At 52.8% G+C, this 57,671-nt stretch carries 48 protein-coding genes and 1 riboswitch (2 of these 49 only partly in view); of the genes, 19 read left to right on the top strand and 29 right to left on the bottom strand.

Features of this window, described 5'->3' with window-relative positions; genetic code table 11:
• Both PSE_RS09425 and PSE_RS09420 read right to left on the bottom strand, forming a co-directional pair.
• Positions 1-778: the start of an iron ABC transporter permease gene (locus tag PSE_RS09425; RefSeq protein WP_041768941.1), read on the bottom strand. 1,430 nt of this gene lie to the left of the window's left edge; the window shows 778 of its 2,208 coding nt (coding positions 1-778); it begins with the start codon at positions 776-778; its stop codon lies beyond the left edge, outside the window.
• A gap of 98 nt (positions 779-876) precedes the next feature.
• A complete protein-coding gene (locus tag PSE_RS09420; protein WP_014284624.1) occupies positions 877-1,899 on the bottom strand; it encodes an ABC transporter substrate-binding protein in 1,023 nt (340 codons plus the stop codon).
• Positions 1,900-2,212: 313 nt separating this feature from the next.
• On the opposite strand from PSE_RS09420, the gene PSE_RS09415 reads away from it, so the two are divergent.
• Complete coding sequence (locus PSE_RS09415; RefSeq protein ID WP_014284623.1) at positions 2,213-2,986, top strand: response regulator; 774 nt, start codon at positions 2,213-2,215, stop codon at positions 2,984-2,986.
• Positions 2,983-5,592 (top strand): ATP-binding protein, encoded by a 2,610-nt coding sequence (locus PSE_RS09410; protein ID WP_041768225.1) that lies wholly within the window; start codon positions 2,983-2,985, stop codon positions 5,590-5,592. The genes PSE_RS09415 and PSE_RS09410 overlap by 4 nt, the downstream gene beginning before the upstream one ends.
• 24 nt (positions 5,593-5,616) lie before the next feature.
• On the opposite strand, the gene PSE_RS09405 is transcribed toward PSE_RS09410, so the two are convergent.
• The 6 genes from PSE_RS09405 to PSE_RS09380 all read right to left on the bottom strand — a co-directional run bounded on the left by PSE_RS09405 (position 5,617) and on the right by PSE_RS09380 (position 12,577).
• Positions 5,617-7,458 carry a hypothetical protein gene (locus PSE_RS09405; RefSeq protein ID WP_014284621.1) on the bottom strand — a complete coding sequence of 614 codons (1,842 nt, stop codon included), beginning with the start codon at positions 7,456-7,458 and terminating at the stop codon, positions 5,617-5,619.
• Between the two features lie 152 nt (positions 7,459-7,610).
• Entirely contained in the window at positions 7,611-8,801 is a 1,191-nt protein-coding gene (locus tag PSE_RS09400) for an NnrS family protein (protein WP_014284620.1), read from the bottom strand.
• The gene (locus PSE_RS09395; protein WP_014284619.1) at positions 8,798-9,610 is read right to left on the bottom strand and encodes an ABC transporter ATP-binding protein; all 813 of its coding nucleotides are present in this window, start codon (positions 9,608-9,610) and stop codon (positions 8,798-8,800) included. Before PSE_RS09395 ends, PSE_RS09400 begins: the two co-directional genes overlap by 4 nt.
• A complete protein-coding gene (locus tag PSE_RS09390; protein WP_041768222.1) occupies positions 9,600-10,382 on the bottom strand; it encodes an ABC transporter permease in 783 nt (260 codons plus the stop codon). Before PSE_RS09390 ends, PSE_RS09395 begins: the two co-directional genes overlap by 11 nt.
• 83 nt (positions 10,383-10,465) lie before the next feature.
• The gene (locus PSE_RS09385; protein WP_014284617.1) at positions 10,466-11,455 is read right to left on the bottom strand and encodes an ABC transporter substrate-binding protein; all 990 of its coding nucleotides are present in this window, start codon (positions 11,453-11,455) and stop codon (positions 10,466-10,468) included.
• 219 nt (positions 11,456-11,674) lie between these two features.
• Positions 11,675-12,577 (bottom strand): ThiF family adenylyltransferase, encoded by a 903-nt coding sequence (locus PSE_RS09380; protein WP_014284616.1) that lies wholly within the window; start codon positions 12,575-12,577, stop codon positions 11,675-11,677.
• Between the two features lie 268 nt (positions 12,578-12,845).
• On the opposite strand from PSE_RS09380, the gene PSE_RS09375 reads away from it, so the two are divergent.
• Together PSE_RS09375 and PSE_RS09370 are read left to right on the top strand one after the other, a co-directional pair.
• Positions 12,846-14,108, top strand: a complete 1,263-nt coding sequence (locus tag PSE_RS09375; RefSeq protein WP_014284615.1) for a hypothetical protein — start codon at positions 12,846-12,848, stop codon at positions 14,106-14,108.
• Between the two features lie 177 nt (positions 14,109-14,285).
• Entirely contained in the window at positions 14,286-14,771 is a 486-nt protein-coding gene (locus PSE_RS09370) for a DUF2478 domain-containing protein (RefSeq protein ID WP_014284614.1), read from the top strand.
• Positions 14,772-14,866: 95 nt separating this feature from the next.
• Here the strand turns inward: PSE_RS09370 and PSE_RS09365 are convergent, their stop codons facing one another.
• The gene (locus PSE_RS09365) at positions 14,867-15,652 is read right to left on the bottom strand and encodes a FadR/GntR family transcriptional regulator (RefSeq protein ID WP_008549269.1); all 786 of its coding nucleotides are present in this window, start codon (positions 15,650-15,652) and stop codon (positions 14,867-14,869) included.
• A 339-nt stretch (positions 15,653-15,991) separates the two neighbouring features.
• Here PSE_RS09365 and PSE_RS09360 point away from each other — a divergent pair, with 339 nt between their 5' ends.
• The 3 genes from PSE_RS09360 to dld all read left to right on the top strand — a co-directional run bounded on the left by PSE_RS09360 (position 15,992) and on the right by dld (position 20,922).
• Positions 15,992-17,056 carry a TRAP transporter substrate-binding protein gene (locus PSE_RS09360; RefSeq protein WP_041768219.1) on the top strand — a complete coding sequence of 355 codons (1,065 nt, stop codon included), beginning with the start codon at positions 15,992-15,994 and terminating at the stop codon, positions 17,054-17,056.
• Positions 17,057-17,160: 104 nt separating this feature from the next.
• Entirely contained in the window at positions 17,161-19,227 is a 2,067-nt protein-coding gene (locus PSE_RS09355; protein ID WP_014284612.1) for a TRAP transporter large permease subunit, read from the top strand.
• Positions 19,228-19,236: 9 nt separating this feature from the next.
• The gene (gene dld, locus PSE_RS09350) at positions 19,237-20,922 is read left to right on the top strand and encodes a D-lactate dehydrogenase (RefSeq protein WP_041768218.1); all 1,686 of its coding nucleotides are present in this window, start codon (positions 19,237-19,239) and stop codon (positions 20,920-20,922) included.
• Positions 20,923-20,949: 27 nt separating this feature from the next.
• On the opposite strand, the gene PSE_RS09345 is transcribed toward dld, so the two are convergent.
• Positions 20,950-21,948: a LacI family DNA-binding transcriptional regulator gene (locus PSE_RS09345; protein ID WP_014284610.1), complete on the bottom strand. Its 999-nt coding sequence runs from the start codon at positions 21,946-21,948 to the stop codon at positions 20,950-20,952.
• A 110-nt stretch (positions 21,949-22,058) separates the two neighbouring features.
• On the opposite strand from PSE_RS09345, the gene PSE_RS09340 reads away from it, so the two are divergent.
• From PSE_RS09340 to PSE_RS09325, 4 genes are all read left to right on the top strand, one after another.
• A complete protein-coding gene (locus PSE_RS09340; RefSeq protein WP_008549178.1) occupies positions 22,059-22,589 on the top strand; it encodes a gluconokinase in 531 nt (176 codons plus the stop codon).
• Positions 22,590-22,632: 43 nt separating this feature from the next.
• Positions 22,633-23,652, top strand: a complete 1,020-nt coding sequence (locus tag PSE_RS09335; RefSeq protein ID WP_008549437.1) for a TRAP transporter substrate-binding protein — start codon at positions 22,633-22,635, stop codon at positions 23,650-23,652.
• Between the two features lie 78 nt (positions 23,653-23,730).
• A complete protein-coding gene (locus PSE_RS09330) occupies positions 23,731-24,270 on the top strand; it encodes a TRAP transporter small permease subunit (protein WP_014284609.1) in 540 nt (179 codons plus the stop codon).
• On the top strand, positions 24,267-25,595 hold the full coding sequence (locus PSE_RS09325; RefSeq protein WP_014284608.1) for a TRAP transporter large permease subunit: 1,329 nt from the start codon (positions 24,267-24,269) through the stop codon (positions 25,593-25,595). The genes PSE_RS09330 and PSE_RS09325 overlap by 4 nt, the downstream gene beginning before the upstream one ends.
• Positions 25,596-25,734: 139 nt before the next feature.
• Here PSE_RS09325 and PSE_RS09320 read toward each other — a convergent pair whose 3' ends face one another.
• The 13 genes from PSE_RS09320 to PSE_RS09260 all read right to left on the bottom strand — a co-directional run bounded on the left by PSE_RS09320 (position 25,735) and on the right by PSE_RS09260 (position 42,950).
• A complete protein-coding gene (locus tag PSE_RS09320; RefSeq protein ID WP_014284607.1) occupies positions 25,735-26,283 on the bottom strand; it encodes a thioredoxin family protein in 549 nt (182 codons plus the stop codon).
• A 114-nt stretch (positions 26,284-26,397) separates the two neighbouring features.
• Positions 26,398-26,793 carry a Cu(I)-responsive transcriptional regulator gene (gene cueR / locus PSE_RS09315; RefSeq protein ID WP_008552458.1) on the bottom strand — a complete coding sequence of 132 codons (396 nt, stop codon included), beginning with the start codon at positions 26,791-26,793 and terminating at the stop codon, positions 26,398-26,400.
• Between the two features lie 17 nt (positions 26,794-26,810).
• Positions 26,811-29,270: a heavy metal translocating P-type ATPase gene (locus PSE_RS09310; protein ID WP_193384390.1), complete on the bottom strand. Its 2,460-nt coding sequence runs from the start codon at positions 29,268-29,270 to the stop codon at positions 26,811-26,813.
• 155 nt (positions 29,271-29,425) lie between these two features.
• The gene (locus PSE_RS09305; protein ID WP_014284605.1) at positions 29,426-32,608 is read right to left on the bottom strand and encodes an efflux RND transporter permease subunit; all 3,183 of its coding nucleotides are present in this window, start codon (positions 32,606-32,608) and stop codon (positions 29,426-29,428) included.
• Positions 32,605-34,113: an efflux RND transporter periplasmic adaptor subunit gene (locus PSE_RS09300; RefSeq protein ID WP_014284604.1), complete on the bottom strand. Its 1,509-nt coding sequence runs from the start codon at positions 34,111-34,113 to the stop codon at positions 32,605-32,607. The genes PSE_RS09305 and PSE_RS09300 overlap by 4 nt, the downstream gene beginning before the upstream one ends.
• A 274-nt stretch (positions 34,114-34,387) precedes the next feature.
• Positions 34,388-34,765, bottom strand: coding sequence for a carboxymuconolactone decarboxylase family protein (locus PSE_RS09295; protein WP_014284603.1), 378 nt, complete (start codon positions 34,763-34,765; stop codon positions 34,388-34,390).
• Positions 34,766-34,779: 14 nt separating this feature from the next.
• Entirely contained in the window at positions 34,780-36,231 is a 1,452-nt protein-coding gene (locus tag PSE_RS09290; RefSeq protein ID WP_014284602.1) for an NAD-dependent succinate-semialdehyde dehydrogenase, read from the bottom strand.
• 109 nt (positions 36,232-36,340) lie between these two features.
• On the bottom strand, positions 36,341-38,014 hold the full coding sequence (locus tag PSE_RS09285) for a BCCT family transporter (RefSeq protein WP_014284601.1): 1,674 nt from the start codon (positions 38,012-38,014) through the stop codon (positions 36,341-36,343).
• A 104-nt stretch (positions 38,015-38,118) separates the two neighbouring features.
• A complete protein-coding gene (locus PSE_RS09280; protein WP_041768939.1) occupies positions 38,119-39,585 on the bottom strand; it encodes an aldehyde dehydrogenase in 1,467 nt (488 codons plus the stop codon).
• A complete protein-coding gene (locus PSE_RS09275) occupies positions 39,585-40,631 on the bottom strand; it encodes an LLM class flavin-dependent oxidoreductase (protein WP_008549425.1) in 1,047 nt (348 codons plus the stop codon). Before PSE_RS09275 ends, PSE_RS09280 begins: the two co-directional genes overlap by 1 nt.
• A 3-nt stretch (positions 40,632-40,634) precedes the next feature.
• On the bottom strand, positions 40,635-41,552 hold the full coding sequence (locus PSE_RS09270; protein ID WP_008549113.1) for a flavin reductase family protein: 918 nt from the start codon (positions 41,550-41,552) through the stop codon (positions 40,635-40,637).
• Between the two features lie 17 nt (positions 41,553-41,569).
• Positions 41,570-42,376: an alpha/beta fold hydrolase gene (locus PSE_RS09265; protein WP_037036620.1), complete on the bottom strand. Its 807-nt coding sequence runs from the start codon at positions 42,374-42,376 to the stop codon at positions 41,570-41,572.
• Entirely contained in the window at positions 42,342-42,950 is a 609-nt protein-coding gene (locus tag PSE_RS09260) for an amino acid synthesis family protein (RefSeq protein WP_008549345.1), read from the bottom strand. The genes PSE_RS09265 and PSE_RS09260 overlap by 35 nt, the downstream gene beginning before the upstream one ends.
• A gap of 112 nt (positions 42,951-43,062) precedes the next feature.
• On the opposite strand from PSE_RS09260, the gene PSE_RS09255 reads away from it, so the two are divergent.
• Both PSE_RS09255 and PSE_RS09250 read left to right on the top strand, forming a co-directional pair.
• Entirely contained in the window at positions 43,063-43,761 is a 699-nt protein-coding gene (locus tag PSE_RS09255) for a GntR family transcriptional regulator (protein ID WP_014284597.1), read from the top strand.
• Complete coding sequence (locus PSE_RS09250) at positions 43,762-44,052, top strand: DUF1330 domain-containing protein (RefSeq protein ID WP_014284596.1); 291 nt, start codon at positions 43,762-43,764, stop codon at positions 44,050-44,052.
• Between the two features lie 44 nt (positions 44,053-44,096).
• Here PSE_RS09250 and PSE_RS09245 read toward each other — a convergent pair whose 3' ends face one another.
• From PSE_RS09245 to katG, 5 genes are all read right to left on the bottom strand, one after another.
• A complete protein-coding gene (locus PSE_RS09245; protein WP_014284595.1) occupies positions 44,097-45,077 on the bottom strand; it encodes a glutathione S-transferase family protein in 981 nt (326 codons plus the stop codon).
• A gap of 160 nt (positions 45,078-45,237) precedes the next feature.
• Positions 45,238-45,930 carry an ATP-binding cassette domain-containing protein gene (locus tag PSE_RS09240; protein ID WP_014284594.1) on the bottom strand — a complete coding sequence of 231 codons (693 nt, stop codon included), beginning with the start codon at positions 45,928-45,930 and terminating at the stop codon, positions 45,238-45,240.
• On the bottom strand, positions 45,917-47,464 hold the full coding sequence (locus PSE_RS09235) for a thiamine/thiamine pyrophosphate ABC transporter permease ThiP (RefSeq protein WP_193384389.1): 1,548 nt from the start codon (positions 47,462-47,464) through the stop codon (positions 45,917-45,919). Before PSE_RS09235 ends, PSE_RS09240 begins: the two co-directional genes overlap by 14 nt.
• Entirely contained in the window at positions 47,440-48,432 is a 993-nt protein-coding gene (thiB, locus tag PSE_RS09230; RefSeq protein ID WP_014284592.1) for a thiamine ABC transporter substrate binding subunit, read from the bottom strand. The genes PSE_RS09235 and thiB overlap by 25 nt, the downstream gene beginning before the upstream one ends.
• Before the next feature lie 21 nt (positions 48,433-48,453).
• Positions 48,454-48,560, bottom strand: a riboswitch (TPP riboswitch).
• 112 nt (positions 48,561-48,672) lie between these two features.
• Positions 48,673-50,850 carry a catalase/peroxidase HPI gene (katG, locus tag PSE_RS09225; protein ID WP_041768214.1) on the bottom strand — a complete coding sequence of 726 codons (2,178 nt, stop codon included), beginning with the start codon at positions 50,848-50,850 and terminating at the stop codon, positions 48,673-48,675.
• Positions 50,851-51,140: 290 nt separating this feature from the next.
• Here katG and PSE_RS09220 point away from each other — a divergent pair, with 290 nt between their 5' ends.
• Positions 51,141-52,721 carry an L-serine ammonia-lyase, iron-sulfur-dependent, subunit alpha gene (locus PSE_RS09220; protein ID WP_014284590.1) on the top strand — a complete coding sequence of 527 codons (1,581 nt, stop codon included), beginning with the start codon at positions 51,141-51,143 and terminating at the stop codon, positions 52,719-52,721.
• 19 nt (positions 52,722-52,740) lie between these two features.
• On the opposite strand, the gene PSE_RS09215 is transcribed toward PSE_RS09220, so the two are convergent.
• Positions 52,741-53,571 carry an IclR family transcriptional regulator gene (locus PSE_RS09215; protein ID WP_208998128.1) on the bottom strand — a complete coding sequence of 277 codons (831 nt, stop codon included), beginning with the start codon at positions 53,569-53,571 and terminating at the stop codon, positions 52,741-52,743.
• Positions 53,572-53,770: 199 nt separating this feature from the next.
• Here PSE_RS09215 and PSE_RS09210 point away from each other — a divergent pair, with 199 nt between their 5' ends.
• From PSE_RS09210 to PSE_RS09190, 5 genes are all read left to right on the top strand, one after another.
• Positions 53,771-54,682, top strand: coding sequence for a 2-dehydro-3-deoxygalactonokinase (locus PSE_RS09210; RefSeq protein ID WP_208998127.1), 912 nt, complete (start codon positions 53,771-53,773; stop codon positions 54,680-54,682).
• Positions 54,683-54,696: 14 nt separating this feature from the next.
• Positions 54,697-55,326, top strand: a complete 630-nt coding sequence (locus PSE_RS09205) for a 2-dehydro-3-deoxy-6-phosphogalactonate aldolase (RefSeq protein ID WP_041768210.1) — start codon at positions 54,697-54,699, stop codon at positions 55,324-55,326.
• 1 nt (position 55,327) lies between these two features.
• A complete protein-coding gene (locus PSE_RS09200; protein ID WP_008551081.1) occupies positions 55,328-55,804 on the top strand; it encodes a YhcH/YjgK/YiaL family protein in 477 nt (158 codons plus the stop codon).
• 47 nt (positions 55,805-55,851) lie between these two features.
• A complete protein-coding gene (locus tag PSE_RS09195) occupies positions 55,852-56,619 on the top strand; it encodes an SDR family NAD(P)-dependent oxidoreductase (protein ID WP_014284586.1) in 768 nt (255 codons plus the stop codon).
• Positions 56,620-56,983: 364 nt separating this feature from the next.
• Positions 56,984-57,671, top strand: the 5' portion of a protein-coding gene (locus tag PSE_RS09190) for a dihydrodipicolinate synthase family protein (RefSeq protein ID WP_014284585.1). The gene runs 230 nt beyond the window's last position; only the first 688 of its 918 coding nucleotides appear in the window; the start codon lies at positions 56,984-56,986; its stop codon lies beyond the right edge, outside the window.

The raw sequence follows: 57,671 nt of genomic DNA, 5'->3' as shown, positions 1-57,671 counted from the left end.
GAACGCGCAGCAGCTTTTTCGCAGGAAACGCAGTTTTGGTCGCGATCAACGCAAAGGCGAGACCGAGAAGGGTTGTACCAGCACCGGTGAGCACTGCGAGGAAAACGGAGTTCCAAGCTGGTCCGCAGGTCTTGCCGCCAGCGAGGCAGGCAAGGCTCCAAATATCGCTGGAGAAGAAGCGGGTAAAGAAGGCCGTAATATCAAAACTGCCATCTGATGCTTCAAAAGCGCGGATCAGGATTTGGGAGACCGGATAGAAGACGAAAGTCACGACCAGCGCAATGATCAGGCCGATACTACCGACGATGAACGCATCACCGCGGCCCTGACCGAGACCTGAAATACTGGTGGTGAGGATGAAGAGCAGAGCGCCAGCGGTGAGCATGGCACCGGCACCAAAGCCAATCTGTCCAGACGCAGCTGAACCGAAGTTAAGCGCCTCATTGAACAGTTCAGGGCCGGTTCTGCCAATTGCAAAGCCCTGCGCAAACAACAGAACGATGCCTGTAATGGACAGAATAACAAGGGCTTTTGCACGGGTGCGTTCATCTTTCAGCACGGCAAACGACAGGGCAATGCCCACGAATGCCAGTGCCAATGGAACAAACCACCAACGGCCATAAAGCAGAGCTTGGAAGAGGGCAGGTGCGGCGTCTTCGCTGAGGAATTCGCTGAACAACCAGCTAAAAGACCAAAAGCCGCTATCTACTGAGTACCAGGGAAATATGCAAAATCCCACTATTCCGGCGGCGAGCCAGAGCGCAACTGTCTTTCGCATGATGTTGATCCGAGAGTTTTGTATTGGCGCAAGCGCGAATACGAAGCAATGCATGTAAGGGAAGGGCGGACGGATCCGCCCTTCAGCGCTTGATTTACTTAGTGAGAAGCGTTTTTAACTTCTTCGTTCCAGCGCTTCAAAAGACGTTCACGAGTAGAACGCTCACCGTATGTTGCAAAGTCGTAGTCGATCAGCTTGATGCTTGCCAGATCTGGGGACTCAGGAGCAACAGATGCTTTAGAGTTGGAAGGAACCTGGAAAGATTTCACTTCAACAGAGCGGGACTGAACGTCTGGACGCAGCGCGTATTCAACGAACTGTTTTGCCAGCTCAGGGTGCTTTGCACCTTTGATCACACTCACAGCACCCACTTCGTAACCAGTGCCTTCACAAGGTGCCACGATCTTCAGCGGGAAGCCGGAACCTGCCAGTTTCACCATGTCGTGCATGAAGCCGATGGAGATGGTGGTTTCGCCGCGAGCCGCAGCTTTACTTGGTGCAGAACCGGACTTGGTATACTGGTTCACGTTCTTGCCGATTTCAGTCAACAGACGATAAGCTTCGTCCTCGCCAAACAGCTGAACGAATGTTGCCAGTTCAGTGTAAGCGGTGCCAGAGCTGTTCGGGTTCGCTACCTGAATTTCACCCGCATAAGCTGGGTTGGTCAGATCTTTCCAACAAGCAGGTGCTGGCAGGCCGCGCTCTTCCAGAACTTCAGAGTTGTAAGCGATGCCCAGAGCGCCTGCGTAGATGCCCACGGTGCCACCGTTGGAGATCTTGTGCATGTTGGATGCCCAGCCAAGCAGCTCGCTGGTGTCAACGCCTGGATCCTGTGTCAGGCCTTCAAACGCTGCGATCAGGTGTGGATCGCCGGTGCCGCCCCACCAAACGTCGATTTTAGGGTTGCTTGCTTCTGCACGCACCTGAGCGAGCGTTTCGCCGGTGCTCTTACGAACCATCAGAACTTCATTGCCGGTTTCTTCCTCAAAACCGCGAGCCATCAGTTCACACCAGTCCTGCTCAGCACCGCAGACCATGTTGAGTTCTTCTGCAGAAGCTGTTGCAGGAAGTGCAGCAAGGAGGCCAACAGCAGCAAGACCACCTAAAAGAGCGTTTTTCATTATCTTCTCCCAAGTTAAAACGCATGTAAGTGTAACAACTTATAAGTACACCCACATCATCACGTAACTTGATTTGAAAATTACATGAAACATCACAGGAACGCTTATGATTTACCGTTAAGTATGTTCTCATTTAGCAGATATATATTTTAAATGTTACATTTATTACAGAAATGAGTTACATATGAAATATTAGAATTATTGATGACAAGGCACTTTCCCGTGCATTGTCGCCGCAATCTGAAGAAAATCAAAAACGACCTCCGAGTATGCGTCTGGGAGCATGGTACGGGTTGCGAGGAAGGTTACGTCAATGACCGAGAGTTGGGATAGGTCACCCTCAAAGGTAGCGGTCGTCGATGACGATCCGGCTATCCGTGAGGTGTTGCAGGAGTTGCTGCACGAGTATGGGTTTCAGGCACTGCCGTGCCATGGGAGCAAAGACCTAATAGAGCTAAAAGAACTGGAAAGCCTTGATCTGGCAATCATCGATCTGAAACTGGACGGTGAGAGCGGCATGATGTTGGCTCAACGCCTACGCACATCCTATGACTTTCCAATCATTTTGCTGACTGGCACTGGCGACGAGGTAGACAAGATCGTTGGGCTGGAAACCGGTGCCGATGACTTCCTGATGAAGCCATTCAATCCGCGTGAGCTCATTGCACGCATTCGTGCAGTTCTGCGTCGTTACAAACGCAACGTTCCGGCTGAACCTGAGCCAACTGTTGCTGCACCGCCCCCACAAGCTTCAAGTGCTGGGATCATTCCACTAGGCGATCTCTCTTTCATTTGCGATGAGCGGCGTTTGCTGGATACGAACCTGCGGGAAATTAACCTGACAAACTCCGAGTTGCGCCTGCTGGAGTTCCTCATCGAGAACCCGAACCGACCAATAGATCGGGTTGAGCTGCTGGAGCATCTGGGCGGCGATCTCTCTCGCTATATGGACCGCACCGTTGATGTGCTGATCCTGCGTTTGCGTCGGAAGATTGAGGCTAATCCTTCCAAGCCGGTCTTTTTACAAACCCGCCGTGGCAAAGGTTATGTCTTCGCGCTGGAAGGTGCGGCTGTAGATCTGCCATGACCCTTTTGCCCCAACGTGTGAAAGCTCTGCTTTCCATCAAAACACGTCTGCTTGCAGCCATCACTTTGCTGACCTTCGCAACTTTGTTTGCTGGGTCTATTGCGTGGTACTGGCTGGATCAGGCCAATGTAAAACTCGTTGGGCATTATCAGAAAACCATCGAAGCCATTGCAAGCTCCCTGCAGCTTGCCAACAAATCCGCAGGTCTGGTCAGTTCTGCTCCGTTCATTCTGAACCTTTCTTCCGTCTACCAGATCGAGAACGAAGGCTCCCGGTTGCTGGTGGAGCTGAGCAAAGCTGAACAGCAGTATCGCGATAACTTTCCGTTGTCTCGTCAGGAAGGAAGCCTTGGGCGGTTCCTGCCAGAAGTGCAGAAGAATCTCTCTCTCATGCGCTCGCAAGTGGCCGTGCTGGTCAACGCGGCTCAGCAGATCAGCGAGTCTGAAGATCAGGTGCGCCGCGTTCTTGTAGACCTGACAAAGATGGAACGTCTGGCTGTCAAAAACTCCTCCACGTTTTACCAGAGTGCAGAGGAGCGCAAAGCCTGGCAGGGGATTGGACAAGCTGCCAATCTGTTGATCTCTGCAGCCCATGTCACCGATTTCCTCAGCCTTGGTGAACTGCGCCGCCGATATCACATGCAGATGACGGATCTTGATGGGGTGTCAGCACCAGAAGTTCAGCAGGCAACCCAGGCTCTGAAAGCCATTGCGGAAGATGAAACCGGGCTTTATGCCACCCGCCATTTAGCTATGGCTGGGCAGCTGGAAGCGCGCAACGCCCTCTTCAAAATCAAATCCAGCGCTCAGACAATCAACCAGCTTGTTGCTGAGTTTGTACGCTTGTCTGGTGAGGAGATCGCCAAGCAGCGACAGGAAACCTACTCCTACATCTCCAGCGCCCAGCTCGTCGTTCTGGTTACCGGGATAGCCAGTATCATTCTGGCCTTGATTTCAGCGCACTACATCGCCGGATACGTTACCAAGAACATCAACCGTATCTCCCGCGCCATGTCCAATCTGGCAAAGGGAGATCATTCCACCGTACTGCCGCGTCCGGCCAGACAGGACGATGAGATCACACGTCTGCTGCACTCCTTCCGTATCTTCCGCGCCAACTCCATTCGCTTGAGACGCATTTATGGACAGCTGCAGCGCAAGACGGAGCTGTTTGAGACCACCTTCAACTGCATCGCTGAAGGGCTGGTGTTGACCAACGACTCGTTGGATATGACAGCCTGGAATCCACGCCTTGCAGAAACTCTCCGCATCAAAGAAACCGACATCAAAGCGGCCAAGGACATTCGTATCCTCATCCAGAACTCCGGCTTTCGATGGAAAGACGCGAATGTACGCCCCCATGGTAGCCGCTTCCGGTTCGCTGAGTTGATCCATGATGATGGTGTCCTAATCGAAGTGCGTAAGAGCCCTTTACCGGAAGGCGGTGCTGTCTGGTCATTCTCGGATGCAACAGACCGCCGATTTGTGCAGGAGCAGGCACGACAGAAGCAAAAGCTTGAGAGCCTTGGCCAGCTGACAGGTGAGGTGGCCCATGACTTTAACAATATCCTCACCAGCATCTCCGGCAGTGTGGGCATCATTGAGCGCAAGAGCGATAAGCTGATTGATCTAAGAGGGAACATCCAACGCATTCACAGCGCTGTGGAGATGGCAACCAACCTCACACAGCGCCTGCTCGCCTTCGCACGTAAACAGCACCTTGAGCCCGAAGTCATCGAGATCAACCATCTCATTGAGAGTGTAGCCGAAATCATATCTCTCAGCGTAGATGAGCGGATCATTTTGACCACAGATTTGCCCGAGGAAGAAACTTACGTTCGCATTGATCCAGGCCAATTGGAGAGTGCTCTGCTCAACCTGTGCATCAACAGTTCGCATGCGATTGAAGAGGATGGTACCATCTCCATTCGGGTTGAGGTCAACGGCGTCGAAAGCGTCTCCATCAGCGTGACCGACACTGGTTGCGGTATGGATCAAGAGACATTGGAGCGGGTGTACGAGCCGTTCTTCACCACCCGCAGGACTTCAGCAGGCTCTGGTCTTGGTCTGAGTATGGTGTTCGGCTTCATTAAGCAATCCGGCGGTGAAATGGGCATCACCAGTGAGAAAGGGGAGGGCACAACAGTCACCCTCGTTATCCCGCAAGCGCCAGTCGATGAGTTGGTGCCCAACACTGCAATTACCTTTGACAAGCCCTATCGTATTTTGCTGGTTGAGGACGACCTGCAAACCCTGCTACGTGCAAAAACCATGCTGCAGGAGATGGGTTTGGTTTGCATCGAAGCTAACAGCTATGGTTCGGCTAAGGTACTGATCGATAACGGAACGTTCTTCGATGTCCTGTTCACTGACGTCCAACTGGAAGACGGCAAAACCGGCTGGGATCTGGCCGAAGCCAGTATCAAAGCTTGTGCAGACCAAAAGGTGGTTGTCACGTCAGGCCGGTTCCCCAAAGCGTTGGAGCCGGAAGGCGAGAGCCTTGAAAAAATCACCCGCCTCGCCAAACCTTATACCAAAGAAGAGCTCGCCGAAGCGCTGCACCAACAACTGCAACGCTTCAACATGGGCGGCTTCACAAAACACTGAGATCATTCAGTGCTTCTGATGTGATTAGGCGTAGAATCTATTGGAAGATAGTCCTTCTTCTTTTTGAAATGTTACCTCAGCTGAAAAATGGAGGATCGGCACCGTCCCGTCTCGTGCGACACGAGTTTTGTAGTACTCAACAGGATCAACACGTTTCGCACCATCAGATAGGCTATCAACTTCAAACCAATCGCCGTGTTCATTTTTGCGAAGTGCAACAAAATGGCCGCCTTGACCAAAGACCAATCGGTCAGTCTCACCAATAATCTTCGTCAGGCTTGCAACATTCTGATTCAACTTCGCTTCATCCTTTGGCTCAATTAACCAAGTGGATTTAAACTCAGGGACGCCAAGTGTGTCACGTTTTGCATTAATAATATCAACCCCAAAGTTAGCCTGTGATCCATGTCGACGAATATGATCAGCAGGGGAATGTCCGTTGAACATTGCAAACTCCGCAGCTGCTGTTTCCCGATAAAGCTTTAGTGGATCACGATGGAACTCACGTTGCAGATCTGCAGGCTTACGACGCAAGTAATTCGAAGCTTCCCGGAGGAAAGCCTCTTCAGACTTCTGCTTGTATCCCTCGATGAAGCCTGCCACTTGTTGATCAACCAGATCATCGACGGTCACGGCTTCAAACCCAAGACAAGCATTCAAAGCATGCTTCAGGCAGTATTGGCTCTGTTGCTTTTCGCAGTAGAAATCTGGATTTACACCAGCAGGTTTCTCACGTGCATCAACATTACTTCTGTGTGTTGCCGTTGTGTGGGCAGAGCCGTAACGCACACGATCTTCCTTAGGCGGAGCTGACACCTCTTCAGGAATTGTCGGTTCAATTTTATATTCAACCTTCCTGATCAGTTCATTCAGCTCATTCGTTTGTAAAGACAGGTGCTCATGTCGATCTTCGCTATAGAGCTTCTGACGATAAAGATCCTGGTTTTGTAATTGGATTTCATCGTCAAGCTGGTTTGCCGCTGCACGCAAATCCTGAAGCTGCAGAGACTGGTAGGTTGGGGGAGCATCCTCAAACGACACATCACGAACGTTCTCAAACAGCTTTTCGGCCTGCTGCAAAGTGCTCTTTGCTTTGTTCTCAAGCAGTGTGTAATCGTTCAGATCGGACAGTTTCACATTCTCATGAGAGATAGCTTCACTTAAAGCCTCTGAGAAATCAGACCGCCCCAATGCGCTGAGAAGTTCGGCTGTAGTCGCGAACTCTTGTTCCGAGATAGCTTGTGCCTCCTGAAAGGCTGTACCACCAATTGAAGAAATAACCCGGACAACTTCTCCCAAGAACTTATCTCTGCTGTCAGAATCCACCGGATTATAATGCTCCGCATGGTCATATCTGATGTTGCATTGACACGCATCTGTAGCTGTTTCGATTGCTTGAAGTTTTGCAACGAGCAGCTCTTTCGCGCTCTTAACATCTACGGTGCCTTGCTTAATGTCAGCAGTGAGATTGTCGAGATCCCGAAGAGCATCATTAAGTTTCCCGAGATCTTGTTTCAGTCCTTGCAGATCCTGAAAGTACTCCGAGGTTTTAAATATTTTGCCCTCAATGGAGCCTTTCTCAGCGTGTAGAAAATGCTCAATCTTACTTATGACAGATGAGACTACTTTATAGAGCGCTTTCAAACCAAAAATTGAAGGCGAAGTACGATTGGTTTCCTTAACTACTTCTGCGCTCAAAACTTTACTGGCATCGTGCAAAACATGAGCGACATCTTTTTTAAGTTCAGCTTGCTTATGAGAGACCGTCTCAACAGCGCTCTGCTGACCAGATGGTATCGATGAACTGTGGTTGCCCTGAGCCGGAGTAATCGACAGGTGCTGAGAGGATGAAACTCCGAGTGTCATGAAAATGTTCCCTGGCATTTATACTAATGTTCTTGCCATACACATTAGCGACATCGTGCCGAGGGGAAGTGACATTTAAAACAGGACTTTCAAAAAGATCGAGTTTCTTCGGCTCAAGCAGTTTGGTTAGGAAAAGCATCGACAGTTACCTCCTACACATCAACGTTTTCTCGAAAGACAATTGGCAGAAAGTGGATCAGGTAGAGCCCGAAGGCCAACGCGAACAGGCTCCAGGCAATCTGCATAACATCTAGGTCCGGTACGAGGAGCGGACCTAATGAGCGAACCAGACATGCTCCAATGAGAGACAGGATCGCGAGCCCTAACACCTTAGGCAGCTGCAAAGAATAGCCTGCGTGACGCAGCCCCGCGATGGTCAGAACCATGAATGTCGCCAGAGACAATCCGCCGATGAAGATCATATGTTGCCCGGATACATAAGAACCAGCAGACAACACCCCAAGCAGGCCACCAGCTTCCAAAGCAAAGCCAACTCCGAAGAACCAGTAGACCAGATAAAGCGTCTTTGCGAATGGGGTTCTTAGTGATCCCGCCTGATGCCAATCCTGCAGTATATTCAAAACGGCACATGCTGAAGCCAGCGCCAACCATCCTTGCAAGGCATCTGAAACACCCAACACCTTGGCGAGCGTGAAAGCTGAAATGCAGAACAGCGCCGCCCGTCTCATGGGCGGGCGAGGAATAAACACCGCACCATCTTCACGAATTGAGAGCGCATCATTCACAATCACCATGGAGACCGGCGCCAGAGCGGTCAAAACCATCAGTACGAATGCACCTTCAGCAATCGCGAGTCCCTGATTAAGCACGCCAAGTTCGGTGTACTCCCAAAAACAAACAAGCTGTGCAGCACAAAGCATCAAAACGGGCCACATGAGGTGACGCATCTTTGCTCTCAAGAGCCGTGGCAACACCACAAGGAGCAAGGCTGCTGGGAAGAGAGCCTGTATGCCGAAGACAATGGCACTCGGGAAAATATCGAGCGTCCAGAAAGCCGCTCGGCCAGCCAGCCACAAGGCTCCAAGGCCAGCGAGTTCAGCCCCAGCTATCTTTGGTGTGTTCGACCAGGAAGGCACGGCTGTCGTTAGAAAGCCTGCCATTGCACCAGCGAACAGACCAAAGAACATCTCGTATTGATGGAACAACAGCGGGTCGGCATCAAAAGGTACTGGCAAAACATCCGCCAGAACGAGGCCCCACATAGCGATTGAAAACAGCGCGTAAAACGCCGTTAAAGGGAAGAAAACCCGAAACCCTTCAGAAAAAACAGGAGCATCGAAAAAGGAGGCTTTGTGCTCTGGCATACGAACAACATCAGTCATACCAGCTTCTCCCAATTGCTCATGTTGAACAGGCTTGCGATGCGATCATCTGCCAGCAGACCTGCTTCCAGATCCATCAGGATTCGACGTGTACGTTCAGACCGCGGCAATGGCACTTCATACTCTTTAGCAAAATGGCCCGGACCTGGCGCCATGATGAGGACGCGATCACTCAAGGCCAGTGCTTCTGTCACATCGTGAGTAACCATCAAAACGGAACACTGCTTCTCATCCACCTCGTGCAGCACTTGCCGATAAAGGTCACGACGGCGACCAATATCGAGCGCACTGAATGGCTCATCCAGAAACAGCAAATCAGGCTCCACCGCCAAGGCGCGGGCCAATGCTCCACGCTGGCGCATGCCACCTGAAAGCTCGGAAGGATACTTAATTAGATCATCCTCAGAAAAGCCCATGGCGTACGCCACTTCACGCGCCTTTTTCATACGCTGAAACTTAGTTAGCTTCTGACCCTGCAATCCGAAGCTTATGTTATTGAGCAAGCTCTTCCATGGCAGAAGCCTGTGCTCTTGAAACAGGATCGCTGTCCGCTTTGACGCGTTTGAGATTTTGCCTTCACTGGCTTCAATCAATCCAGCTGCAATGCGAAGGAAAGTGGATTTTCCGCAGCCAGACGGACCGATGATGCTGACAACCTCACCCTTTGCAAGCTCCAGCGTGCATGGTGCCAGTGTTTGTTGCAGCGGATGGTATCGGTGATCTTTCACCGTTACGGACAGGACTGATGGCTTCGGGTCAACTGACGTGTTTGGCACGACAGAGAGCAATGGAGCGGTTTCATTCGGCATGCTTCCAGCCCTCCACATAGTCTTTGACAGGATTAAGCAACATACCTTCGATCACCAACAACAGGCCAACGACAACCACGATCCATGCCATTGTGGAGGCGGTGTCGATGTTTACGCGCGCTTCTGCCAGCCCGGCACCTATTCCACGTGTGCTGGAGAGCAGTTCAGCCATCACCACCACTTTCCAGCTCAAACCCAATGCGGTCGCCCATGCCGGAAAGAGGTAGGAAACAATCTGCGGCGCTTGCACCTGCCAGAATCTCTGGATCAATGGCACGTGAAAGCTCTGCGCCATTTCATCGAGCTCTTTCTCCCGCATCCGCACACCTTGTAAGGCACCTGCGAAAATAAGAGGGAGTGTTGAGATGAACACCGTGAAGATTGGCGTCCCGTCATCGCCACCAAACCACAGCAAGGCGAGGACAATCCACGCAATCGGGGGAACACCAAGAGCAACGGTGATGAATGGCTTACACAGCAGGGAAAGCGTGTTGGACCAACCGGCAATCAATCCAAAGGAGATGCCGAAAGCGCTGGCCAGCAGGAAGCCAGCGAAAGCGCGTTTTGCAGTGATCAAAATGTACTCAAAACCGGAAGGCAATGCGACCAGGTTGATCAGCTGGCCAAGTGCTTCCATAGGTGCGGGTAACACCAGAGAGCCGAATGTCTCAAATCCAATCTGCCACAACGCAAATATGAGAAACACACCGGCAAGCGTGCCCCACCCACTCCAAAGTTTATTGAGCAGCGTTGATAGCATGTGATGGATCATGAGGCACTTTCTCTCGTTGTTCTTTAAAGGGCTCAGCAGACCAGTTGACCGTAACCTTTGAGCGGCCTGCCGAGCCAACTTAGCTAGAGATAGAAGTCCGCGCTTGGAAGTTTCCCACCAATGATGGAAGGATTCTTCTCCGCCAGAATGGAGTAGAACTGCTCCAGCTCTGCCTGGATGTCTTTGGCGCGTTCAGCTGTCAGGTGCGTGTGCGGCACCGATTTGGCGATCACTGGCGCGGGAAGCTTAATGTTTTCGGCAGCGATTGCCGCTGCTTCCTTCGGATTTGCCTTAACCCATTCGGTGCCTTCGATGCAGGCCTTATGGAAACCTTCAATCAGCTCTGGCTGCGCATTCAACAAGTCTTCATGCACCATCATGCCTGCCATTGGGAAACGGCCTTTACCGCCGGTGACAGAAGCCCACTCATTTGCCAGATCGATTGACCGGTGGATCTTCTTGCCAAGCTTTTTGCCTTTCACCATACCAGCTGTTGCTGCTGGTTCTGGCAGAACGCAATGTTTGATACGGCCCGAAAGCAGGAGCTGCAGCGCCTCAAACGGTGTGCTGACATAATGCAGCGTGTAGTCTTTGCCTTCAGTCAGGCCGTTCTGCTGCATGACACGGCCAAACACGAGGTCCGGCATATCATTTCGGAAGAACATGCCGATCTTCTCGCCCGCCAGATCAGCCGGAGACTTTACAGAACCATCATAGCTGAGCACGTAGAGCATGCCCCAGGTCATGATGTTGAGCATCTTGACCGGAAGACCTTTATTAGAAAGGTTCGCTGCCACATAGGAAGGAGTGCCCGCCAGTTTCCAGTCGCCGGAAACAAAGCCTGCACGCAGAACATCTGGTGACTTATAGACGGAGAAATCCACCTTTGACGTGTACTCAGACAGCAGACCTTTGTTGGCGATGTAGGACAGCACAACAGATGGACCAACCGGAGGCCCATAAAGAGATAGGCTTGGCGCAGCTGCATTTGCCATGATTGGCAAAGTTCCGCCAATTGAGGCGGCGGCAGCAAAGCCAGCAGAATGGCTCAAAAAAGAACGACGTGTGATCATTACGGGGCTTCCATCGAAACGGGATAGAAAACGGGCAGTTCGCAAATGCGAATGAGTTGCAAGAACTGTAGATCACGTTCCCGGGCGCTCTTATTTGACGAAAGTCAATAATATGAGATTTTAACTCATATTAAATCACGCAGCTCCTCAAAATCTTTAAAAACAGAATGCGCGCAAGATTGGTTTTATCCTGCGCGCACAAAACTCAGAGGTTTGCTCCTAGGAAAACAGCTTCATCGTTTTCTTAAGCTTCAGTTTCTGGAAGAAGTTGCCATTTCCAGAAGGGAGGCGCTTGGTGACGAACTTACCCTCGTAGGCATCAAAGTGATGATACCAAGGGGCAGGCTTCAAAGGCCCACGACCAAGCAGCAGCTTCACAGCCTGCGCCCCCACAACACCTGCAGCCAACTGACACCCGGCAGCCGTGGAAGGGCCGCGTTCCTCACTCAGGTTCAACTGAGAGGTATCAACCAGTGAATGGCGATGCAACGCACTTGGGGCAAGGCCGAGCAGGAACTTGAAGTACTGATGCAGCTCGTCTTCGCCTTCAAACTGGAAGTAGTCCTCAAAGCTCATGCCATCCGGTGTGAAGCATAGATAGGCAGTCCCCATACCAAGAGGCGCGGCAGTTACAGCCGGGATGCCAAGCTCACGACACTTCGCAAACACTTTGCGTCGCATGCCAAGGACGAAGAAATCGAACCCGTCAACGAACATATCCACGCCTTCCAGGAAGGCATCGATATTCTCATCTGTTACGCCGTCAGGAAACACACGAAGGTCCGCCTCCGGGTTGATGTTTCGCACTTGCTCAGACATCACCGAGACCTTCGGTTCCTGCAGTGTGCTGACGGTGGCGCCGATCTGGCGATTGAAGTTAACGATATCGAAGTGATCAAAATCTGCCACGCTGAACGCACCAATGCCCAGACGCGCCAGCGTAACAGCATGGATGCCACCAACACCGCCCATTCCGGCAATGGCAACCCGCTTGCCTCGAAGCAGTTGTTGCTCCTCTTCAGTGACCCATCCGATGTTTCTGGAAAATGCAGCTTCATAGGAAAATCCGGTATTTGCGACCGGTGATACCTCATGAACTTGGGATGCAGCTAAAACAGTCAATGCCTTCCTCCACAAATAAAACGTGAATTCATTCCAAGTGCTCAACGCGCTCAGTAATATCATTTATCGATTGCGCTTAAATTTAAAACACAACCCAACTAAGCATATTTTTATCACAACAAGTATTTGTCAATATTAATTATAATATTAACGTTAATATTATTTTTATTCTATTCAGATTCATCAAAGCATTGCAGAGTTATAACTTTAGGTAATTTCGATTTTTATTCTGCAACAAGCGAGATTGTTTAAGTAAAGGTGATTGAGCATGATCAATACAAATCAGCACTGCGCAAATCATGAAGCAGCCAGATCGCGAAAGTTTTCCATTTTCCGGAGAAGGGTAAAGCTGCAAAGCAGCCCCCCTGCAGGCGTCATTTTCAAACAAGCAGATACACCTGAAGAGCTCACTCAGGCCTGCAAGTTACTCTACGACTCTTACACTCAGGTGGGTTACATGAAGGAGGATGGCACGGGCTACAGATTCACGCCCTACTACATTCTCCCATCCAGCTACACTCTCATCGCAAAGCAGGGTGATACCGTCATCGCAACCACAACGGTTATCGTGAAGTCTCAGGAAGAACTGCCTGTTGAGCAGATTTTCTCTCTGGATCACATCACCAAGTGGGACCGCCGCATCGCTGAAGCATCCTCACTCACAGTTCACCCGGATTACCGCTCTCAGGAGGGCTCACTCATCCACGCCTTGCTGAAGTACATGTTTCAGGTCGCAAGAGAGGATTTGGGCATCCACGATCTCGTCATGGCTTGCACTCCAAAGCACATGGATTTCTACGAGGCACTTCTGCTCTTCAGGCGCTTAAGCCACGAAGTGATTGATGCGTTCGATTACGTGAATGGCACAACAGCAACCGGAGCTTATCTAAACTTCACTGAGATGCACGCCGATTACCTGAGGGTCTATGGCGACACTCCCGAGGAGCGCAACCTCTTCAAATACTACATGGAATATGAGTTCGGCAGCTTTCAAAAGCTGAGCAGAGTAACGACGGCTTATGACGGCAATCGCTGGAGCACAAAAGAGTTGGAGCACTTCCTTCATGGCCCAATCCAGGGCGCAGCTTCGCTGACACCGGATGAGCTGAAACTGCTCCGGCGCCATTACCCAACGCATGAGTACGATCACCTTTTCGGTGCACAGGAGGTCACCTCAGCGCTTATAGACACAGACATAGCAGGTCTTGTACGCCTCAGATCCAACATGGAAACACCAGTTGTCCTACGTCGCATTGAGACTGACAGAGTTTACCTGACCACGCCCAAGCCCTATGAGCTACTGAATGCCAAGGAGCTCCGGCTGCTCCTTGGCACCTACGCCCAATCGCCCATAAAGGTACAATCAATCACACTGACGGGCGGACCGAATGCGATTGTCCGCTTTGACCCGACTTCATCTCCACAAGTAAGGGAGCTGCTCGGCAATGCCACATCGCCAAAACCGCAAGCAACACTGACAGATATCTTTGCAGAGGCATTTTACGCACCAGAACTGGCGCACGCGGGCTAGACAAGAGACAATAGCCACACTTTTCACCCTGCAGTGAATGCGCGCAATCTGCCTTTGAAAGAAGATTGTGCGCATTCGCCGCAGGGGTAACCTTGCGTAGATCAAACTAGGATTATTACAGTTTGATATGAGAGTTTTCACATAGCTGAAAAAACAGAAGCGCAAGGAAGACCCCAGATGAGAATTGCTTACACCCTGCCAAAAGGAAAACTGGTGCTGACAGAACTCTCCGAAAAACTTCGGGAAGATGGCATTCGGACTCGCGGTATCGTGCAAGCAGAAACAGTGAACGAAGATCGTCACCGCTGCGACATGGACGTGCTCGTTCTGCCAGACGGCCCACAGATCTCGATCACCCAATCTCTTGGCAAAGAATCTTCCGGTTGCCGACTGGACACATCAGCCCTTGCGCAAGCTGCAGGCGAAGTGTCTCAGCGCATTGATCAGCCGTTTGATGTGTTCATCCTGAACAAGTTTGGCGAACAAGAAGCCAACGGCAGCGGTTTCAGAGATCTGATTGTAAAAGCGCTGGAAAGCGGCGCGTCAGTGCTCGTGGGCACGAATGACATCAACATTGATGCCTTCAAAGAGTTCTCAGGTGGCATGGCGGAGTTTGTTGAGCCAAACGTTGCCGACCTGAAAGCGTGGATTGAGAGCCGCTAAGCACCATATCCTCAAGATCATTCGTGAGGCACACTTGCGAATGATCCTTCACTGAGCGGGAAGCCGCAGAGCTTCCCAATACGTAACAGTGGTAATTATTCTTCACCTCTTTGCAGAGCGTAGAGCTTTGAAGAAATGAGTTCGCGGCGTTGCTGATCCTGCCCCAGACGGAAAGACGTCTCAACGAAGTCGATATGGCGATGCGCAGCTTCTTCTGCCTTAGCGCCATTACGACTAAAGATCGCGCGGCCAATTTCTTCGTGCTGTTCTAGTAATTGCTCACCCGTTCCATCAATCGAACGCAGAAACTCGCGGTTATAGAAGACACCTTTTTGAGTCAGCTCATAGATAGATGACATCATATGAATGAGCATAGCGTTGTGGCTGGCATCAACGATTGCAAGGTGGAAGGCGATGTCGTTCTTTTTTGAGGCGATATCATCCGCCCGAGCCTGCGCGTCCCGCAGGTTTTCGAGGATCGCCTCTAACCGCTCAAGGTCCAACTTCGTTGCACGCTCCGCAGCCAAACGAGCTGCAAAACCCTCCTGAACTCGGCGATATTCAAGGTAATCGTAAAAAGCCGTCTGATTTCGGCTGATCAGGTTGATCAGGGCAGGGCTCATTGCCGCGCTGATCAAAGGCGCGATGAACGATCCTTCCCCATGACGAATGGTAATGAGATTGGAATCTTCCAGTCGCTTTAAAGCTTCACGAACCTTGGGACGAGACACACCCATACGCTCTGAAATATCCCTTTCAGAAGGCAGCTTCGTGCCTTCTTTCAGTACACCGGCCAGAATGAGACCCTCGATCTGTTCAGTTACAGAATCCACCACCGTATCGTGATCGATCGGCTCAAAAAGATTATCTACAGACACCATTTTACACTTCCTGCCGGACACAAATCCAATATTGGTCGATTTTATTTTCCAATTCAAGAGGAAGAGGCCAGAGAGCCACAATATTGATATATCAAAGCATGTATTACGCACTAATACGTTGTTTTACCGCTTAATTTCCATTCCTTAAGCACAAAGATCCAAAAATTATACGCAACCACACCATTAGTATTTACACGCGTGTCAAGCCCGAAAAACGGCTAAAACCGCAAAATATATTTCTTGATTTATTTTAGAGGTCAATATTATTTACCAGCAATCAGCTGCTTGGGAGGACAGCGCAAAAGCACGTTTAGCAGCTGAATGCCATTTGGAGGAAACATGAAAAAATCTGTCTTAAGCCTTGCTCTCGCCGCCTCTGTCGCTGCATCTGTGCTCGCAGCTCCAATTGCGAATGCAGCCGACAAGCTGCTGCTCAAGACGCCAATCGCTTTCTCAACCTCTCTGCCAGGTCTGGGTAGCCCAATTCCTCGTGTCGCTGACCAGCTGAAGCTGATGTCCGGCGGCTCTATCAAAATGAAGGTGTATGAGCCGGGCAAGCTGGTTCCACCATTCGAAATTCTCGATGCCGTTTCTTCTGGTAAGATCAACTCCGGTTACACCACAGCAGGTTACTGGGCAGGTAAAATCCCAGCTGCTCCGCTGTTTTCTGCCGTTCCTTTCGGACCGGAAGCTGGCGAATACGCTGCATGGCTCTACTACGGTAACGGCCTGTCCCTTTACCAGGAAATGTACGATCAGGCTGGCTACAACGTAAAAGTTCTGCCATGTGCGATCATCGCTCCTGAGACATCCGGCTGGTTCTCCAAAGAGATCAACTCCCCAGAAGACCTCAAAGGCCTGAAGATGCGCTTCTTCGGTCTTGGCGGTAAAGTGATGCAGAAACTCGGCGTTGCGACTTCCCTGCTGCCAGGTGGCGAAATCTTTCCGGCGCTTGAAAAAGGCGCGATCGACGCGACCGAGTTCTCCATGCCAGCGATCGATGCACGCCTCGGCTTCCACAAACTGGTAAAGTATAATTACTTCCCGGGCTGGCATCAGCAAGCGACTGTCTTTGAACTACTGATCAACAAAGACGTCTGGAACAAAACCAGCGACACCAACAGAGCAATCATCGAGAACGCCTGTAAAGCATCTGTGACTGACAGCTTTGCAGAAGGTGAAGCAATCCAGCACGAAGCTCTGCTCGACAACGTCAACAACAATGGCGTTCAGATCAAGCAGTGGTCTCCTGAAATGCTCGACGTATTCCGCTCAACCTGGGACGAAGTTGCTCAGGAAGAAGCTGCGAACGATGAGTTCTTCGCGAAGGTTCTGGCTGACCTGAACCAGTTCCGCGACAACTACAAAATCTGGAAAGAAAACGCGTTCCTGCCGCGTAAATAATAAAAACTTGGGAGCGGCTCCCCCTTTTGCCGCTCCCTTTTTTGCTATTGGCCTCAGCCTTCCAGCCCAGATAGTTGCGGCGTTGACCTGCAAGAGTGAATGCTATGATAAAAAATCCTCAGGATACTTCAGATCCAATTGAGCTCTTTGAAGAAATTCTCGAGCACGAAGACACTGACAAACAACCCATAGCCGTTGCACTGGATCACTTTGTAAAGGGCGTTGGCCACGTGGTTATGTGGGCCAACCTGTTCCTGATCCTCGCAATCGTCACTCAGGTAACAATGCGCTACCTGTTTAACTACAACTTCCCTAAGCTCGATGAACTGCAATGGCACCTCTACGGTCTGGTGACCATGGTGGGCATTTCCTATGCATTGGTGACAGACAGTCACGTGCGCGTTGACCTGCTGCACATGCAGCTGAGCCCACGCACTCAGCGCTTCATCGAGATTGTTGGTATTCTGGCGCTGCTGGTTCCGTTCATCTATTTGATGGTGGATCAGGGCTACGACTATTTCTACGACAGTTTCCGCGTTGGCGAACGCTCCTCCAGCCCAACAGGCTTGCCTGCACGTTGGGCGTTCAAAGCAATCATCCCCTTAAGCTTTGTCCTCCTTGGAGTTGCAGCGCTCGCCCGCCTCATTCACGACGTGCACGCAATCTGGGTCAACAGTGAGAGCGAGCGAAAAGGGAAGGGCATCCGTCTCATCCTCCTCGCATTCCTTGGCTTTGCTGTGGTTGCCTACGGCCTGTCTTTCCTCGTAGAGACAACCGAAGAAAAGCTCGTCATCGCAATGTTCCTCACCTTCATTGCACTGCTCTTCTCCGGCTATCCGGTTGCCTGGGTGCTTGCCGGTGTCGGTATCGCTTATTGCGGTCTGGCTTACCTGTTTGATAACGACCACATGGCATGGACTGGCCTTGAGAGCACGTTCACTGGCCTCGACTACCTGACATTGGGCGCAACCGTAAACCGCGTTTATGCGACCATGTCCAATGCCGTGCTCGTCGCATTGCCAATGTTCATCTTCATGGGCCTGATGCTGGACGAGAGTGGTGTGGCTGAGCGCCTGATGACTTCCATGCAGAAGCTGTTTGGTACAGTACGCGGTGGTCTTGCGATTACGGTTACGCTGATCGGCATCATCCTTGCAGCCTCCACTGGCATCATCGGTGCGTCTGTTGTGCTGCTCGGCGTGCTGTCCCTGCCATCCATGATGCAGCAGAAGTATTCCAAGTCGCTCGCAGCAGGTGTTGTATCAGCATCTGGTACGCTTGGCATTCTCATTCCGCCATCCATCATGCTGGTGATCATGGCAGACCAGATGGCTCTGTCCGTGGGTGACCTGTTCATGGCAGCTGTGTTCCCGGGCATCATCATCGGCATGCTGTACCTGCTGTATATCTTCGTGATTGCCTTAGTGAAGCGCGATGCTGCTCCTGTGCCAGAAGGTGCAAAGGCTCCGGATTGGCACGCGATCAAGGATGTTCTGATCGCAGCGCTGCCAACCCTGCTGCTGATCCTCGCTGTGCTTGGTTCCATCTTCGCTGGCCTGACCACTCCGACTGAAGCTTCCGGCATCGGTGCACTGGGCGCGACACTGCTAGCTCTTGGCTACCGCAAGCTCACATTCCGCAAGCTGGTCAACGTGCTGAAGTCCACCTTCAACACCACCGCTTACATCTTCGCGATTTTCCTGGGCGCAACCATCTTCTCTTACGTCTTGCGTGAGATGGGCGGTGACGCGCTAATCGAAGAGATGGTGGCCTCCACTGGCTTCGGTGCGAACGGAACTGTTCTGTTTATCCTGTTCATCGTCTTCCTGCTCGGCTTCGTGCTGGACTGGATCGAGATCACCCTGATCGTGCTGCCTCTGATGCGTCCAATCATCAACGGCCTTGGCCTCGACATTGGCGGCTATGGTGTGATTGATGAGCCTGCTCTGATCTGGTTCGTGATCCTTGTGGCGGTGACCTTGCAGACCTCATTCCTGACACCGCCCGTTGGTTTTGCCTTGTTCTACCTGAAGGGCGTGTGCCCGCCAGAGATCAAGCTGACTGACATCTACCGCGGTATCATTCCATTCGTACTGCTGCAGCTGCTGGGTCTGATGCTGGTGTACTACATGCCGCCGCTCGCCACATGGCTGCCATCCGTCGCCTACTAGGATGCCGTGATGAGCAACGCAGAACTGATCAAGCAGTTTGAGAGCATCGTTGGCAATCGCCATGTTCTCAGCGACCCGAAGAAAACAGAGCGGTTCCGTAAAGGCTTCCGCTCTGGAGAAGGGGAGGCCATCGCAGTTGTCCGCCCCGGCACATTGCTGGAGCAATGGAAAGTTTTGGAAGCCTGTGTTGCAGCTGACAAGATCGTCATCATGCAGGCGGCCAACACAGGTCTTACAGAAGGCTCAACACCGAAGGGTGTGTATGAGCGCGATGTGGTGCTCATCAACACCAACCGTATGACCCAGATCCAACCACTGGACGGTGGCAAGCAGATCATCAGTTTTCCTGGCTCAACCTTGTTCGAACTGGAGAAACTGCTGGAACCGCTCGGTCGTCAGGCTCATTCGGTCATTGGATCATCCTGTATCGGTGCGTCTATCATAGGTGGTGTTTGCAACAACTCCGGTGGATCACTGGTCAATCGTGGCCCATCTTACACCGAGCTTTCCCTTTTTGCGCAGCTCAACGCAAATGGTGAGCTGGTGCTGGTCAATCACCTCGGCATAGAGCTTGGTAACTCCGCTGAAGAGATCCTGACCAATCTGGAAAACGGGAGTTACACATCCGCAGATGTGAAGGACACCAACCAGAAAGCTTCCGACAGTGAGTATCACAGCCGCGTTCGCGAAGTGGATGCCTCAACCCCAGCCCGCTTCAACGCTGACAAGCGTCGCCTTTATGAGGCCAGCGGCTGTGCAGGTAAGCTGGGTGTGTTTGCTGTTCGTCTGGATACGTTCCCCAAAGCTGGCGCAGAAAAGACTTTCTACATCGGCACCAATGATCCAGCTGAACTAACGGAACTGCGCCGCCATATCCTCACACATTTCGAGAACTTGCCGGTTTCTGCGGAATACATGCACCGTGAAGCCTACGACATTTCAGAGAAATACGGCAAAGACACCGTGGTGATGATCAATCATCTTGGTACGGATCGCTTGCCCATGTTCTTTGCGCTGAAAGGCGCGATGGATGCTTATCTGAACAAGATCAGCTTCCTGCCAAAGAACCTGACAGATCGCTTCATGCAGGTGCTGGCGAAAATCTGGCCGAGTGTGCTGCCAGAGCGCATGAGCCAGTATCGTCAAGACTACGAGCATCATCTCATCCTGAAGATGAGCGATGAAGGGATTGATGAGGCAGGGGCCTTCCTGAAAGACTTCTTTGCATCTCGCTCAGGAGACTATTTTGAGTGTGACGCCACCGAAGGCAAGATGGCAGCGCTTCACCGCTTTGCCGCTGCTGGTGCTGCCGTGCGCTACAAAGCCGTTCATGGTGATGCTGCTGAAGATATTCTCGCACTGGATATTGCACTGCGCCGCGATGATCGCACCTGGTTTGAGCAACTGCCTGAACACATCGAAGAAAAGCTGATCCACCGTCTCTATTACGGCCACTTCATGTGCCATGTGCTTCATCAGGATTATATCGTGAAGAAGGGCGTTGATGTGGCTGCACTCAAGCAGGAAATGCTTGAGATTCTGGACACTCGCGGCGCGGAGTATCCGGCAGAACATAATGTTGGGCACATCTACAAAGCCAAACCGGATCTGGTCGAGTTTTACAAGTCAATCGACCCGACAAACAGCTTCAATCCGGGACTGGGCAAAACATCCCGCTGCAAACACTACCACTGATCAAAGGGCCAGAGTGGCTTCTCTGGCCTAAGGTCTTTTGGTGCTTTCGCGCACACAGATATGATAGCTCAGGTCAACGATCGGATCAGTCGGCGCATCTTCTTTGCCAATCACCATCGCGCCGGCCAGTCGGCCGATTTCGCGCAGGTTTGTAGAGACCGAGGTAACACTTGGAACGGTTTCCGATGAGACGCCCAGATCGTTAAAACCGCAGATGCCGAACTCTTCCGGCACCTTGATTCCACGACGCTGACACTCAAACAAAACACCAATCGCCAAGTCATCGTTGTTGCACAAAACCGCGTCACACTCAGGAAATTGTGCTGTCAGCTTGCCAAACAATGTACCCCCAAGTTGTACATTGGAGGGCTTGTTGGTTACCGCGATGCTCTTTTCCTGCAGCTCACCATTGGCTTTAATCGCCTTCTTGAAACCTGCCAGACGCTTTTGAGCACGAGGATCCATCTGTGCGCCCATAAAGCCGATGTTTTTGTAGCCTGAATCGATGAGGTGCTGCGTTGCTGTTTCAGCTGCCTTGTCGTGAGAGAACCCAACGATCTTGTCGATTGGGTCTTCGCTGATGTCCATAATCTGAACAACAGGAACACCCGCATTTTCAAGCATCTGCTTGGTTTCAGGGGTTTGCTCAATACCGGAAATAATCACACCTGAGGGAGTAGGGTTCAGAAACGAACGCAGGATACGCTCTTCTTCCAGCGAGTCGTAGTTGGTGTAACCGATCTGCATGTTGAAGCGCGATCCATACAGTGAGTCGCTGATTCCCCCGAGCACATCTGTGAACACGTTGTTCGAGATGGAAGGGACCATGACCACGATGGAACTGGACTTATTTGACGCTAGAGTAGAAGCGGACTGGTTCGGCACATAACCAAGTTTTTTCACAGCAATTTCAACTTTTGCGCGCAAAGCCTCCGACACCTTTTCCGGTGAGCGAAGAGCGCGGGAAACTGTGATTGCGCTAACTCCAGCTTCTCGTCCAACATCTACAAGCGTCGGTTTTGGCATCAAAAAATACTCCCTATTCCTGAGCGCCTTTTTAGATATTTCAGATACCCCTTGCAAAATGATTGCGCAATCATTTATGATCAAATTCTCTTAGGAGGAAAACTAGGGCCGTGGAAGACTATAAAAAATCAGTATTTGTCGTCATGGGTGTTTGTGGCGTCGGAAAAACTTCAGTGGCACGCGCTTTGGCTACGTGTTTACCGGCGACCTATGTCGAGGCCGATGATTTTCATCCTGAAGACAATATTGAAGCAATGGGCCGGGGGCATCCGTTAACGGATGAAATGCGCCGGCCTTGGCTGAACGATCTTTCACAAGCGATTGTTGACCTGTCCAAGCAAGAGGCAACACCTGCTGTTGTTGTAGCATGCTCCGCTCTCAAGCGGTCGTATCGCGATATCATCCGCAGCTACGTGCCTCATGCCTGTTTTATCTTCCTTTCAGGATCAAAAGATCTCATTCGCGAAAGAATGGTGAATCGGCAGGATCATTTCATGCCGCTTGAGCTGCTCGACAGCCAACTGGAAATCCTGCAGCCCCCGTCATCTGACGAGCTGCACATAAACATCGACGTGAGTGGCGCTAAAACTGAAATCATCAATCAAATTTTGCGCCAAATCATGCCGGAAACTGTGGCCTGAGGTCACCAATATACTGAATACTCTTCAGGGAGGTACTGTGAGTATGAAACTTTTGAAATTTGCAGCTGCAGCAGTGATTGCAGCATCCACCGCAACCACGGCACTTGCAGCAGATTTTTCGCTGCGTTTCCAGTCTTCTGACCCAGCTGGTAACCCAAACTTTGAACTGCAGCAGGCTTGGGCGAAGCGCGTTGGCGTTCTCACCAACGACCGTGTGAACATCGAAATGCTGCCAGTAGGCACCATCGTTCAGCACACTGAAACCCAGGACGCTGTTGCTGCAGGCATCATCGACGGTCACATCACCGACACCTCTTACTTCACCGGTAAAGACGCTGCTTTCGGTCTGATCGCTAACCCAGTTGGTGCTTACGGCTCTCCTTCCGAAATGCTGAACTTCATGGAGTACGGTGGCGGTAAGCAGCTGATGAACGAACTGCTGAACCCATATGGTCTTCAGTTCATCGGTGCAACAACCCCAGGTCTTGAAGCTTTCATTTCCAAAGTTCCACTGAACGGCGTTGAAGACCTGAAAGGTCTGAAAATGCGCGCACCTGAAGGTCTGGTTCAGAACGTATTTGCAGCAGCTGGCGCAGCACCTGTGAACCTGCCAGGTTCTGAAGTATTCACCGCTCTTGATAAAGGCGTGATCGACGCAGCTGACTACACTGTGTTCTCCACCAACCACCAGCAGGGCATGCACGGCGTAGCTGGCCACCCAGTGTACCCAGGCTTCCACTCCATGCCACTGGTTGAAGTTTCCATGAACAAAGCAACATGGGACACAATGCCAGCTGACATTCAGGCAATCCTGGAAATGTCCGTTCGTGACTACGCACGTGACATCACCGCTCAGCTTTCCATGCGTGACGCTGTTGCAGTAGCAGAAGCTATTGCAGATCCAAACATCACCGTTCACAACTGGTCTGCAGAAGAACGTGCTAAGTTCCGTACAATCGCACGCTCTCAGTGGGAAAAAGTTGCTGAAAAATCTGAGAACGCAAAACGCGTTTACGCGGTACTGTCTGCTTACCTGAAAGAGCAAGGTCTGCTTGCTGAGTAAGCCGATTTTAATCGCGTGAAACATACCGGACCGTCAAATTCCCCGACGGTTCGGTACCTAGCGGGGGAGGCAAGGTGAATGTCAGATCAAGAAGACAAGGACAAAGGCCAAAAGGCCATACCTGAAGCAGGTCTGTTCGGGAGCATAATAGCAAAATTCGGCACGCTGTTTTCACTCACAATCGTATTGTCTGCTGCAATTCTGATTGTGGAAGTCGCAATGCGATATCTGTTTAACTCACCTACCACCTGGGCCCATGAAACCGTTATCTTTTTGACGGCGACAACATTCCTGTTTGGTGGTCTTTACTGCGCATCCACGAACAAGCACATCCGTGTGGTTCTCATCTACGATGCACTTTCTCCCAAAATGCGGCGCGTTTTCAACGTTGCCATTTCCGTTGCCTGTGCGCTCGCCAGTGCCTTGTTCTCCTGGGCAGGCTGGCTTGTTGTGAAGCGCGCAATCTGGACACCTTCCGGCGCCTTTCGTCTGGAGACATCCGGCTCGGCATGGAACCCGCCAACGCCAGGGCTTCTGAAACTGTTCCTGCTTGGCATCCTCATTCTTATGTGCCTGCAATTTGCAATTCTGGCCGTCAACTACGCTAAGAAAAAATGACCGATTTACTCTTCCTGATCCCGGATTTCAAAGCTCTGGGCATCGAGGTGGCTACGCTTCTGATGTTCGGCTCATTGCTTCTCCTGCTGCTGACGGGCATGCCTCTTGCGTTCGTCACACTGCTGGTTGCTCTCATCTTCGCATTGGGCTGGTTTGGCCCAGGCGCGGTGCCGCTCATCGTCAGCCGCATCTTCAGCTTTGTGAACTCCTTTGTTTTCGTCTCAGTTCCCATGTTCGTGCTCATGGCCGCGATCCTTGATCGCTCGGGCATCGCCAGGGATCTGTTCGACGCCATGCGCCTTGTCGGAGGGCGCCTGCGCGGTGGCATCGCCATCCAGACACTTCTCGTAGCCGTTGTTCTGGCTGCCATGTCCGGCATCATCGGCGGTGAGGTGGTTCTCCTCGGCGTGATCGCCCTGCCACAAATGCTGCGCCTCGGTTATGATCGCAAACTCGCCATCGGTGTGTGCTGTGCAGGTGGTGCACTGGGAACCATGATCCCACCATCCATCGTGCTGATCATCTATGGCCTGACGGCCAGCGTTTCCATTGGCGATCTGTTCACCGCAGCGTTCTTCCCGGGTCTGATGCTCGCCGCCATGTATGCCGCTTATATTCTGATCCGCGCTTACTCCAACCCTGAAGTCGCACCAATTCCAGAAGCAGGAGAGATCCCACTTTCCGAGAAAATCCGTCTTCTGAAGGGCTTGTTCCTGCCAATCCTCGTTGTGGTCTTCGTGCTAGGCTCCATCTATGGCGGTATTGCCAGTGTGACGGAAGCCTCTGCGATTGGCGTGCTCGGCGTTACAATCTCCACCATCATCCGCCGCGAGTTCACCCTGAAACTCATCATGGGTGCAGCAAAGCAGACGCTGTCTACCGTCGGTATGATCGTATGGATTGGTGTGGGCGCATCTGCATTGGTCGGCGTGTTCAACCTGATGGGCGGCATTCGCTTTGTTCAGGCACTGATCACCGGTATCTCTGATGATCCAACCATCGTGATCCTGTTCATGATGCTGATCCTGTTCGTGCTCGGTATGTTCCTGGATTGGGTTGGCATCGCACTGCTCACCATGCCGATCTTCGTGCCAATCGTCTCTCAGCTTGGCTATGATCCGATCTGGTTTGGTGTTGTGTTCGCCATGAACATGCAGGTGAGCTTCCTGTCACCACCATTCGGACCGGCAGCATTCTACTTAAAGAGCGTGGCACCACCCGACATAAGCCTCGGCGAGATCTTCAAGGCCCTGCTGCCTTTCATCATGATCCAGATCGTCGCCGTAGCCCTGCTGATCATCTTCCCAGGTATCGCAGTCAGCTAACAACAATAATAACACCGCTGAACAAGAAGCCTGCGCCCCGCGCAGGCTTCTTTTGTTTTTGGAGAAGGGAAAGAGTTAAGCAAGCTGTGTAGCTGAAAGCACTTTCCCAGTCACAAAACGCAAAATCAACATTATGGAACTAGTCCGTCCACTTTATTGAACAGCCCATGCTCGGCACTTGGTTCTTAGGTCCGGCGCCAGTGTCAGCAATCAAACGCATTGCGTTGAGCAGTTCGGGTGTTCGTCCTGTTGGGTCATTAAACCCTGCGTCATCCAGACGACCGCGATACTGGAGTTCGCCTTTGTTGTTCAAGCCAAAGAAATCTGGAGTACATACGGCACCATACGTCTTGCCGACAGATTGGTCTTCATCGATCAGGTATGGAAACTCAAATCCATAAAGCTTCGCGAACTCTTTCATTTTTGCAGGAGAATCTGCCGGAACAGATTTGTAGTCATTGGACATGACCGCCAGTACACCAAAACCTTCTGACATCAGAAGCTTGGTATCTGCTGCCAAACGGTCACCTATTGCCTGAACATACGGACAATGATTACAGATAAATGCGATCAACAGACCATTCTCACCAATGTGCTCCGACATCGTGAAACTCTGCCCATCAGCATCTTTAAGCGTGAAATCCGGAGCCTTCCACCCAAAATCACAAATCGGCGTATTCAGCAGCACGGTATGGTCCTCACATGCAGTTTGTTAAGGACACGTTCACACAGTAAAGTTTACCTTGTCTATGGTGCTGACGCAGTTAGTCATCTTTTTGCAGTAACGAAATCATGAACCACCCTACTCCCCCTTCCCATCACTCAGGTTATCCAGAATTGGACAATCAGGGCGGTGGTCGCCGGCGCAGGCGTTGATGAGGTGGGTTAGGGTGTCGCGCATGGCGATGAGGTCGGCGATTTTGTCTTCGATTTCCTGCACGTGTTGTTGCGCGATTTTCTTCACATCTGCACTGCCGCGGTCTTTGTCTTCATAGAGTGCCAGTAAGGCCCGGCACTCTTCGATGTTGAAGCCCAGGGAGCGGGCACGGCCAATGAATGTCAGCTTGTGAAGCTCGGTGTCTTCAAAGATGCGGTACCCGTTTTCATTCCGTTTGGGATGAAGGAAACCAATGTCTTCGTAGTAACGAATTGTCTTGGTTGGGATGCCGGAGCGTTCTGCTACTTCGCCAATATTCATGCTAGTATCATCCCTTGTTAGTACGTGGCGGCCGCTTTGATCCAGCGTAACCGCAAAGCGTTGGTCAAGACAAACACGCTTGACAGTGCCATGGCACCGGCGGCCAGAACAGGAGACAGCAGCGGTCCGCCAAATGGATATAGCACACCTGCAGCCACTGGGATCAGCAGGGTGTTGTAACTGAAGGCCCAGAACAGGTTCTGACGGATGTTGCGCATGGTCTGCTGGCTGATATGGAAGGCATTGACCACACCGTTCAGATCACCGGCCATCAGCACAACATCAGCTGCCTCAATAGCGACGTCGGTGCCTGTGCCAATTGCGATGCCTACATCGGCAGCAGCCAGGGCTGGGGCATCATTGATGCCATCTCCGACAAAGGCCAGCTTGCCAGCGGCGTTCTTGCGCAGATCTTCCAGCGCGCGCACTTTGCCATCAGGCAGAACCTCAGCAACCACGCTGTCGATACCCAGTTCATTTGCAATGGCATTGGCGGTTTTCTGGTTATCACCCGTGATCATCACCACCTTGAGGCCCAAAGCATGCAGTGCTTTGATTGCATCTGGTGTCGTTTGTTTAATGGGGTCAGCCACTGCAATCACTGCTGCGATTTCTCCATCAAGTGCAACGTAGAGCGGGGTTTTGCCCCGAGTTGCCAGAACTGTGCCTTCAACAGAAAGCTGTTCCAGCGAGATGTTTTCACGTTCCATCAGGCGATCTGCACCAACAAGAACATCACGGCCCTGAACCACTGCACTTACACCGAAGCCTGTCAGGGAGTTGAAGCTCTCTGGTTTTGGCAGGGAGATATCACGCTCCTCAGCAGCTTGAACAATTGCTTTTGCGATTGGGTGTTCTGAGTTCTGCTCCACGGCAGCAACCATCCGCAAGACGTCGTTCTCTTCAAGGCCATCACGCAGGATGATGTCGGTCAGTTCCGGATGGCCAGCTGTCAGGGTACCGGTCTTGTCCAATGCAACCACACCAGTTTCCTGAAGCATTTGCAAGGCGTCGCCTTTACGGAACAGAACTCCGAGTTCTGCAGCTCGGCCTGTACCGACCATAATGGAGGTTGGCGTTGCAAGGCCCATGGCACAAGGACATGCTATGATCAGCACGGCAACACCTGCAACCAGCGCCAGGCTAAGGGCTGGATCAGGGCCAAACAGGAACCAGACACCAACAGTTAAGATTGCGATGGTGATCACTGCTGGAACGAACCAGGACGTGATTTTATCAACCAGTCCCTGAATTGGCAGCTTTGCGCCTTGCGCCTGTTCCACCATCTGAATGATCTGGGAAAGAACCGTGTCATTGCCCACTTTGCTGGCCTGCACGCTGAGCGCACCTGTGCCGTTGATCGTTGCACCGACTACTTCATCACCAGAAGCTTTCTCTACTGGGATCGGTTCACCGGTGATCATGCTTTCATCAACAAACGAGGAACCGGAGACAACAGTACCATCGACCGCAATTTTCTCGCCGGGACGCACCTGAATGACATCTCCAACGATGATCTCTTCGATAGGAACTTCGCTTACCACGCCATTGCGTTCAACGCGTGCAGTTTTAGCCTGCATGCCGACGAGTTTTTGAATGGCTTCCCCTGTTCGCCCTTTGGCACGGGCTTCCAGAAAACGACCCAGAAGAATAAGCACGACGATTACGGCCGCGGCTTCATAGTAAACGTTGATCGTTCCAGCCGGAAGCACCTGAGGCGTGAAGGTTGAAACAAGAGAGAACACATAGGCAGCAGCTGTTCCCAGCGCCACCAGAGAGTTCATATCTGGTGCACCTTTGAAGAGGGATGGAAAGCCCTTGGTGTAAAACTGACGCCCCGGACCAAACAGCACAATCGTGGTCAGGATAAACTGCAGATAGTAGTTGTTCTGCATGCCAAGCGTATCCGCAACAAGCATATGAACGCCGGGGATGAAGTGGCTGCCCATCTCAATGAGGAAGACCGGAAGAGCTAGAACAGCGGCCAGAAGCGTCTTGTTTTTGAGCTGACGGATTTCATCGGTTTTACGGTGAGCAGTCTCAGTCGGCTCAGTCTTTTCCAGTGTAGCTGGATAGCCCGCGGCTGTGACGAGTTCAGCTATCGCAGCTGGTGTTGTTGTACCCACGGCATAACGAACGGTCGCGCTCTCGGTGGCTAAATTGACATTCGCTTCCAGAACGCCATCACCGGCTCTCAGTGCTTTTTCTGCGCGGCCAACACAGGAGGCACAGTTCAGATTGGAGACACCAAATGTGATACTTTCTGAAACGGCTGGGTAGCCAGCCTCTTGCAGCGCATTCGCCACATCCTTGGGTGTGAGGCTGTCATCATAGTTTACCTGCACGCTCTCCGTCGCCAGATTGACGGAAGCATTGATAACACCCGAGATGTTCTTAAGCGCTTTCTCGACACGACCGACGCAAGAGGCGCAATTCATGCCTTCAACTTGCATTTTCAGTGTTGAACTGTGGGACATAACTTCACCATTTCATTGTCTCTTGAGCGCACTCTAAGGCTTCCAGTCACTGGAAGGTCAAGCAAGAAAACTACAATTAGATGGAAAGAGTTTGATCACCTTTGAAGGTCGACCTTTTCCTGGCAGCAGTATTCAGTGAGGGAGGTGGAACTCTCTCACTTACCCTTTGTTTTTATTGGCTCATCAGAGATGGGCGCTGCTTCTATTCTTTTATTCAAGGCACTCAATCGTGCCTTCTTCCAAAGCACATAGATTGCTGGAATTACGAAGAGCGTAAGCAGCGTTGCGGTGATCATACCGCCCACCATTGGAGCTGCGATCCGCTTCATGATCTCTGAGCCCGTAGCACTGCCAAGCATTATGGGAATCAAGCCTGCGAAGATGGCTGCGACCGTCATCACTTTGGGGCGCAACCGCAATAAAGCTCCTTCGACAACAGACTCCAGTATGTCTTTAGTGGTCAGCTGTTGATGTGTTGCCTGAGCCGTCTCGATGCGCTTCTCCCAGGAAAGGTTGAGATAAAGCAGCATCACAATGGCTGTTTCCACGGCCACGCCAGCAAGCGCAATAAAGCCCACCAACACCGCAACTGACAGGTCAAAGCCCAAAGCGTAGACAAACCAGATGCCGCCGGTGAGCGCGATGGGCAGTGAAGTGAGAATGATCACGACTTCTCCCACCCTGTTGAAAGCAAGGAACAACATCAGCGTAATGATAAGAAGTGTAACGGGCGCAACCAGCTGCAAACGTTCCTGGACCCGCTCGATATACTCATACTGCCCTGACCAGGTGATTGAGTAGCCAGCCGGGACTTTCACATTCGAGGCAACCAGTTGCTGGGCCTCACTCACGTAGCCACCCAGATCACGGCCCTCGATATCAATGAACACAAATCCTGTTGGCCGTGCATTTTCGGAACGGATCATACCGGGGCCGTCAACGATCTTCACGTCAGACACAGCACCAAGTGGAATGTGTGCGCCAGACGGCGTAACAACCGGCAGTTTCTCCAGTTGTTCTGGCGTGCTTCGCCAATCCTGCGGGTAGCGCAAGTTGATGGGGTAACGTTCCAGCCCTTCAACACTCTCAGAAATATCCATACCGCCAATTGCGGTTTGCACCACATCCTGAACGTCCTTGATATTCAGCATATAACGGGCAGCTGCATTTCGGTTGATATCAATCTCGATAAACCGTGCGCCTTTGGGGCGTTCCGCATAAGCCGACAGCGTCCCCTCTACACCTTTGACGAGACCTTCAATCTCTACCGAGATATTCTGAATGACCTGCAGATCAGGCCCGGAGACCTTCACGCCCACTGGTGTTTTCATGCCTGTCGCCAGCATATCGATGCGGTTCTTGATGGGCTGAATCCAAACGTTGGTCAGGCCAGGCACCTGTACGGACCTATCCAGTTCCTGCCGTATCTTTTCAAGCGTCATACCTTCTCGCCACTGGTCCTGCGGTTTCAGCTGAATGGTGGTTTCAAACATGGTCAAGGGCGCTGGGTCCGTTGCGGTTTCAGCGCGCCCCAACTTGCCATGGACTGTTTGCACTTCAGGCACCTGCATGATCATGCGGTCAGTTTGTTGAAGCACTTCCCGCGCCTTGCCGATGGATACACCGGTGTAAAGCGAGGGCATGTAAAGGAAGTCACCTTCCTTCAGTTCCGGCATGAACTCCGTTCCAATCCTGTTCAGCGGTACAAGAATGGAGGCCACCAGAACCAGCGCAAACACGATTGTTGTCTTTGGCCACGTGATGACCAGCGAAAGGGCTGGCCGATACAGCGCAATGCAGAAACGGTTCACCGGGTTCTTAGCCTCAGGGTGAATGCGCCCACGCACGAAGTATCCCATTAGCACCGGCACCAGAGTGATACTCAAAATCGTTGCCGCTGCCATGGCATAGGTTTTGGTGAAGGCCAGCGGTTTGAATAAACGTCCCTCCTGCGCCTCTAGCACAAACACCGGCAGGAAGCTGATGGTGATAATCGCAAGCGAGTAGAACAATGCTGGTCCAACCTCCGAGCAGCACTCAGCAACCACTTTCCAGCGGTTCTTGTCGGGGTTTGGCTTCTTCTCAAGCCGCCGGTGCATCGCTTCGATCATCACAATCGCCGCATCCACCATGGCCCCAATCGCAATGGCGATGCCGCCAAGAGACATGATATTGGCGTTCACGCCCTGCAATCGCATCACGAGCAGTGCCGTCAGAATACCCAGTGGCAGTGAGATTAGGATCACCAATGACGATCTGAGGTGCAGCAGGAAAATTGCACAGACCAGAACCACCACCAGAAACTCTTCGGTAAGCTTTTGGGTGAGGTTATCAATGGCCCGCTCAATCACACCGGAGCGATCATAAGTGGTTACGATCTCAACGCCTTCCGGTAAGTTGGGCTTCAGCTCATTCAGTTTAGCCGTCACGCCCTCAATGGTGCGCAGCGGATTCTCGCCCCAGCGCATAATCACGACGGCCCCAACGGAGTCACCCACACCATTCAGGTCTGCCACACCTCGACGCATTTGCGGACCGAGGCGAATCTCAGCCACATCCTCAAGCGTAAGAGCCGCACCCCGTTCATTCACTTTGATCGGAATTTGCTTCAGGTCTTCAATGGACTGAATATAACCAGTGGCGCGGACCATATACTCCGCCTCGGCCATCTCAATAACGCTACCGCTGGTCTCACGGTTTGCGTTCTCAACCGTGCTCATCAGCTCTGGCAGAGTCACTCCATAGGCACGCAGTTTAATGGGATCAGCAACAACCTGATACTGCTTGACCATGCCGCCAATGGTTGCCACTTCAGAAACCCCACTGACGGTTTGAAGCTCAAACTTCAGCCACCAATCCTGCAAGGATCGGAGTTGCGCCAGATCATGATCACCGGTTCGGTCGATCAGCGCATACTGATAGATCCAGCCCACACCCGTCGCATCTGGTCCAAGCTCAGGCGTTACACCATCCGGCAGTTTAGCGCCCACCTGAGCTAGATATTCCAGCACCCGACTGCGAGCCCAGTAAAGATCAGTGCTGTCCTTGAACACCACGTAAACGTAGGAATCGCCATAAAACGAGAACCCGCGCACATCGATCACATCCGGCACGGACAACATGGCAGTGGCGATTGGGTAGGTCACCTGATCTTCAATAACCTGAGGTGCCTGACCATCATAAGGGGTCTTGATGATCACCTGAACATCGGAAAGGTCTGGGATCGCATCAACGGGTGTTTCCTTCAGTGCCCAGATGCCGCCAAGTGCCAGCATCACTGCAGCCATCAGAACAATCACACGGTTCTTGATGGAGGCACGGATTATGGAGCCAATCATTTGTCATCGGCCCCCACCGGTTCAGCAGGTGCTGATTTGGAGAGCCTTTCTCCACTCTCGCGCATCTCGACAAGGCTGAAGCGTTTGTCTGAGCCTCGCGTGATAGCAAACTCAATTTGCTTGTTCGCTGACACATCAAACTCGTTCAGATTGCCACGAACCACAAAGGTGGTTTCCATCTCTGGCCAGTCCAGCTCGTTGATCGTCGCGTGACGGATAGTGATAGTGTTGGCCTCCGGGTCAACGCGGGTAACAGTCCCTTCAGACCAGATGGGAGCACCTTGCGCCGGCGACATCCGTTCCATTCCGGCAGAAAGTGAGCTTTCACTGTCGATCAGGAACTGCGCTGAAGTGACAACTTCATCCCCAGCCTGCAGACCTTGCAGGATCTCCGTCCGGCTGCCTTTACCAAAACTACCAGTCAAACCGGGGGTCACGATACGGGGCTGAAAGGTGCCTTCCTCCGTTTGCAGGATTACCCGTTCAGACATACCTGTGCGGATCAATGCGCTGGTGGGAATGGTGATTGCATTTCGCGTTTCAGAGAGAATGATCGTGACGCGGCCAAACATGTTAGGGCGTAAAAAGCCCTTTGAGTTATCGAAATGCAGGCGAACTGGCAGAGTACGAGTGACTGAGTCCAGCTCCGGATAGATGTAGTCAATCCGTCCATCCAACACTTTACCGGGAAGATGTTCAAAACTGGCCAGCACTTCACTGTTTGGGCTTAGCCGGGCAATATCTTGCTCAAACACATCCACCATCAGCCAGACAGAAGACAGGTCCGCAAGCGTCAAAGCGATGGAATCTGGCTGCAGGTACATGCCATCTGCCGCTTCCAGTGTGGTCACCACACCGGATTGCGGTGCAAAAACCTTGAAGACATCCGCGGGCTTGCTGGCCTGAGCCATCTCATCAATCTGAGCGGGATCAATCCCGTAGTTCTGAAGCTGGATACGGATGTTTTGCTCAGCAGCTCTATCGCCCCTTCGCACCGCTCTGATCAGATCAGCACTGGCAACCGTCACTTCCGGCGCGTAGACGGTAAAGAGCAAGTCACCCTTTTCAACGGGATCACCAACGGCGCGTATATTGAGCTTCTGGATCCATCCTTCGGTCCGCAGATGAACCTGACTGGAACGGTGCTCATCATAGCCAACAAAGCCAACGCTTTCGATTTTCTGAGAAATTGGTTCCACACTGGCAACCGCTGTGCGGACACCAATCGTATTGATGACACTCGGTGAAAGCGTCACCCCAGTCCCGCTTGGTTGCGTTTCCTCACCAGCATAAACAGGGATGAGATCCATACCCATGGGAGACTTACCGGGTTCATCGCGCCGGAAGTTCGGATCCATAGGCGCAACCCAATACAGTATCTCTTTCTCAGTGCCACCAGAACTTCCCGAAGTCCAATTTACTGAACTTCCGAGAAAAATCCCAAGCCCAGCCGAGACACTCGCAACAACCGCAAAGCCAACCACAACAGCGTACTTACTACGCATCGGTCCTGTCCTGCTCTACCAATCACTGGTCCAACCTGAAGCAATCCGCCAGCATCCTAAAACACCAACACCACTCCAAATCCTCACCATTACGCCGCTTTTTGCTGACATAAAGCAGCACAAAACAGCCTAGAGCCAAACATGATAATCGTTCCAGTTACTGGAAGGTCAAGAGTTCTCGTTTCAATCTCATAAATGCAAAAAGCCACACCATTGATTTTGGTATGGCTTTTCGCAGTTGTAGATCTTATCAGCAATTAGTTCATTATGCCGCTCACAACTCCCCTGCTTCCTCCAGTACCTTCCTTGCACTGCGGAAGCAGTCTACTCCGGCGGGGACGCCGGCGTAGATGGCGACTATGTGACAGGCGGCGCGGATTTGTTCTTTGGTGACGCCGTTGCGCAGTGCGCCTTTGCAGTGGAGTTCCCATTCGTGCATTTTGCCGAGGGCACCGATCATGGCCAGGTTCATCAGGCTGCGGGTTGGGGCGTCGATGGCTTCATCTCCCCAGCCAAAGCCCCAGCACCATTCGGTCATGGCTTCCTGAAACGGACGGTTGAAATCGTCCGCTTTTGCCAGATTGGCCTCCACATAGTCAGCGCCAAGGGTGGCCTTGCGTTGCTCAAGGCCTTTTTCAAACCGGTCAAACATGTACACTTTCTCTCTTAAACGCTGATGCAGATGTATTTGATTTCGACATAATCTTCGATGCCGTACTTTGAACCTTCACGGCCAAGGCCGGATTGCTTGACGCCGCCAAATGGAGCCACTTCCGTTGAGATCAGGCCAGTGTTCACACCCACCATGCCGTATTCCAGCTCTTCTGCCACTTTGTAGACCGTGGACAGATCATTACTGTAGAAATAGGAGGCCAGACCAAATTCTGTATTGTTGGCCGCTTCAATGGCTTCATCGATTTCCTTGAAGCGGAACAGTGGTGCCAGAGGGCCGAAGGTTTCTTCTCTTGCCACTTCCATTTTGCTGGTGACATCAGACAGGACAGTTGGTTGGAAGAAGGTTCCACCTTTGTCGCTGCGACCACCGCCGCAAACAACCTTTGCGCCATTTTCGAGCGCGTTGCGGATGTGGGATTCCACCTTTTCAACCGCTGCATCGGTGATGAGCGGGCCAATAGTGACGCCCGGCTCGAAGCCATCGCCAACTTTCATATTGCACACGGCTTCTGCCAGTTTTTTGGCAAAAGCGTCATAAACACCATCCTGCACGTAAATGCGGTTGGAGCAGACACAGGTCTGGCCGGCATTACGGAACTTGGAGATCAGCGCGCCCTCAACGGCTTTGTCCAGATCCGCATCGTTAAACACGATAAACGGGGCATTGCCACCAAGCTCCAGTGAGAGCTTTTTGATCTGGTCAGCGCTCTGGCGCATGAGGATACGGCCCACATTGGTGGAGCCGGTGAAACTGATTTTCTGGACAATCTCGTTGCTGCACAACTCTTCGCCCACGGCTACTGCATCGGTTGATGGCAGAATGCTTAGCACGCCTTTTGGGATGCCTGCCTGTTCGGCCAACAGTGCCAGAGCAAGAGCAGAGAGCGGAGTTTCGTCAGCAGGTTTCACGATCATGGCACAGCCAGCAGCCAGAGCTGGCGCGGCTTTGCGGGTGATCATGGCATTCGGGAAGTTCCATGGGGTGATCGCACCAACAACGCCAACGGGTTGTTTGATCACCATGATACGTTTGTCTTCCTGATGACCCGGAATGGTATCGCCATAAACACGCTTGGCTTCCTCTGAGAACCACTCGATAAAGCTGGCACCGTAAAGGATCTCGCCTTTAGACTCCGCCAATGGCTTGCCCATCTCTGCAGTCAGGATAGCAGCGAGATCATCGGCATTTTCAATGAGAAGATCAAACCAGCGGCGCAGGATCTGGGAGCGCTCTTTGCCAGTGCGCTTGCCCCATGCTTTTTGGGCGACCTTCGCTGCGTTGATGGCATCAACAACATCCTCACGGGAGCAATCGGCTACGTTGGTAATCAGCTCTCCCGTTGAAGGGTTGTTGACTGCGAACGTCTTCTGGCGCGAAACAAAGCCGCCATCAATATAAGCACCGGATTGCAGCAGGTTGGGGTTGTTGAGCTTCAGGTCCATGGTGACACCTTTTGTCTTTCCTTGTAATCACGCTGGTTTTCATCACGCCGTAAAAGAATGGGGACCAGAAGATTTGGCCCCCATACTGTTCAATTTCCGTTAAATCGGGTCAGGCTCGTAGTTCCCGATCAAGCGTTGTGCCATCCGGCGCCAGCTTTTTGTGCTCATCTGCGATTGCACTCGGGTCCTGCATCAGGGACTTCACGATGCCCCATGCCATCAACACAACCAGTGCACTGATCGGCAGAGCTGCTGCGATTGCCGCTGTTTGCAAGGCGGACAGACCACCGGCAACAAGCAGGGCCGCAGCCACAACACCCTGAGCAACACCCCAGATGACGCGGTGCTGTTTTGGTGGATGTGCGTTACCCATGGACAGGATGGTGGTGATCACCAAAGTGCCGGAGTCAGAGGACGTGATGAACCAAGTCGCCAGCAGGAAGGTGGTCAGTGCTGCGATCAGCCAGCTGATGGTGCCGTTGGAGGTCATCTGCTCGATGGTGCCATAGAGCGCGCCACCAAGGTTCCAGCTGTTTACGGTGTCAATCAGACCTGCAGTGCCTACACCGCCCGGAGCATTCATCTCGATGAAGAGTGCGTTGCCGCCGAAGATGGTAATCCAGAGGAAAGCCATCACAGTTGGGACAAGCATCGCGCCGAACATGAACTCACGGATGGTACGGCCACGGCTGATGCGTGCGATGAACATGCCCACGAATGGTGCCCAAGACAGCCACCAGCCCCAGTAGAACATGGTCCAACCACCTTGCCACTTCACATCACCCGGCTCGCTTGCAGTCCAGAAACCCATGGACAGGAAGTGAGACATGTAATCGCCGACAGAAGTCAGGAAGAAGCTTGCAAGCCACTGAGATGGACCAGCCAGTGCAAAGAACAGGATCAAAATCAGCGTCAGAGCGATGTTCCACTCAGACAGGATACGGATGCCTTTGCCAATGCCGGAAACAGCAGAGAGCGTTGCAATGATGGAGATGCCAATCACCAGACCAATCTGGGTAAGCGTTCCTGGGTCAATGCCAAACAGCACGTTCAGACCGGCTGCCATCTGGTTTACGCCAAGGCCCATGGAGGTCGCGATGCCGAAAACGGTGCCGAAAACTGCCAGCAGATCAACAGCATGACCAGCAGGACCGTAAATGCGCTCACCGAGGATCGGATAAAGAGCACTGCGGAACGTCAGCGGCAGTTTTTTGCGGAATGAGAAGTACGCAAGGCAGAGACCAGTGATGGTGTAGATGGCCCAGCCATGCAGTCCCCAGTGGAAGTTGGTCACACGTACAGCATCCACTGCGCGGTCCATGTTCATCTCAGTATGGCCAGCCATATCCGCGAACGGGTTGTTCGGGTAGCCCCAGCCTGCGGAGTTGTCGAAGTAGAACAGCGGTTCTGCAACACCAAAGAACATGATGCCGATAGATACACTTGCGGAAAACAGCATTGCAAACCATGCGAAATTACTGAATTCCGGACGTGCATCATCATCGCCCAGACGAATGGAGCCAAAGCGGCTGACCATCAGGCCGATACAGATGAAGAAGATGATCATGACTGAAGAAATGTAGTACCAGCTCAGCGCTGTCTCAACCCAACTGCGTACCGCCCCATACAGCTGGCCAGCATAATCAACGTTCAGAATTGTAAACACAACGAATGCTGCGACCATTGCCTTGGCCGCAATCGACATTCCGTTATGAAGCCCCTTAAAGAGACCGGTTTCAGCAACACTCAGTTCTCCCTGAGCCTGCTTGTTATCGGTAGCCATCGTTCCCTCCCTGGCTATGTTCGGGCATATTGCCCGTGCCGGGTTCCACTCCGGCTTATCTACAGCCCCATTAACTGGGGTTATGGATGGGGTTCTCCTTTGTCTCAGCGCATCACGAATGGATCCGGGATCGGATCGTCTGACGTGCGCAGCCAGACTGTTTTGACTGTCGTGTAATCCAGCGCCGCCTGCAGTCCGCCTTCACGGCCATGGCCGGAGAGGCCTTGCCCCCCAAACGGAGCAACAGGAGAAACAGCGCGATAAGTGTTGACCCAAACAATGCCTGAGCGGATGCCCTTCACCATTCGGTGGGCGCGGGTCAGGCTTTTCGTGAAGATGCCTGATGCGAGGCCAAACTTGGTGTCGTTTGCCATCTGCAGAGCTTCTGCCTCTGTCTCAAAAGTGAGGACAGAAAGCACCGGACCAAACAACTCGGTTGTCACACAAGGGGCATTCGGCACTTCTGAGCAATCCAGAATGGTCGGCGGGAAGTAGAACCCGTCCCGCTCACAATCTGCACCACCTGTCAGCAACTTGGCACCAGCATCCACGGAAGCTTTGATCACAGCGTTGATGTGATCGCGTTGACGCTGACTGCACAGAGGTCCAACCTCAGTCGTCATTTCTTGCGGATGGCCGATGACAACGGCTTCAGCTTTCGCCTTCAAACGAGCGAGAAACTCATCCTTGATGCTCTTTGCGATGATCAGACGAGAGCCTGCAACACAGCTTTGCCCGGTTGCTGCAAAGATGCCGGAGATCTGCGCATTCACCGCACTGTCAATATCCGCATCTTCAAACACGATGAACGGAGACTTTCCGCCCAGTTCCAGCGAGGTGCTGGCAAGATTTTCTGCGGAATTGCGAACGATATGCTTGGCGGTTTCAGGACCACCCGTGAAGGCAACATGCGCGACGGATGGGTGCGAAGTAAGCACCTGACCGCATTCTGGGCCAAAGCCGGTGATGATGTTGACCACGCCTTTCGGGAAGCCAGCTTCCTCAATCAGCTTGGCAAACTCCAGAAGCGGCGCCGGGCCTTCTTCTGATGCTTTCACAATCAGCGTACAGCCAGCAGCGAGCGCCGGGCCAATCTTGACTGCAGACAGGAAGAGCTGGTTGTTCCAAGGAACAATCGCTGCCACAACACCAACAGGCTCACGGCGCAGCCAGACTTCCATATCCTGCTTATCGATTGGCAGGTGAGCGCCTTCAATCTTATCTGCCAGACCAGCATAATACCGATAGTAGTCCGCCACATACGCCACTTGTGCAGAGGTTTCGCGGATGATCTTGCCGGTATCCTGCGTTTCCAGCTGAGCAAGTTTTGGTGCATTGGCTTCAACCAGATCTGCCAGTTTGTAGAGCAGCTTACCGCGCTGTGTTGCGGTCAGGCCGCTCCAGCTTGGATCAAAGAAAGCCCGTTCAGCGGCAGCAACCGCCCGGTTGACGTCCTCTGTCCGCGCCTCAGGCATTTCTGCCCAAGGCTGACCGGTTGCCGGATCCAGACTTTGAAACTGTGCTGAACCCTCTTCAAAACGACCATCGATATAGTGCTGGAAGCGTTTCATCATGCATCCTTTTGGAAAGCAGGCATTACATCGTTGATGAAGCGTTCAAGAGACGCTTTCTTACGCTCAAACGACATGCCGCTATCAATCCAGAATGAGTACTCGTCGTAACCAAGGTCTTCGTAGTGCTTGAGGCGCTCGATAACCTTCTCAGAGGTGCCAATCACGTTGTTGGTGCGCATCTGCTCTGCGCTGTAGAACGGATGGTTCGCGATATCTTCGTCACTCAGCGGCTCAATGAGACCCTGCGTGATTGGACGCTCGTTTTTGAACCATGCACCGAAGTAGTTGTAGAAACGGTTGATCTCTTCAGCACCCTGCTGAACATCCGCATCATCACCACCAACATACGTGTGGCGCAGCAGCATGATTTTTGGACGTGGAACGGATGGGCTCTTCTCACAAGCATCGTTGAAGCGCTCCATGAGGCTTTCAACTTCATCATCACCGTTCCAAAGCGGAGTCACCTGAACGTTACAGCCGTTTGCAACTGCAAAGTCATGGGAGTTTGGATCACGAGCCGCCACCCAGATTGGCGGGTGAGGCTGCTGCATTGGCTGCGGCGCAGAGGTGGTTTTCGGGAACTGCCAATACTCACCTTCATGGGTGTAGTCGCCTTCCCAGAGCTTCTTGACCGCAGGCACCAGCTCACGCATGCGCTGACCGGCTTCCCATGCATCAAGACCTGGCATCATCCGCTCATATTCGAAGCTGTAAGCACCACGAGCGATACCCAGCTCAAGACGGCCGTCCATAATGATGTCCGCCATAGCAGCTTCGCCAGCCAGCTTGATTGGATGCCAGAAGGGCGCGATGACTGTTCCAGTTCCAAGACGTACATTTTCAGTCCGCCGTGCCAAGTCTACAAGATTGATGAAAGGGTTAGGCGCAATGGTGAAGTTCATGCCATGGTGTTCACCAGTCCAGATCGCATGCATACCGCCTTTGTCAGCGATCTCACAGAGCTGCAGAAACTCGTCATAGAGTTTTTGCTGACTTTCGTCTGCTGAAATACGTTCCAAATGGATGAATAGTGAAAATTTCATGGCTTACTCTCCCAGTGCGATTTTGCGCACTTCGCCGCTTTCCTGATTTCCAAAATAAATGCCGAAGTTGCCCTTTTGCGCCTCTCTCGCAAATCGGGTGAGCATTGTTTGCGTTGCTGAATCTTTCACCCGTGCCAGCACGTCGTCCGTCAGCGACAGGAAGCTCCCGACTTTGCTGTCTCCCTCGCCAGCGCTGCAGTGAAAGGCCAGATGCTGGGCATTTGCGCTCTCATCCTCATAAACGGAGTAGATAAAGCCAACGGAAGAAGGAATCCCGGCTTCTTCCAGGAGCGCAGCAAGTTCTTTTGTAGGGGTGCCTTTGCTGGCCGTGCGACTTGGCAAACGCAGTTGCCCAGCATCATCTTCAAGAAACAGCAGTTTGCCGTCTCGTTCCAAAAGCGCGCTGATGATGGTCTCGCTGTCCACCTGAATGGAGCTGACTTCCTGTGTCGCCGTAAAGTAGGCGCCACGGGCATAACCCAGACCATTGGCAACGCCGGTATCAAACGCTTTCACTTCACCAATCAGGATCGCATGATCACCCGCATCAACCACATTGTGCATGGAACAATCGAACCACGCCGCTACATCGGAGATGACTGGTGCGCCATTTGGACCAACCTTCCAATCCACGGTCGCAAAGCGGTCTTCAACGCGGCTTGCGAAGGTGTTGGACACATCCTTCTGGGTCTCAGCCAGAATGTTGACGGCGAAACCGGATGCATTGGTCAGCGCATCGTAATTGCTGGAACTCTTTGCAAGACACACCAGCAGCAAGGGTGGGTCCAGAGAAACACTTGAGAAGGAGTTCGCGGTAAAGCCAAGCGGCTCACCATCTGCTCCATGGGCTGTCACTACCGTAACACCGGTCAGGAATGTCCCAAACGCATTCCTCAAACTCCGTGGGTCCATGGCTGTCATCGGGTAGATCTCCCTTTCTATCCGTTTGTTCTTATTGGTTGTTTCAACCAGCTCGCCATCGCGGCGTTGACTTGTTCCGGTGCCGTCAGGTTGACCATGTGACGGTGACCTTCAATGATGCAGACAATGCCGTCCTGAGCAGCCTGCGCCATATCCACGGCCATTTCCTTGGTCGAGTTCGGATCACCATCGCCTGTCAGCAAAAGTGCAGGACACCGGATCTCTTCCCATTTATCTGCATAGGTTGCATCACCATGTGCAAACGCATTGTAAGTGATCGCATATCCAACCGGGTCTACCTCCCGCAGCCAGTTGCCGACCTGCTCCTTGGCATTCAACTCAACATCGCTGTTCCCGAACCAGCGGCTCAGCGGACCATCAATGTTGATATTGCCCTGTGCAATCTCCTTGGCCCGCGCCTGCACAGCACTGCGGGCTTCAGGTGTTCTGCGGTAAACGCCGTTCAACAAAGCAACGCGTTTTACACGTTCTGGATGCGTTGCTGCGTAACCACCGCTGATCAACGCGCCCATGGAGTGTCCCGCAAGGTTCACCTGCTCAAATCCCAGCGCACTGATCACAGCATGGAGCCACTCTACGTAGTCCTCCAGCTGAGAGCCTTGAGGAAGCGCAGTGCTTCCTCCGTGCCCTGGCATATTCACAGCAATCACGCGGTGCGTTTTGGCGAAGAACTCGACCTGCGGACCCCAGGAGGCGTCTTGCATGCCAACGCCGTGCACCAGCACGAGCGGCTCGCCTTCGCCTACTTCGCGGTAGCAGACGGTACCTTTAGGATGTGACAGCTGCAGGGTTGTCAACGTCATGTCCCAGCTCCTTAAGGTCCTGATAACGATCACCAATCCGGTGGTGCGGACGGCCTGCCAGAGAAGCGCCCAGTGCAATCACGATCTCATCCGGGGCCGGTGCATCCGGAATAGCCAGCTGAATGGTCAGGTAGTGAGACCGACGTCCACCATCATTCTTGTCCATCAGCGGGATCATGATCGGCGCGTTGGCACCAGCGCGAGTGTTACAGAACGCCAGATAGGTTTTAGCGCCAACAGCTTCACGGTAAAAGTTGCCAAACTGCAGTGTGTGAATGAGCGCAGATGCGTGCTCCACTTCACCGTTCACACCAACAACAGCCGCTTTGCCGTAACCTTCAACTGCTTCACCGGAACCGGCAAAGTTGATGATCATGTCTGTCAGCAGTTTGCCAACATCCGGCGCAACATCATGGATGCCCGGGCGAAGATCCTCAACGAAGCCCTGTCCGGCCCATGGGTTCTTGATGACAGCCACAGCAGCAATCATCCGCAAAGGTACCTCTGCTTTTTTGCCACCCTCAATCAGCGTGTCTTCCACATGAAGAAGCGTCTTGCGTATTTCTGCCGGCATTTGATCTTCCGTTCATTCCACTCACAAAATCGATGGTGATAAGATGGTATACCATAATACCGAATGTCAATACCTTCTTGCGAATGAAGTAAACGCGGGCTAGATTGCGACCATGATCGAGACTGCAAATAATCCTTTGAAGATTGAGCGTCCTACAATGACGCTTCGCGATATGGCCCTTGAGAAAATGCGGGCTGCTATCATTGCCGGGCACTTCCAGTCTGGGGACCGTCTGGTGGAGCGCCCTTTGTGCGACCAGCTGGGCGTAAGTCGCTCAGTTGTAAGGGAAACCATCCGTTACCTCGAAGCTGAGGGGCTGGTGGAAATTCTGCCAAACAAAGGCCCGATTGTTGCAAAACTGGATTGGGAAAACGCGCAGCAGATCTATGAAATCCGCATGCTTCTGGAGACCAGCGCCGCACAGAAATGCGCAGAACTGGCCAAAGATGGGGATAAGAAAAAACTCGGCAAAGCCCTCGGCCAGCTCAAATCCGCGTATAGCAGCGGCGAGACCAATGATCTGTTTGAGGCAACAACTCTGTTTTATCAGTGTATTTTCGAGATCAGCGGACAGAACGTGGCATGGGAAGTTGTTCAGCGACTCAACGGTCGCATCAGCCGCCTACGTGCAATGACATTGGGAACCCGTGACCGTCATGAAGCCGGGTACAAGCGGATGGAAAAAATCTACTCTGCGATCGATTCCAACGATGCTGATGCAGCAGCCGCAGCCATCAAGGTGCACCTGACAGAAGCAGCCAACATCGCCAAAACCCTTCTGACTGCAGAGCTGAGCAAGAGCGAAAAATAAATGCCAAAAGCCTATTGGATTGCCCACGTCACAGTGACTGACGCTGAGGCTTATGCTGACTACACAAAGGCCGCCCCTGCCGCCTTCCAAAAATACGGCGCCCGCTTCCTCGCCCGCGGCGGCAAAACCGAACACCTGGAAGGCACCGCCCACCCCCGCAACGTGGTCATCGAATTCGACACCATGACCCAAGCCCTCGCCTGCTACCACTCCCCCGAATACCAACAAGCCAAATCCCACAGAGCCCATGCAGCTTTCGCGGATATTATGATTGTGGAGGGGATGGAGTAAGTCGAAAAGCCATCAACATCGTTGTCGTTGCTTTCGCTTTCTTCCTACCCCAGTTTTGCCCTTTCATGAGGACGACTGTAATCAACCTCTGGTCCAACCGGCACTATGCCTGTTGGGTTTATTGTTGCGTGGCTGGTGTAGTAGTGGGCTTTTATGTGGTGGAGGTTGACGGTTTCGGCAATACCCGGTTGTTGGTAGAGATCCCGAAGGTAACCGGATAAGTTCGGGTAATCCTGTATCCGCCGCAGATTGCATTTGAAGTGTCCCACATAGACCGGATCAAAACGTACCAGCGTCGTAAACAGTCGCCAGTCAGCCTCGGTTATTGCTGCGCCAGTCAGATACCGGTGCTTCACAAGTTTGCTTTCAAGCCAGTCCAGCGTTTCGAACAAAGGATACAAAGCTTCCTCATAGGCGGCTTGTGTTGTTGCAAACCCGGCTTTGTAAACGCCATTGTTGATTGTGGTGTAGATGCGGTCATTCAGTGCATCTATTTTGGCTCTCAAAGCTTCAGGGTAGTAGTCGCCTGATTTCGCTCCGACATCATCAAAAGCTGAGTTGAACATCCGAATAATCTCGGAGGATTCGTTGGAGACAATCGTGTTGTTCTCTTTGTCCCAAAGGACTGGAACGGTCACACGGCCTGAGTAGTCTGATTGAGCTGCGGTATAGACCTGATGCATGAACTCGGCATGGTTGATGGTATCCGGCTGAACGCCTTCTCCCTCTTCGAAGGTCCATCCATTCTCAGCCATATGCCAATGGACGACGGACAATGAGATCATATCCTCGAGGCCTTTGAGGCTTCGAAAGATCAGAGTTCTGTGAGCCCATGGGCACGCGAGTGAAACGTAAAGGTGGTAACGACCTGCTTCTGCTCGAAAGCCTCCGGTCCCACTGGGGCCAGGTTGACCATCTGAGGTGACCCAGTTTCGAAACTGAGATGCTTTGCGCTCAAATCGCCCACCCGCTTTAGAGGTGTCATACCAACGATCAACCCAGCGTCCATCCTGAAGCAAACCCATGATTTAAATCTCTTTCCAGTTGCAAAACCAAAGCGCAGCGCGCACAAAAACCGGAACTCCGTCAGGACCGCACACGCACTGTTCGAGAGATAAAATCAGAAATACCAAAAGGACGCCAATCACGCTTTTGCGTGTGGCTGATAAGCTCCAGACCGAAGAGCTACCCCAAATACTCCTTCAATGCCGGTGGAGGGTTGTCCAGCAGTTCTGTGGTTTCAGCGGGGGGATGGACGGTGCCGTCTGCAACCAGCATGGCTTGGTTGGTGATGCGGCGGGCGTCTTGTGGGTCGTGGCTGACCATCATGAGCGTAGTGCCTGTCTCAGTTGCTAGCTCTGCAACCAGATCCAGCATTTCGGCCTTCAAGGCTGGGCCAAGTGCGGCGAAGGGCTCATCAAGCAGAAGCAGGTCGCGGTGTTGTACGAGCACACGAGCGAGCGCAACGCGGCTTTGTTGGCCGCCAGACAGTTCAGCAGGTTTACGTGTTCCCATCCCAGCAAGACCCACCCGCTCCAGCGCAGCAGCGACCTGAGCGTGCTCTGTTTTTGAGAGTTTGCCGCTTGGACGCAGACCAAGTGCTGCGTTCTGCTCAGCAGTGAGGTGCGGAAAGAGGTTGCCATCCTGAAACAACATCGCGATTGGGCGTTTGCCCGGGGTCAGTTCTGTCAGATCCTGCCCCTTCCATGAGACATGCCCCTTTGAGAGCTGGCGGAAACCGGCGATCGCTTCCAGCAGGGTTGATTTGCCTGCACCTGAAGGGCCAATCACGGCAACACTGCTGCCAGCTTCTACGCTGACATCTGCGTGCAGTTGAAAGACACCATTGGCGATTATGCAAGACTCAAGCTTCAGCATGCCAGCGTCCTCCGCGGTCTAAGAGCCAGAATAAAGACATGGACAGCACCAGCAATAAAAGTGCTCCACCGGCCGCCGCTTCCATCTTATAAGCGCCCATGAGGCGATAGATCTGCAAAGGCAGTGTTGCAATCTCCGGGTCAGCGAAAAGAGCAATCACACCCAGATCCCCCATGGAAAGCGCGGCAGCAAGGCCAGCAGCAAAGCCAATCTGTGGCCTCATGCGCGGAATAAAGACACGCGTGAAGAACACCCAGCCTTCCATATTCAGAGACAGCGCCAGACGTCCATGACGGGAAACAGTATCCTTCGCAGCCGGAACCAGAATGCGCAGGGCGAACGGCAGTGCCATGGCTGCGTTAACCAGCGCAGTGACAGGTAACGCGAGATCTGTTGGGTTTGCCCAGGGGCGGATGATGATGAACAGCCCCGTGCCGATCACCAATGGAGAAGCAGCAAGGCCAAGGATGCCCGCAAGTTCTACAGGGCTGTGCCTTCTAACAGCAATGGCTGCAGCCATCGGTAACGCAAGCAACAGCAAAATGATGGTGCTGGCTGAAGCAACGCCTACCGAGATCAATGCAGATTTGATCACCAAAAACGGCAGAGAGAAAAGACCTGCAACACCGGAGAGCGCAACAGCGCTGATTGGCAGAAGGAGAAAGACAGCGGCAAGTATAATCCAAAAACTATCGATGACAGGCGTACCACCATCCCAGCGTTGGATGGCTCTGTCTAATCCCGCACCAAAACCTTCACCACGGGAAAGCTTCAGAGCGGCAAAAGCAGCTGCCGCTGTCAGCGCCAATTGCAGGGCAGAGAGAAGTGCTGCACGTCCAAGGTCAAAATCATAGGTAAAGGCCTGATAAATCGCCAGCTCAATTGTTGTCGCGCGGGGACCGCCACCAAGGGTGAGTGCAACGGCGAAACTGGTGAGGCAAATGGCAAAAATTACGGCTAGTGCGCCGGGCAAAATGCGTTTGAGCATGGGAAGCTCGATCAGGCGGAACAAAGACCAGCCGTCGCATCCCAGCTGAGCCGCAAGGCGAAAACGCTCCGACGGTATCTCTTGCCACCCCTGCAATATGAGGCGGGTTGCCAATGGCAGGTTGAAGAACACATGAGCCAGCACAACACCGTGCAGGCCATAAATGCGGATGGGAGACGCGCCGAAGTAAACCAGTACATCTGAAATCCAACCGGAACGTCCAAAAACCTGCAGTAGACCAAGAATGGCGACAATAACCGGAAGGATAAACGGGGCGCCAAGCAAGGCGATCAACAAGCTGCGCCCCTTAAACCGGCGGCGTGCCAGCGCGCGTGCAACAGGCACCGCCAACCCTACGCTGATCACGGCTGAAAGCACGGCTTGTGTGAGCGTAAACTTAAGTGCCGCCCAGTCTGACAAAGAAAAACCATGCCCGGCTTCAGCACGCAGTGCAACAGCAGCCAGCGTGCCAAGAATGAGTGCCGCGACGAGCAATGCCGCGGCAACTCCGGGAAGCGAGCTTACTGGCTGAGTGCTTCGAGCCATTCCGGCAGAGCCTCACGTCGTGCAGCAACTGCATCTTCAGGTGCAAGCAGCAAAGCCTTTTCAGGTGTTTGCAAGGTTTCGAAACCTGCTGGAAGACCACTTGCAGGTGTAACTGCCGGATACATCCAGTTGGTTGTTGGAATGATGCTCTGGAAAGCGTCAGAAACTATGAAGTTCAGGAACTTGTCTGCCAGTTCCGGCTGATCGGTGCCAGCAAGTTTCGCTGCCACTTCCACCTGCATGTAATGGCCTTCATCAAACGCAGCCGTGGTTTTGCTGTCATCTTCCTCAGCAATCAGGTGATAAGCCGGAGATGTGGTGTAGCTGAGCACCATGTCCGCTTCCCCATCAAGGAAAAGGCCATAGGCTTCAGACCAACCTTTGGTAACAGTCACGATATTATCGGAAAGCCCTGCCCAGATATCCGCAGCTTCATCGCTATAAGCAGACTTTACCCAAAGCAGCAGACCAAGGCCTGGGGTGGAAGAGCGTGGATCCTGAATGAGGATCTTTGTGTCGCTCTCGGCCAGCTCACGGAAACTGGAAGGAACCGTTGCGCCCTTCTTATACACGAATGCGAAATAGCCCCAGTCGTAAGGCACAAAGGTCTCATCTGCCCAATCGACCGGCAGTGTGTAGTTTGCTTCAACTGAATGCGGTGCAAACAGACCCGTCTTCTTGGCTGTCTCAATCAGATTGGTATCTAGCCCCAGAACAACATCAGCATCGGTGTTGTTGCCTTCAAGACGAAGACGGGAAAGCAGCGCGGCACCATCTTCAACACCAACAAGGTTCAGGTCACATTCGCAGATTGCTTCAAATGCTTCTTCCACTTTAGGGCCAGGGCCCCAGTCAGAAACGAAGCTGTCATAGGTATAAACGGTGAGTTCTGGCTTCTCAGTAGCCATTGCCGATGTTGCAGTGAGTAATCCCGCAGCAATTAACAGATGTTTCAAGTCATCCTCCATTGCGGCGAGAGGGCAAGGATGGATGAAACCGGTACCCTTCCCTCCGCCGGTTCTAGCCGGTTCAGGTTCAACGGGTTCGCCAATCTGGCATCTCAGCACGACAAAAGCGCGCACCCCGAGGTCAAGCGGTTCTTAACTGGAAAAGAAGAGCAGCGCAACCGGATATACCTGAGGGACGAAAAGCACCTCAATGAAGTTGCGAAAAAGCCCGGGCAGTCTCCTGCCCAGGCTGAGGTTCATTTATGCAGTCAGGTCGAAGCGGTCGGCGTTCATGACCTTGGTCCATGTTGTCACGAAGTCGCGGACGAACTTTTCGTGGTTGTCGTCCTGGGCGTACACTTCAGCGTAAGCACGCAGGATGGAGTTGGAACCAAACACAAGGTCGGCACTGGTTGCAGTCCACTTAGGCTTGCCAGATTTCCGGTCACGGATCTCATAGGTACCATCCTTGAGCGGATGCCAGCTGTTGTCCATGTCGGTCAGGTTGACGAAGAAATCTGTGGTCAGCTGGCCTTCACGATCCGTGAAGACACCGTGCTTTGATCCACCGTAGTTAGCACCAAGAACGCGCAAGCCGCCAACGAGCGCAGTCATTTCCCAGCCGGTGAGGCGGAGGAGCTGTGCGCGATCCAGCATCATTTCTTCTGGGCTCACAGCATATTCTTGCTTCTGCCAGTTGCGGAAGCCATCAGAAATAGGCTCCAACACAGAGAAGGATGTTGCGTCTGTCATTTCATCCGTTGCATCACCGCGGCCCGGTGCGAATGGAACATCCACGTTAAAGCCAGCTGCCTTGATGGCATTTTCAACGCCGACGTTCCCTGCCAGAACGATCACGTCTGCAACTGAGGCCCCTGTCTCTGCTGCAATTGGTTCGAGCACCGCCAGCACTTTCGCAAGCCGATCCGGCTCATTACCAACCCAGTCCTTTTGCGGAGCAAGCCGGATGCGAGCACCGTTGGCGCCACCGCGCATGTCAGAGCCACGATAGGTTCGTGCACTGTCCCAAGCCGTTTTGATCAGGTCTTCATTGCTCAAGCCGCTTGCTGAAATTTTGGCTTTCACCGCAGCAACATCATAGTTTGTGTTGCCCGCTGGAACCGGATCCTGCCAGATGAGGTCTTCTTTCGGCACATCCGGGCCAAGATAGTTTGCTCTCGGTCCCATATCGCGGTGGGTCAGCTTGAACCAGGCCCGTGCAAAGGTATCCCTGAAGTACTCAGGATCTGCCATGAACTTCTGGCAGTACTCGTTGTAGATCGGGTCAACCTTCATCGCCATGTCTGCATCAGTCATGATTGGGTTATGGCGAACGGATGGGTCTGTTGGATCGACAGGTTTGTCTTCTTCCTTGATGGAGACAGGTTCCCATTGCCAGGCTCCGGCAGGGGATTTGACCTGATGCCATTCATGACCGAACAGCATATCGAAGAAACCCATATCGAATGTGGTTGGGTGTGTTGTCCACGCCCCTTCAATGCCAGAAGTAAAGGCATTTGTTGCCTTGCCGTCCTGACCAGGGTTGGACCAGCCAAGTCCCTGCTCATCCAGACCGGCAGCTTCCGGCGCTACACCGATGTTATCAACGGCGCCGCGTCCATGGGTCTTACCAACGGTGTGACCGCCGCATGTCAGTGCAGCCGTTTCCTCGTCATTCATTGCCATACGAGCAAAGGTTTCGCGGATCTGGTCGGCTGTTTTTTGTGGGCCAGGAACGCCATTCACGCCTTCCGGGTTCACGTAAATCAGCCCCATATGGGTCGCTGCCAGAGGGTTTTCGAGCGTTGAAGGGTCATCCAGATCGTCATAACGCTCTTCACTGCGTGCGAGCCATTCTTTTTCAGATCCCCAATAGGTGTCGATCTCCGGACCCCAGATATCCTCACGGCCAAATCCGAAACCAAAGGTTTTCAGACCCATAGAGTCATAGGCGACTGTACCTGCGAGAATAATCAAATCAGCCCAGGAAAGAGCGTTACCGTATTTTTTCTTGATAGGCCAAAGCAAGCGGCGTGCTTTATCGAGGCTTGCGTTATCAGGCCAGGAATTGAGCGGCGCAAAGCGAATGTTGCCGGAACCGCCGCCGCCACGACCATCTGCCAGACGATAAGAGCCAGCTGTGTGCCATGAAAGGCGGATCATCAGACCACCATAATGGCCCCAGTCGGCCGGCCACCAGTCCTGGCTGTCGGTCATGAGCGCATGGACGTCTGCCTTCACTGCTTCAAAGTCGAGTGTTTTGACAGCGTCGTGATAATTGAATCCTGGGTCCATCGGGTTGGTACGCGCACCATGTTGATGGAGGATATCGAGATTCAAAGCGTCAGGCCACCATCGGGTGACTGGCTTATCCATCGATGTATTCGCGCCATGTACCACCGGACAAACGCCGGATGTCTTGACATCGTTGCCGTGCATAACTGTCTCCGTTACCTATGTTTGGCGATCACTGGGTCTTGACGTAGCGTTTACCTTAAGCGGTGAGACGAAACGATGCATCCAGCAAATCCTAGAATGAATGTAGGTACTGAAGTGTATTAAGTGAAATTGCATCTTTTGCATGAGATGATAAGAATTTCTTATCAGTTAGATTTTGAGTAATGTCGGGGTTGGAACACGGCTGATTTATGCATCCTCAACACTAAAGAAGCTGCTTCAAACTGATTGTCATTTGTGTAAAATATCACAGTGTTTTCCAGGGAGTTTGCATGAGCACGATCAGTCTTCTTAACTCAATCATTGGTCCTGTTATGAGAGGGCCTTCCAGCTCACATTCAGCTGCTCCCTATTTTCTTGGTAAAACCATTCAACAGCTTGCCGTTTGTGAAGGCGATAAGATTGTTGGTGTTGAAATAGCTTTTGATCCGGGTGGATCATTTGCGCAAGTGTACACCAACCAGGGCAGTGATGAGGGCTTTGCTGCTGGCCTTGTTGGTGAAGAGATCAACTCTCCTTCCTATCGACATGCTCTGCCCAATCTTCTGAAGGGGCAACCATTTCCTTTGAAGATAAACATCCGGCAGCTTGAGGTTGCCGATCATCCCAACCGGGTTGAGATTGCTGTTTCTGTTGAGGATCGCGAAGGAATACGTCGGCAAGAATGCTTCAAAGGGCTCTCGATCGGCGGAGGCATGTTCAAAGTTGACGGGTTGGATGGCTACGAAATTGACGTCTCAGGGAGCGACTATATGCTCTTAGTTGAGTGCGGGAACAACGTGGTTCCAGAACAATTTCTGTCTGGCGAGAAATTACAGGCTCATACTCGTCAATCGCCTGACAAAAACACTCAACTTATTGAAATTAAATCCCCTTACCCATTCTCTCATGATGCCCCTTTCATTCAAGAGATACTGGATCAAAGCACCAGGGTAAGATCCTGTGCACCTGTTCAGTTTCCGGTCAGAGATGAGGCATCTCTCTTCGCAAGCTCAGCAGATTTACTTGAGCAGGCAAGCATCAACGGCAGTCTTGCTGATCTTGCCCTGTCGTTGGAAGCCAAGCGATTGGGTTTGAGCCAAAGTGAGGCTCGGAAGGCTTTTGCGGATCGGCTTGATATCATGATAGAGGCGGTTCACTCCGGATTGGCGCTGACAAAAGACAGCTCCAGCATGAAGTTTCTGGAACCAGGTGCAAAACGGGTTGCTGCCGCAGATCCTGTGGAGGTGATAGGCTCACCTTTCCTGCAAGGTGCGATCTCCGCCTCACTTGGTGTTATGGATGCCAACGCCAACAGAGGAGTTGTTGTCGCAGCCCCAACGGCCGGGAGCTCGGGGATCGTTCCGGGAACACTGTACTCCCTTCAGCAGCAAGGTATTGATCGCGAACGGATTATCGATGCACTCCAGGTCACAGCACTGATTGGAGCTGTTTTTGCAGAGCATGGGAGTTTTGCAGCTGAAACCGGGGGATGCTCCGTTGAAACCGGGGGATGCTCCGTTGAAACCGGCGCATCTGCTGCCATGATGTCGGCGGGGCTTGTTCACCTGTTTGGTGGCTCCGCGCAACAAGCCTTCAGTGCTGCCTCTCTTTGCCTCATGAACACACTTGGATTGGTGTGTGACCCTGTAGGCGGAGAAGTTGAAATCCCTTGTCATGCACGAAACATCGCGGGGATTTCTCATACGCAATCCGCCGCCGTGGCAAGCCTTTCCGGCTTTGATGCCGTGTTGCCATTTGATGAGATGGTCGTGAGCACACAAAAAGTAGGAAAGCAAATGCACTCCGACCTGCGCTGCACTGCAAGAGGCGGATGCGCAGCCACTCCAACAGCCTGCGATCTGTGTGGGTAGTAGTAGATATTACAATTACTTATACCCCACCCATATTTCCCTCAATCACCTCCTTACACCCTCTCAGCAGTTTCATCAGCTCTTCGGTGCTTGGCTCGGGGATCCAGCCGGAGAGGGCTAGGGCGGCGGTGGTGGGGGTGCCTAGGGTGGTGGCGATGGTTTGGTGGATGTCGTTGGCTTTGCCGAGGGTGTCGGGCTGAACTTCCACGTAAGCGTAGTTCTGGCGGCGGATGGTGGTGATGCGGTCCATCATCGCCTCTGGCCCCTCGGGGTAACCGGGGATATCTCGCCCGGCATAAAGACTTATTATCTCTTCGTCCGTTTTGGCTGCGAGCAGTGCCATGCCCACGCCAGTCATAGTGGCAGGGCGTGATCCGATACGGCCCAGAGCGTCACCGGCGGACATCCCCGGCGTGCGGTGGTAAAGGTAAGCCACCTGATCCCGCCACAAAACTCCAAGTGCCACAATCAGACCAGTGGAAGTCAGCGTTTCCAGCGCGTCCATGGAATGGCGCAGCAGGCTGGAAGCGTGCAGACTCTGCGCAGCAAGCACGTGCATGCCCGGGCCTGGCTCATATTTGCGCTGAGTGGTCTGCTGCAGAATATCCATGGATGCCAGGGTCTTCAGCAGGCGGTTGACCCGCGTGGTTTCCATATCCAATACGCGTGCCAACTCTCGTCCCCCCATGGGACGATCAGAGGAGGCAAGCGCTTGCAAAACGACGAAGCCATCAGAAATGCTTTTGTTGGATTGGGCGGGACTTTTGGTTGCCATCTCTGCCTTCGCATCGCGGATCATCGTGCTATTGCCAACCTGATCCATCTTCCATTGAGTTACCAATAGCAACATTACTGTATTTTCTGTGCTGTTTTCCAGCGTTGAACTGCGTCTATCAGCTTGGTCCACAAGGCATAGGCGGAACTGCGGTATGATTTAATGTTGCTATAAAAGCAATATTGTGATTGGTTTGCGCATGGGTGAGCTAACCCACCCGAATAACTCAGGCAGCTGTCCTCACCGGATGCTGCGAAAAAATGGGGCGCTGATCATGACAGATGCGAGTCTGGTCGCTGTTGATTGGGGCACGAGCTCGTTTCGCGCGTGCACTCTCAGCAACCAAATGGAAATCCTCAATAAAATCTCGACAGACCAAGGGATTCTGCAGTGTGACGGAAAGTTTGAGGATGTCCTGCGAGACAACCTCAAAGGCCTGAAGGGGTTCCATGGGGGCTTGCCAGTCGTCCTTTCGGGCATGATCACCTCTCGCAACGGCTGGGTTGAGGTGCCTTACGCAACCTTGCCAACCGCAGCCGCAGACCTTTCCAGTGCCGCGAAGCAACTAGCACTACCGGATCTGGGGCCTCTTTGGTTCATTCCGGGCATCAAAGCTGAAGGGGATGAGGCCGATGTGATGCGCGGAGAGGAAACGGAGATCCTTGGGGCTGTCTCTCATTTCAACCTGCGCGATGCCACCATGATCATTCCCGGAACCCATTCCAAACATACGATCATTCGGGATGGAGCTATTCAAAGCTTCCGCACCTATCTCACAGGAGAGATGTTCAGCGCCCTGACCAAATCCACCATTCTCGGGGCATTTGGCAGCACACCATGTGAAGCTGGCTGCTCCTGGTTTGAGGAAGGCATCCGCATTGGTGCGCAACAAGGTGGGGCTGGTGCTTTACTCAACCGTGTATTCTCCGCGCGCTCCCGTGTTTTGGTGGATGGCATGCCACAAGTACATGCAGCTTGCTATCTCTCAGGCTTGCTGATTGGAGCAGAACTATCCGAAGCCATCGCGACTTCTCAAGACACACTCTGGATCCTCGGCAATGGCAGATTGCCAGAGCTGTATCAGCGCGGCTTTTCTGTGCTTGGTGCCCCGTCAAAAATCGTCCCACACGGGTCGGCGGTATTTGGTGCAGCGCAGGTCGCACGGGCCCTCAACTTCATCCAATAATTTCAGGAAGAACAATGAAATCACTTGATAGACACATGCAAACCGCGCCAGTGGTCGCGATTTTACGCGGGCTTACACCGGATGAGGCGTTGAACATTGCGCAGGCGCTGATTGATGGCGGCATTCATATTATGGAAGTGCCGCTGAACTCACCGGAACCCTTGAAAAGCATTTCATTAATTGCCGAGAAGTTTGGCGATCAGGTGAGTGTTGGCGCAGGCACTGTGCTGAACGCAGACAATGTAAAGCAGGTGAAGGAAGCCGGTGGGCAGTTTATCGTCGCGCCCAACTTCAGTGCGGAAGTCGGCAAAGCCTGCCAGTTACTTGATATGGACTGGATGCCGGGTGTTTATACCCCAACAGAAGCGTTTGCTGCTGCCGAGCTGGGCGCGCATTCACTCAAGCTCTTTCCGGCAGAACTCTGCCCACCTTCCATCATCAAAGCCATGCTTGCCGTATTGCCTAAGGGGACACGTGTTCTCCCCGTTGGTGGCGTCGATGCAGACAACATTGCGCAGTACATGGCGGTTGGGGCAGCCGGTGCGGGCATTGGGTCCTCACTCTTTAAACCGGGAGACACACCAGATCAGGTGCGGCAGCGGGCCAGAGCTCTCGTGACAAACGTAAACAAGAAGGAATGCTAGCATGTTGAGTGCAAATCTTGATCATCTGGAGATCATCCCCTTTATCTCCACGGAGCTGAAGCAGCTTTTGAAAGATGCCAAAGAGTTCTTGAGCGAAGACCGCGAAGCGGGACGCTATGACCTTGATGGCGATAAGGTTTTCGCCATGGTGGTGGATGCGCAAACCCAGCCCATAGAAGAGCGTCGGCCAGAATTCCATGCTGATTATGCGGATATTCAGGTGCTGCTGGAAGGCACGGAAGTGCTGGGTTACGGCCATATGCCAGCAGGCGCCATCACCGAGGATAAGATGGCAGATAAGGATGTCGCCTTTACAGCTGAGATTGCCTCAGAAAAGACGGTTCTCATGGCACCGCGCGACTTTGCCGTGTTCTTTCCCGGTGAACTGCACCGGCCATTGGTGGCACCAGATGGCAAGGGCGCGCCCGTGCGCAAAGCTATCTTCAAGGTGCATCGCTCAGTGCTGGAACCTTCTTAAGTCAACGACTTAGCACGTATCATCATTGTTCAGGATGTGAGGTTGTCATGCGGACACCAAACGAAATCTTTAATCTCACTGGGCGCACGGCTTTGGTGACAGGCTCCAGCCGCGGGATTGGTGCGGCCATTGCAAAGGGGCTTGCAGGAGCTGGGGCCTCAGTGGTGGTGCACGGGCACAAGCAAGATGCCTGCGCAAACACGCTGGAGGAGATCAGAGCAGGTGGCGGCACTGCTTACTCCATTGGACAGGACTTGAGCGCTCCCAGAGCGGGGCGTGAAGCCATTAAGAAGGCCGAAGCCGTGGCGGGGCCAGTAGATATTCTGGTCATCAACGCCTCTGCTCAGATAAACGCAGTGCTGGAAGATCTTGCGCCAGAGGATCTGGAGTTTCAGCTCAACGTTAATGTGCGCTCGACCTTAGAGATGCTGCAAACCTGTTTGCCGGTGATGGCAGAGCGCAAATGGGGGCGTGTGGTCAGTATTGGCTCGGTCAACCAGCTGAAACCAAAGCAGATCGTCACGGCCTATGCTGCCACCAAAGCGGCGCAGCACAACATCATGCAAAGCCTTGCACGGGATTACGCCAGGGACAACGTGTTGCTCAACACGCTGGCACCGGGCCTGATCGACACGGACAGAAGCGCCGGGCGCAAGGCAGAAGACCCGGAAGGGTTTGCTGAGTACGTGCGCCAGCTCAACTGGATGGGCCGTGAGGGCACGACCGATGAGATGGTGGGGGCAGCCTTGCTGCTGGCCTCAGATGCCTGTGGGTTCATGACGGGTGAGAGCATTTTCATGACTGGTGGCTACTAGTTATCACCGGTCCTGAAGGGGAATAAAAAGGGCGGCTCAGCAGATGCTGATGCCGCCTTTTTTGCTGCCTGAATGCTTGCGTTGAAATGTGCGTTGGTTTGCGTTGATCCGCATATTTTTGAGTGATTTTGCGAGAATCGTTTTCGCTGCACGTCCGTTTTGAGAGTTTCTGAGCGAGATTTATTTTTCCAGCGTCCTAGTCCCATCCTACCTATCTACCACGCTCCAGCGGCAGAATTCTGCCGTTCAGCCGTGGTGTTTTAGTGTTCTGCCGCGTCCTCCGATTACGTTGAAAACCCTATTGCGATATATCGCTGATTTTATTAGTATCAATAAGTAACACATGGTATCATAAAGTGGACCAATGAAAAAAGCTGATCTAAATGGCATCTTGCCGGTACTGCCGACGCCCTTCTCAAAAGATGGCGGAGTTGATCTCGACGGAATGAAAGAGGTGGTGACCTTCGCCCTGTCCGCTGGCGTGGATGGAGTGGTGTTTCCCGGTTTCGCCAGTGAGGTGGAGAAGCTCACCGCAGACGAGCGCAGCAACCTTCTGAAAGTGGTCGTTGATACCGTTGCTGGTCGTCTGCCGATCGTCGCCGGTGCCAGCGCTGCAAAGCCGGAGCTGGTGATTGCACATGGCAAGACAGCCGAAGCTTTGGGCATTGGCTACCTGATGGTGCAGCCTCCGAAGGAGCTGGGTGAGGCAGAAGCACTGGTCTTCATGACGGAGGTTGCTGATGGACTGCCGGGTATGGAGATCATTCTGCAGAACGCGCCAGCACCGCGTGGCTCTGACCTGTCACCAAAAGCGATCCTGAAAATCCTCGAAGCCGTGCCTGCAGTCACCTACGTGAAGGAAGAGACCCTTCCGGCGGGTCCAGCTATTGTTGAGATTTTGGCAAACCGTCCAGCGGGCCTCAAAGGCGTTATCGGTGGCGGTGGCGCGCGTTACATTCTGGATGAGTACGAGCGGGGCGCCTGCGCGGCTATGCCAGCCGTTGAAATCGCTGATCTGCATGTGCAGATGGACCGGGCGTGGCGCTCTAGCG

This window comes from Pseudovibrio sp. FO-BEG1 (assembly GCF_000236645.1).
Classification (GTDB): domain Bacteria; phylum Pseudomonadota; class Alphaproteobacteria; order Rhizobiales; family Stappiaceae; genus Pseudovibrio.
Note: the sequence above shows the minus strand (reverse complement) of the source record. Positions and strands in the feature narration are given on the sequence as shown.

Excerpts from the sequence above, each read along its gene's own strand:
- PSE_RS09420 (WP_014284624.1), bottom strand. The coding sequence starts at position 1,899 with ATGAAAAACGCTCTTTTAGGTGGTCTTGCTGCTGTTGGCCTCCTTGCT.
- PSE_RS09415 (WP_014284623.1), top strand. The coding sequence starts at position 2,213 with ATGACCGAGAGTTGGGATAGGTCACCCTCAAAGGTAGCGGTCGTCGAT.
- PSE_RS09410 (WP_041768225.1), top strand. The coding sequence starts at position 2,983 with ATGACCCTTTTGCCCCAACGTGTGAAAGCTCTGCTTTCCATCAAAACA.
- PSE_RS09405 (WP_014284621.1), bottom strand. The coding sequence starts at position 7,458 with ATGACACTCGGAGTTTCATCCTCTCAGCACCTGTCGATTACTCCGGCT.
- PSE_RS09400 (WP_014284620.1), bottom strand. The coding sequence starts at position 8,801 with ATGACTGATGTTGTTCGTATGCCAGAGCACAAAGCCTCCTTTTTCGAT.
- PSE_RS09395 (WP_014284619.1), bottom strand. The coding sequence starts at position 9,610 with ATGCCGAATGAAACCGCTCCATTGCTCTCTGTCGTGCCAAACACGTCA.
- PSE_RS09390 (WP_041768222.1), bottom strand. The coding sequence starts at position 10,382 with ATGATCCATCACATGCTATCAACGCTGCTCAATAAACTTTGGAGTGGG.
- PSE_RS09385 (WP_014284617.1), bottom strand. The coding sequence starts at position 11,455 with ATGATCACACGTCGTTCTTTTTTGAGCCATTCTGCTGGCTTTGCTGCC.
- PSE_RS09375 (WP_014284615.1), top strand. The coding sequence starts at position 12,846 with ATGATCAATACAAATCAGCACTGCGCAAATCATGAAGCAGCCAGATCG.
- PSE_RS09370 (WP_014284614.1), top strand. The coding sequence starts at position 14,286 with ATGAGAATTGCTTACACCCTGCCAAAAGGAAAACTGGTGCTGACAGAA.
- PSE_RS09365 (WP_008549269.1), bottom strand. The coding sequence starts at position 15,652 with ATGGTGTCTGTAGATAATCTTTTTGAGCCGATCGATCACGATACGGTG.
- PSE_RS09360 (WP_041768219.1), top strand. The coding sequence starts at position 15,992 with ATGAAAAAATCTGTCTTAAGCCTTGCTCTCGCCGCCTCTGTCGCTGCA.
- PSE_RS09355 (WP_014284612.1), top strand. The coding sequence starts at position 17,161 with ATGATAAAAAATCCTCAGGATACTTCAGATCCAATTGAGCTCTTTGAA.
- dld (WP_041768218.1), top strand. The coding sequence starts at position 19,237 with ATGAGCAACGCAGAACTGATCAAGCAGTTTGAGAGCATCGTTGGCAAT.
- PSE_RS09345 (WP_014284610.1), bottom strand. The coding sequence starts at position 21,948 with ATGCCAAAACCGACGCTTGTAGATGTTGGACGAGAAGCTGGAGTTAGC.
- PSE_RS09335 (WP_008549437.1), top strand. The coding sequence starts at position 22,633 with ATGAAACTTTTGAAATTTGCAGCTGCAGCAGTGATTGCAGCATCCACC.
- PSE_RS09330 (WP_014284609.1), top strand. The coding sequence starts at position 23,731 with ATGTCAGATCAAGAAGACAAGGACAAAGGCCAAAAGGCCATACCTGAA.
- PSE_RS09325 (WP_014284608.1), top strand. The coding sequence starts at position 24,267 with ATGACCGATTTACTCTTCCTGATCCCGGATTTCAAAGCTCTGGGCATC.
- cueR (WP_008552458.1), bottom strand. The coding sequence starts at position 26,793 with ATGAATATTGGCGAAGTAGCAGAACGCTCCGGCATCCCAACCAAGACA.
- PSE_RS09310 (WP_193384390.1), bottom strand. The coding sequence starts at position 29,270 with ATGTCCCACAGTTCAACACTGAAAATGCAAGTTGAAGGCATGAATTGC.
- PSE_RS09305 (WP_014284605.1), bottom strand. The coding sequence starts at position 32,608 with ATGATTGGCTCCATAATCCGTGCCTCCATCAAGAACCGTGTGATTGTT.
- PSE_RS09300 (WP_014284604.1), bottom strand. The coding sequence starts at position 34,113 with ATGCGTAGTAAGTACGCTGTTGTGGTTGGCTTTGCGGTTGTTGCGAGT.
- PSE_RS09295 (WP_014284603.1), bottom strand. The coding sequence starts at position 34,765 with ATGTTTGACCGGTTTGAAAAAGGCCTTGAGCAACGCAAGGCCACCCTT.
- PSE_RS09290 (WP_014284602.1), bottom strand. The coding sequence starts at position 36,231 with ATGGACCTGAAGCTCAACAACCCCAACCTGCTGCAATCCGGTGCTTAT.
- PSE_RS09285 (WP_014284601.1), bottom strand. The coding sequence starts at position 38,014 with ATGGCTACCGATAACAAGCAGGCTCAGGGAGAACTGAGTGTTGCTGAA.
- PSE_RS09280 (WP_041768939.1), bottom strand. The coding sequence starts at position 39,585 with ATGAAACGCTTCCAGCACTATATCGATGGTCGTTTTGAAGAGGGTTCA.
- PSE_RS09275 (WP_008549425.1), bottom strand. The coding sequence starts at position 40,631 with ATGAAATTTTCACTATTCATCCATTTGGAACGTATTTCAGCAGACGAA.
- PSE_RS09270 (WP_008549113.1), bottom strand. The coding sequence starts at position 41,552 with ATGACAGCCATGGACCCACGGAGTTTGAGGAATGCGTTTGGGACATTC.
- PSE_RS09265 (WP_037036620.1), bottom strand. The coding sequence starts at position 42,376 with ATGACGTTGACAACCCTGCAGCTGTCACATCCTAAAGGTACCGTCTGC.
- PSE_RS09260 (WP_008549345.1), bottom strand. The coding sequence starts at position 42,950 with ATGCCGGCAGAAATACGCAAGACGCTTCTTCATGTGGAAGACACGCTG.
- PSE_RS09255 (WP_014284597.1), top strand. The coding sequence starts at position 43,063 with ATGATCGAGACTGCAAATAATCCTTTGAAGATTGAGCGTCCTACAATG.
- PSE_RS09250 (WP_014284596.1), top strand. The coding sequence starts at position 43,762 with ATGCCAAAAGCCTATTGGATTGCCCACGTCACAGTGACTGACGCTGAG.
- PSE_RS09245 (WP_014284595.1), bottom strand. The coding sequence starts at position 45,077 with ATGGGTTTGCTTCAGGATGGACGCTGGGTTGATCGTTGGTATGACACC.
- PSE_RS09240 (WP_014284594.1), bottom strand. The coding sequence starts at position 45,930 with ATGCTGAAGCTTGAGTCTTGCATAATCGCCAATGGTGTCTTTCAACTG.
- PSE_RS09235 (WP_193384389.1), bottom strand. The coding sequence starts at position 47,464 with ATGGCTCGAAGCACTCAGCCAGTAAGCTCGCTTCCCGGAGTTGCCGCG.
- thiB (WP_014284592.1), bottom strand. The coding sequence starts at position 48,432 with ATGGAGGATGACTTGAAACATCTGTTAATTGCTGCGGGATTACTCACT.
- katG (WP_041768214.1), bottom strand. The coding sequence starts at position 50,850 with ATGCACGGCAACGATGTCAAGACATCCGGCGTTTGTCCGGTGGTACAT.
- PSE_RS09220 (WP_014284590.1), top strand. The coding sequence starts at position 51,141 with ATGAGCACGATCAGTCTTCTTAACTCAATCATTGGTCCTGTTATGAGA.
- PSE_RS09215 (WP_208998128.1), bottom strand. The coding sequence starts at position 53,571 with ATGTTGCTATTGGTAACTCAATGGAAGATGGATCAGGTTGGCAATAGC.
- PSE_RS09210 (WP_208998127.1), top strand. The coding sequence starts at position 53,771 with ATGACAGATGCGAGTCTGGTCGCTGTTGATTGGGGCACGAGCTCGTTT.
- PSE_RS09205 (WP_041768210.1), top strand. The coding sequence starts at position 54,697 with ATGAAATCACTTGATAGACACATGCAAACCGCGCCAGTGGTCGCGATT.
- PSE_RS09200 (WP_008551081.1), top strand. The coding sequence starts at position 55,328 with ATGTTGAGTGCAAATCTTGATCATCTGGAGATCATCCCCTTTATCTCC.
- PSE_RS09195 (WP_014284586.1), top strand. The coding sequence starts at position 55,852 with ATGCGGACACCAAACGAAATCTTTAATCTCACTGGGCGCACGGCTTTG.